This window comes from Geodermatophilus sp. SYSU D00691 (assembly GCF_054050275.1).
In genome coordinates this window covers 165,218-208,053 of record NZ_JBJGYZ010000005.1, presented here as the reverse complement: position 1 = coordinate 208,053, position 42,836 = coordinate 165,218, and the positions used below count along the sequence as shown (strand labels likewise).

46 protein-coding genes (1 of these 46 cut by a window edge) are annotated in these 42,836 nt (G+C 76.4%); 22 read left to right on the top strand and 24 right to left on the bottom strand.

Going from position 1 to position 42,836, the window contains the following annotated elements; all coding sequences use genetic code 11:
• Positions 1-175: 175 nt before the first annotated feature.
• The gene (locus ACI797_RS05805; RefSeq protein WP_456857569.1) at positions 176-796 is read left to right on the top strand and encodes an SGNH/GDSL hydrolase family protein; all 621 of its coding nucleotides are present in this window, start codon (positions 176-178) and stop codon (positions 794-796) included.
• Between the two features lie 45 nt (positions 797-841).
• Complete coding sequence (locus ACI797_RS05800; protein ID WP_456857568.1) at positions 842-1,222, top strand: DUF6204 family protein; 381 nt, start codon at positions 842-844, stop codon at positions 1,220-1,222.
• 77 nt (positions 1,223-1,299) lie between these two features.
• Here the strand turns inward: ACI797_RS05800 and ACI797_RS05795 are convergent, their stop codons facing one another.
• Together ACI797_RS05795 and ACI797_RS05790 are read right to left on the bottom strand one after the other, a co-directional pair.
• Entirely contained in the window at positions 1,300-1,761 is a 462-nt protein-coding gene (locus ACI797_RS05795; protein WP_456857567.1) for a hypothetical protein, read from the bottom strand.
• A 35-nt stretch (positions 1,762-1,796) separates the two neighbouring features.
• Entirely contained in the window at positions 1,797-2,213 is a 417-nt protein-coding gene (locus tag ACI797_RS05790) for a hypothetical protein (RefSeq protein ID WP_456857566.1), read from the bottom strand.
• 49 nt (positions 2,214-2,262) lie between these two features.
• Here ACI797_RS05790 and ACI797_RS05785 point away from each other — a divergent pair, with 49 nt between their 5' ends.
• Positions 2,263-2,673, top strand: a complete 411-nt coding sequence (locus tag ACI797_RS05785; RefSeq protein ID WP_456857565.1) for a VOC family protein — start codon at positions 2,263-2,265, stop codon at positions 2,671-2,673.
• Here the strand turns inward: ACI797_RS05785 and ACI797_RS05780 are convergent.
• Positions 2,639-5,473, bottom strand: coding sequence for an FAD-binding and (Fe-S)-binding domain-containing protein (locus ACI797_RS05780; protein WP_456857564.1), 2,835 nt, complete (start codon positions 5,471-5,473; stop codon positions 2,639-2,641). The genes ACI797_RS05785 and ACI797_RS05780 overlap by 35 nt on opposite strands.
• A gap of 30 nt (positions 5,474-5,503) precedes the next feature.
• Positions 5,504-5,902, bottom strand: coding sequence for a cupin domain-containing protein (locus ACI797_RS05775; RefSeq protein WP_456857563.1), 399 nt, complete (start codon positions 5,900-5,902; stop codon positions 5,504-5,506).
• A 137-nt stretch (positions 5,903-6,039) separates the two neighbouring features.
• On the opposite strand from ACI797_RS05775, the gene ACI797_RS05770 reads away from it, so the two are divergent.
• Entirely contained in the window at positions 6,040-7,419 is a 1,380-nt protein-coding gene (locus ACI797_RS05770; protein ID WP_456857562.1) for an MFS transporter, read from the top strand.
• A gap of 1 nt (position 7,420) precedes the next feature.
• On the opposite strand, the gene ACI797_RS05765 is transcribed toward ACI797_RS05770, so the two are convergent.
• A complete protein-coding gene (locus tag ACI797_RS05765; protein WP_456857561.1) occupies positions 7,421-8,059 on the bottom strand; it encodes a TetR/AcrR family transcriptional regulator in 639 nt (212 codons plus the stop codon).
• Between the two features lie 132 nt (positions 8,060-8,191).
• Here ACI797_RS05765 and ACI797_RS05760 point away from each other — a divergent pair, with 132 nt between their 5' ends.
• A complete protein-coding gene (locus tag ACI797_RS05760) occupies positions 8,192-9,526 on the top strand; it encodes an MFS transporter (RefSeq protein ID WP_456857560.1) in 1,335 nt (444 codons plus the stop codon).
• Here the strand turns inward: ACI797_RS05760 and ACI797_RS05755 are convergent.
• A complete protein-coding gene (locus ACI797_RS05755; RefSeq protein WP_456857559.1) occupies positions 9,517-10,485 on the bottom strand; it encodes a sulfotransferase family protein in 969 nt (322 codons plus the stop codon). The two genes, ACI797_RS05760 and ACI797_RS05755, sit on opposite strands and share 10 nt — an antisense overlap.
• Before the next feature lie 84 nt (positions 10,486-10,569).
• On the opposite strand from ACI797_RS05755, the gene ACI797_RS05750 reads away from it, so the two are divergent.
• On the top strand, positions 10,570-11,496 hold the full coding sequence (locus ACI797_RS05750; RefSeq protein ID WP_456857558.1) for a hypothetical protein: 927 nt from the start codon (positions 10,570-10,572) through the stop codon (positions 11,494-11,496).
• A gap of 20 nt (positions 11,497-11,516) precedes the next feature.
• Positions 11,517-13,091: an FMN-binding glutamate synthase family protein gene (locus tag ACI797_RS05745; protein ID WP_456857557.1), complete on the top strand. Its 1,575-nt coding sequence runs from the start codon at positions 11,517-11,519 to the stop codon at positions 13,089-13,091.
• Here ACI797_RS05745 and ACI797_RS05740 read toward each other — a convergent pair.
• A complete protein-coding gene (locus ACI797_RS05740) occupies positions 13,071-13,841 on the bottom strand; it encodes a TetR/AcrR family transcriptional regulator C-terminal domain-containing protein (protein ID WP_456857556.1) in 771 nt (256 codons plus the stop codon). The genes ACI797_RS05745 and ACI797_RS05740 overlap by 21 nt on opposite strands.
• A gap of 47 nt (positions 13,842-13,888) precedes the next feature.
• On the opposite strand from ACI797_RS05740, the gene ACI797_RS05735 reads away from it, so the two are divergent.
• Positions 13,889-14,728, top strand: a complete 840-nt coding sequence (locus ACI797_RS05735; RefSeq protein WP_456857555.1) for an alpha/beta fold hydrolase — start codon at positions 13,889-13,891, stop codon at positions 14,726-14,728.
• 301 nt (positions 14,729-15,029) lie between these two features.
• Here the strand turns inward: ACI797_RS05735 and ACI797_RS05730 are convergent, their stop codons facing one another.
• The 4 genes from ACI797_RS05730 to ACI797_RS05715 form a co-directional block, all read right to left on the bottom strand.
• Positions 15,030-15,659 (bottom strand): FMN reductase, encoded by a 630-nt coding sequence (locus ACI797_RS05730; RefSeq protein ID WP_456857554.1) that lies wholly within the window; start codon positions 15,657-15,659, stop codon positions 15,030-15,032.
• Positions 15,656-16,813 (bottom strand): LLM class flavin-dependent oxidoreductase, encoded by a 1,158-nt coding sequence (locus ACI797_RS05725; RefSeq protein WP_456857553.1) that lies wholly within the window; start codon positions 16,811-16,813, stop codon positions 15,656-15,658. The genes ACI797_RS05730 and ACI797_RS05725 overlap by 4 nt, the downstream gene beginning before the upstream one ends.
• An 87-nt stretch (positions 16,814-16,900) precedes the next feature.
• On the bottom strand, positions 16,901-17,119 hold the full coding sequence (locus tag ACI797_RS05720) for a PLD nuclease N-terminal domain-containing protein (protein ID WP_456857552.1): 219 nt from the start codon (positions 17,117-17,119) through the stop codon (positions 16,901-16,903).
• Entirely contained in the window at positions 17,092-18,393 is a 1,302-nt protein-coding gene (locus ACI797_RS05715) for a wax ester/triacylglycerol synthase domain-containing protein (RefSeq protein WP_456857551.1), read from the bottom strand. The genes ACI797_RS05720 and ACI797_RS05715 overlap by 28 nt, the downstream gene beginning before the upstream one ends.
• Before the next feature lie 250 nt (positions 18,394-18,643).
• Here ACI797_RS05715 and ACI797_RS05710 point away from each other — a divergent pair, with 250 nt between their 5' ends.
• A complete protein-coding gene (locus tag ACI797_RS05710) occupies positions 18,644-19,555 on the top strand; it encodes a hypothetical protein (RefSeq protein WP_456857550.1) in 912 nt (303 codons plus the stop codon).
• A 6-nt stretch (positions 19,556-19,561) separates the two neighbouring features.
• Here ACI797_RS05710 and ACI797_RS05705 read toward each other — a convergent pair whose 3' ends face one another.
• The 4 genes from ACI797_RS05705 to ACI797_RS05690 all read right to left on the bottom strand — a co-directional run bounded on the left by ACI797_RS05705 (position 19,562) and on the right by ACI797_RS05690 (position 21,862).
• Positions 19,562-20,668 (bottom strand): Acg family FMN-binding oxidoreductase, encoded by a 1,107-nt coding sequence (locus ACI797_RS05705; RefSeq protein ID WP_456857549.1) that lies wholly within the window; start codon positions 20,666-20,668, stop codon positions 19,562-19,564.
• Between the two features lie 18 nt (positions 20,669-20,686).
• On the bottom strand, positions 20,687-21,046 hold the full coding sequence (locus ACI797_RS05700) for a hypothetical protein (protein ID WP_456857548.1): 360 nt from the start codon (positions 21,044-21,046) through the stop codon (positions 20,687-20,689).
• A gap of 126 nt (positions 21,047-21,172) precedes the next feature.
• On the bottom strand, positions 21,173-21,514 hold the full coding sequence (locus ACI797_RS05695) for a hypothetical protein (protein ID WP_456857547.1): 342 nt from the start codon (positions 21,512-21,514) through the stop codon (positions 21,173-21,175).
• A gap of 78 nt (positions 21,515-21,592) precedes the next feature.
• Entirely contained in the window at positions 21,593-21,862 is a 270-nt protein-coding gene (locus ACI797_RS05690; protein ID WP_456857545.1) for a DUF1876 domain-containing protein, read from the bottom strand.
• A gap of 135 nt (positions 21,863-21,997) precedes the next feature.
• Between ACI797_RS05690 and ACI797_RS05685 the strand changes: the two genes are divergently transcribed.
• Both ACI797_RS05685 and ACI797_RS05680 read left to right on the top strand, forming a co-directional pair.
• Positions 21,998-22,546 (top strand): flavodoxin domain-containing protein, encoded by a 549-nt coding sequence (locus tag ACI797_RS05685; RefSeq protein WP_456857543.1) that lies wholly within the window; start codon positions 21,998-22,000, stop codon positions 22,544-22,546.
• Between the two features lie 44 nt (positions 22,547-22,590).
• On the top strand, positions 22,591-25,185 hold the full coding sequence (locus tag ACI797_RS05680; RefSeq protein ID WP_456857542.1) for a bifunctional acetate--CoA ligase family protein/GNAT family N-acetyltransferase: 2,595 nt from the start codon (positions 22,591-22,593) through the stop codon (positions 25,183-25,185).
• Here the strand turns inward: ACI797_RS05680 and ACI797_RS05675 are convergent.
• Positions 25,182-25,739: a flavodoxin family protein gene (locus ACI797_RS05675; protein ID WP_456857541.1), complete on the bottom strand. Its 558-nt coding sequence runs from the start codon at positions 25,737-25,739 to the stop codon at positions 25,182-25,184. The two genes, ACI797_RS05680 and ACI797_RS05675, sit on opposite strands and share 4 nt — an antisense overlap.
• Before the next feature lie 158 nt (positions 25,740-25,897).
• On the opposite strand from ACI797_RS05675, the gene ACI797_RS05670 reads away from it, so the two are divergent.
• Entirely contained in the window at positions 25,898-27,424 is a 1,527-nt protein-coding gene (locus ACI797_RS05670) for a carboxylesterase/lipase family protein (protein WP_456857539.1), read from the top strand.
• 34 nt (positions 27,425-27,458) lie between these two features.
• On the opposite strand, the gene ACI797_RS05665 is transcribed toward ACI797_RS05670, so the two are convergent.
• Complete coding sequence (locus ACI797_RS05665) at positions 27,459-28,835, bottom strand: MBL fold metallo-hydrolase (protein WP_456857538.1); 1,377 nt, start codon at positions 28,833-28,835, stop codon at positions 27,459-27,461.
• A gap of 99 nt (positions 28,836-28,934) precedes the next feature.
• Positions 28,935-29,201 carry a metal-sensitive transcriptional regulator gene (locus ACI797_RS05660; RefSeq protein WP_456857537.1) on the bottom strand — a complete coding sequence of 89 codons (267 nt, stop codon included), beginning with the start codon at positions 29,199-29,201 and terminating at the stop codon, positions 28,935-28,937.
• A gap of 346 nt (positions 29,202-29,547) precedes the next feature.
• On the opposite strand from ACI797_RS05660, the gene ACI797_RS05655 reads away from it, so the two are divergent.
• The 3 genes from ACI797_RS05655 to ACI797_RS05645 all read left to right on the top strand — a co-directional run bounded on the left by ACI797_RS05655 (position 29,548) and on the right by ACI797_RS05645 (position 32,112).
• Positions 29,548-30,567, top strand: a complete 1,020-nt coding sequence (locus tag ACI797_RS05655; RefSeq protein ID WP_456857536.1) for a sensor histidine kinase — start codon at positions 29,548-29,550, stop codon at positions 30,565-30,567.
• A gap of 105 nt (positions 30,568-30,672) precedes the next feature.
• Positions 30,673-31,437: a hypothetical protein gene (locus tag ACI797_RS05650; RefSeq protein WP_456857535.1), complete on the top strand. Its 765-nt coding sequence runs from the start codon at positions 30,673-30,675 to the stop codon at positions 31,435-31,437.
• Between the two features lie 12 nt (positions 31,438-31,449).
• Positions 31,450-32,112, top strand: coding sequence for a response regulator (locus ACI797_RS05645; RefSeq protein ID WP_456857534.1), 663 nt, complete (start codon positions 31,450-31,452; stop codon positions 32,110-32,112).
• Positions 32,113-32,115: 3 nt separating this feature from the next.
• On the opposite strand, the gene ACI797_RS05640 is transcribed toward ACI797_RS05645, so the two are convergent.
• Together ACI797_RS05640 and ACI797_RS05635 are read right to left on the bottom strand one after the other, a co-directional pair.
• Positions 32,116-33,774, bottom strand: coding sequence for a GAF domain-containing protein (locus ACI797_RS05640; protein ID WP_456857533.1), 1,659 nt, complete (start codon positions 33,772-33,774; stop codon positions 32,116-32,118).
• A gap of 137 nt (positions 33,775-33,911) precedes the next feature.
• The gene (locus ACI797_RS05635; RefSeq protein ID WP_456857532.1) at positions 33,912-34,316 is read right to left on the bottom strand and encodes a pyridoxamine 5'-phosphate oxidase family protein; all 405 of its coding nucleotides are present in this window, start codon (positions 34,314-34,316) and stop codon (positions 33,912-33,914) included.
• A 191-nt stretch (positions 34,317-34,507) separates the two neighbouring features.
• On the opposite strand from ACI797_RS05635, the gene ACI797_RS05630 reads away from it, so the two are divergent.
• Complete coding sequence (locus tag ACI797_RS05630) at positions 34,508-35,017, top strand: universal stress protein (protein ID WP_456857531.1); 510 nt, start codon at positions 34,508-34,510, stop codon at positions 35,015-35,017.
• Here ACI797_RS05630 and ACI797_RS05625 read toward each other — a convergent pair.
• Together ACI797_RS05625 and ACI797_RS05620 are read right to left on the bottom strand one after the other, a co-directional pair.
• Positions 35,008-35,598: a flavodoxin domain-containing protein gene (locus ACI797_RS05625; protein WP_456857530.1), complete on the bottom strand. Its 591-nt coding sequence runs from the start codon at positions 35,596-35,598 to the stop codon at positions 35,008-35,010. The two genes, ACI797_RS05630 and ACI797_RS05625, sit on opposite strands and share 10 nt — an antisense overlap.
• Positions 35,599-35,614: 16 nt before the next feature.
• Positions 35,615-36,259: a CBS domain-containing protein gene (locus ACI797_RS05620; RefSeq protein ID WP_456857529.1), complete on the bottom strand. Its 645-nt coding sequence runs from the start codon at positions 36,257-36,259 to the stop codon at positions 35,615-35,617.
• Positions 36,260-36,408: 149 nt separating this feature from the next.
• Here ACI797_RS05620 and ACI797_RS05615 point away from each other — a divergent pair, with 149 nt between their 5' ends.
• The gene (locus ACI797_RS05615; protein WP_456857528.1) at positions 36,409-36,747 is read left to right on the top strand and encodes a hypothetical protein; all 339 of its coding nucleotides are present in this window, start codon (positions 36,409-36,411) and stop codon (positions 36,745-36,747) included.
• A gap of 89 nt (positions 36,748-36,836) precedes the next feature.
• On the opposite strand, the gene ACI797_RS05610 is transcribed toward ACI797_RS05615, so the two are convergent.
• Complete coding sequence (locus tag ACI797_RS05610) at positions 36,837-37,427, bottom strand: Rv1733c family protein (protein ID WP_456857527.1); 591 nt, start codon at positions 37,425-37,427, stop codon at positions 36,837-36,839.
• Between the two features lie 107 nt (positions 37,428-37,534).
• Here ACI797_RS05610 and ACI797_RS05605 point away from each other — a divergent pair, with 107 nt between their 5' ends.
• The 3 genes from ACI797_RS05605 to ACI797_RS05595 are packed head-to-tail and all read left to right on the top strand — an operon-like array spanning position 37,535 to position 39,965.
• Entirely contained in the window at positions 37,535-38,251 is a 717-nt protein-coding gene (locus ACI797_RS05605) for a hypothetical protein (protein WP_456857526.1), read from the top strand.
• Positions 38,248-39,147: a hypothetical protein gene (locus ACI797_RS05600; RefSeq protein WP_456857525.1), complete on the top strand. Its 900-nt coding sequence runs from the start codon at positions 38,248-38,250 to the stop codon at positions 39,145-39,147. The genes ACI797_RS05605 and ACI797_RS05600 overlap by 4 nt, the downstream gene beginning before the upstream one ends.
• Positions 39,144-39,965 carry a DUF6544 family protein gene (locus ACI797_RS05595; RefSeq protein WP_456857524.1) on the top strand — a complete coding sequence of 274 codons (822 nt, stop codon included), beginning with the start codon at positions 39,144-39,146 and terminating at the stop codon, positions 39,963-39,965. Before ACI797_RS05600 ends, ACI797_RS05595 begins: the two co-directional genes overlap by 4 nt.
• 16 nt (positions 39,966-39,981) lie before the next feature.
• On the opposite strand, the gene ACI797_RS05590 is transcribed toward ACI797_RS05595, so the two are convergent.
• Entirely contained in the window at positions 39,982-40,629 is a 648-nt protein-coding gene (locus tag ACI797_RS05590; protein ID WP_456857523.1) for a hypothetical protein, read from the bottom strand.
• Between the two features lie 177 nt (positions 40,630-40,806).
• Here ACI797_RS05590 and ACI797_RS05585 point away from each other — a divergent pair, with 177 nt between their 5' ends.
• Positions 40,807-42,339 (top strand): DUF4389 domain-containing protein, encoded by a 1,533-nt coding sequence (locus ACI797_RS05585; protein WP_456857522.1) that lies wholly within the window; start codon positions 40,807-40,809, stop codon positions 42,337-42,339.
• 143 nt (positions 42,340-42,482) lie between these two features.
• On the top strand, positions 42,483-42,836 hold the start of the coding sequence (locus ACI797_RS05580) for a universal stress protein (protein WP_456857521.1). Its footprint extends 591 nt past the window's final position; 354 of the gene's 945 nt are visible here — the first part of the coding sequence; its start codon is at positions 42,483-42,485; its stop codon lies beyond the right edge, outside the window.

Genomic DNA, 42,836 nt, shown 5'->3' with positions numbered 1-42,836 from the left:
CCCGGCCCTCGACGGTGTCGAGGTCGTAGTCCTGCAGCGTCGTCCGGAGCACGAACTCGATCAGCGGGGTGGGCCGCGCGACCAGGTCCCGGACGGCGGCGTCGCCGTGCGCCTGCCGCAGCTCGCACGGGTCTGGCCCGGCACCGTCGGGAATTTTCTGGGGTAATGGGAAGGCGTGGCACGCACTCCGCTCCGGCTCGCCGTCCTCGGTGACTCCATCGGGTACGGGCAGGGCGCCCGGCACCCCGACGAGCGGCTCGGCCCGCGGCTGGCCGCGGCGCTGATCGCCGAGGGCTTCGCCGTCGACCTGCACGTCCTCGCCGTCCCCCGCTCGGTCTCGGCCGACCTGGCCGCCCAGGTCCGCCGCGCGGCGCCGCTGGGCATCGATTTGGCCGTCGTGGTGATCGGCGCCAACGACCTGGCCCGCTTCGTCCCGCCGGCCGACGCCGCCGGCTCCCTGGCCACGGCGGTCGCCGGGTTGCAGGCGGCGGGCACCGACGTGGTCGTCGTCCCGGCGCCGGACATGTCCATGGTCCCCTTCGTGCCGCCGGCCTTCCGGCCCGTCGTGCAGGCGGCGTGCTCGGTGCTGCAGCGGCACCAGGAGCAGGTCGCCCGGGCCGCCGGGGTCGCGTTCGCCGACGTCGGCCCGCAGGTCGGGCCCGCCTTCTCGGCCGATCCGGGCTTGTTCTCGGCCGACCGCTTCCACCCCTCGTCGGCCGGCTACGCCCTCATCGCCGGGGCGCTGGCCCCGCACGTGGTCGCCGCCGCCCGGGCCCGGCGCGACGCCGCCGCCTGAGAACCCGCTGGTCCGCAGCGGGGGCCCGCACCTGGCGTCCGCCGGGTGGACCTCGTCTTCCTGCACGGCCCGCCCGCGTCGGGCAAGCTGACCACCGCCCGCGCGCTGGAGAGGCCGGTCGGCTACCCGGTGTTCCACGACCAAGCTGCGCGAGGAGTTCTGGACGGCGGTGTTCGCCGAGGCCGCCGAGCACGACCTGTTCTCGCCCGGTTCAACGAGGCGGGCACCCTCACCTACGACGAGCGGCTGGCCACGTTCTCCCACCGCGTCCTCGTGCGGGTACCCGCCGGGCCGGCCGAGGAGGACGAGGCGCACACCGCCGGGGAGCTCGCCGCGATCGAGCACCTCGACGCCGCCAGGCTCGGCTACCGCAACCTGCGGTCGACCGTCACCTGCGTGGACGACGTGAAGATCCGGCGCCGCTGAGGGCACGCCCCGCGTCGAGATGCGCCTCGGTGCTGGGACCAGGCCGTGGAAGCGCCCCTCAGGCGCATCTCACCGCGTCACGAGGTCAGCAGCACGACGGGGACGCCGACCAGCGAGATCGCGATGAAGAGCGCGTGGGGGAAGGCGACGTGCGGCCATCGCAGGACCCGGCGCCACTGCCTGCGGAGCAGGTGGAGCGACCCGGCCTCGGCGAAGCTCTGCAGGATCCGCGGCGACCGCGTCGTGCCGCCTCGTTCGAGGAGCTGTTCGAGTTCGGTGCACCGAGCGACGTGATTCAGCTGGAGGATCTTGAAATGCGCTTCGACGATCCAGAACGAGCAGGACAGCAGCGCGCCGACGCCGAGCACTGCGGCCCCGAAGGCAGGTCTCATCGTCAGCGCTGCACCCAGGGCCAGGGATCCCAGCGTCGCGCTCCACGACTTGATGGTGACGAAGTACGGGTCGTAGGCCTGCACGATGTCGATCAGCTTGTAGTACTCGGCGAGCAGCTCCGCTCTCGCGTCGTGGGCGCTGACCATCGAGTGCCGCTCCGGGGGCATCGGCCACGCCGATCTCAGGTCGAGCTGAGGTCCTCGGGCAGGTCGGTGCGGCCGCGCTCGGCCGAGAGGAAGCGGATGTCGTCGTCGCGCGGCCACTCCGCCGAGCCGGCGACCGGCTTCGGCCGCGGGCGGCGGGGGACCGACGCCCCGGCGCCGCCACCGCGCCCGCGGTAGACCAGCAGGCCGTCCACCCGGTCGGGGACGGCGTCCAGCGAGGCCTGGACGGCGGGCAGGGCGCGGTAGCGCTCGAGCCGCTCGTCGTCGGGGAAGACCAGCTCCAGGACGACGCCCCACCGGGTCTCGTGCCACTCCCAGTACAGGGCGCCGTTGGTCACCGCGGCCTCGACCAGGTCGTTGCCGTGGGCGTGCTGCCACATCGACGCCGGGAACGCCTCGGCGTCGAGCACCTCGATGGTGAGCCACTCGGGCACGTCGCCAACGGTAGATCCGCGGCACCGGCGTGGTCCAGACTCCGGACCCGTGACCGAGGGAAGGGTGCGCCAGCTGCGGCTGGTCGTCGAGGCCGAGGACTACGAGCAGGCCGTCCGCTTCTACCGCGACGTCCTCGGCATGCCGGAGGAGAACGCGTTCGCGGCCGACGGCGGCGCGCACGTGACGATCCTCGACGCCGGGCGGGCGACCCTCGAGCTGGCCAACCCCGCCCAGAAGCGCTACATCGACGACGTCGAGGTCGGCCGCCAGGTCGCGCCCCGGATGCGCGTCGCCTTCGAGGTCGACGACTCCGCGCAGGTGACCGGCGAGCTGGCCGGCGCCGGCGCCGACGTCGTCGCGCCGCCGACCGAGACGCCCTGGCGCTCGCTGAACGCGCGGCTGGACGCCCCGGCCGGGCTGCACATCACCGTCTTCCAGGAGCTCGATCCGCCGGGCTGACCCCGGCCAGCAGCTCGGCCAGGTGCAGCCCCCGGCGGCCAGCCAGCTGGTCGAGCTGGGTGCGGCAGGAGAACCCGTCGGCCAGCACGACGGCGTCGGGGGAGAGGTCCCGGACGGCAGGCAGCAGCTGCTGCTCCGCGATCGCCACCGACACGTCGTGGTGGCCGCGCTCCACGCCCCAGTTGCCGGCCAGCCCGCAGCACCCGCCCAGCCGCGTGACCGTCGCGCCGGCCGCGCGCAGCAGCCGCTCGTCGGCCGCCCAGCCGAGAACGGCGGCGTGGTGGCAGTGCGGCTGGGCGACGACCTCCAGCCCGGTCAGGGACGGCGGCGTCCAGCCCGGGGTGTCGGCGAGCAGCTCGGCGAGCGTCCGCGTCGCCGCCTTGACCGCCGCCGCGGCCGGGTCGTCGAGCAGGTCGACCGCCTCGCCGCGGAGCACCGCGGTGCACGAGGGCTCCACGCCCACGATCGGCACGCCCGCCTCGGCCAGCGGCGCCAGCGCCCGCACGGTGGGGCCGAGGATCCGGCGGGCGGCGTCGAGCTGGCCGGTGGTGATCCAGGTCAGCCCGCAGCAGGTGTCGGCGCCCGGCACCTGCACCCGGTAGCCGGCGTCCTCCAGCACGGTCACCGCGGCCTGCGCCACCGACGGGGCGAAGTGGTCGGTGAACGAGTCCACCCACAGCGCCACCGGGCGGCCCTCGCCGGACGCGGCCGGGCGGTCGGCCCACCAGGCGCGGAACGTCTCCCGGGCGAACGGCGGCACCTCGCGGCGCTGGTCCATCCCCGCCGACCACTTCGCCAGCGCGCCGCCGAGTCTCGAGCCCATGACCGCGTTGGCCAGGCGGGGCACCCGCGCGGCCACGTCGGCCCACCGCGGCAGCTGCCCGAGCGTGTAGTGCGACCGCGGGCGCAGCCGCCGGCGGTAGGACTGGTGCAGCACCTCGGCCTTGTAGGTGGCCATGTCCACACCGGTCGGGCAGTCCCGCGAGCAGCCCTTGCACGACAGGCAGAGGTCCAGCGCCTCGTGCACCTCCGGCGAGCGCCAGTCCCGCACCGGCCCGCCGGGCGCCAGCATCTCCTGCAGCACCCGCGCCCGCCCGCGGGTGGTGTCCTTCTCCTCGCGGGTGGCCGGCCACGACGGGCACATCACCCCGCCGGCCGCCTGCAGGTCGGCCCGGCACTTGCCGACGCCGGTGCAGCGGTGCACCGCCGAGGAGAAGTCGCCGCCGTCGTGCGGGTAGGCGAAGGCGAGCCCGGTGCGCCGCCGGGGCGCCTCGGTCACCCGCACCGCCTCGTCGAACGGCGCCGGGCGCACCAGCACCCCGGGGTTGAGCACGTCGTCGGGGTCGAACAGCCCCTTGACCCGCTCGAACAGCGCGATCGCGGCGGGGGAGTACATGACCGGCAGCAGCTCGCTGCGCGCCCGCCCGTCGCCGTGCTCGCCCGACATCGAGCCGCCGTGCGCGGCCACCAGCCGGGCGGCGTCCTCGATGAAGGCGCGGTACGCCCGGCGGCCGCGGTCGGGCTCGCGCCCGAACGGGAAGTCGATGCGCACGTGCAGGCAGCCGTCGCCGAAGTGCCCGTACGGCACGCCCTGCAGCCCGTGCCCGGCGAGCAGCTCCTCGAAGCCGCGCAGGTACCCGCCCAGCGACTCCACCGGGACGGCGGCGTCCTCCCAGCCGGCGTGCGCGGGCCGGCCGTCGGGGGTGCGCGCGGCCAGCCCGGCGCCGTCCTCCCGGATCCGCCAGATCGCCGCCGCGTGCGCGACGTCGGTGACCACCAGGGAGTCCAGCGCCCCGGCGTCGGCGAGCACGTGCCGCGCCGCCGCCTCGACCTCCGCCACCGTGTCGCCGGTGAGCTCGACGACCAGCCAGCCCTCGCCGCGGGGCAGGTCGGGCACGACCGCGGCGGGGACGTCGCGCAGCCGCTGCACGATCCGCGCGTCCAGCCCCTCCACCGCCGTCGGCCCGTGGCGGAGCAGGCCGGGGGTGGCGTCCGCGGCGTCGGCCATCGTCGGGTAGCCCAGGACGACGAGGCCGCGCACCGGGGCGTCGGCGACCAGGCGCACCGTCGCGCCGAGCACCAGGCCCAGGGTGCCCTCGCTGCCCACCAGCGCCCGCGCGGGGTCGGCGCCGCGCTCGGGCAGCAGGTGCTCCAGCGAGTAGCCCGAGACCTGCCGGCCGAAGCGGCCCAGCTCGGTGCGGATCGTCGCGAGCTCGCCGGCCACCAGGTCGTGCAGCCGGTCGAGCACCCCGCCGGTGGCGCCCGGGCCGAGGGTCAGCCGCTCGCCGCCGCCGGTGACGACGTCGAGGGCGACGACGTTGTCCGACGTCCGCCCGTAGCCCAGGGCGCGCGAGCCGCAGGCGTTGTTGCCGATCATCCCGCCGACCGTGCAGCGGTTGTGCGTGCTCGGGTCGGGGCCGAAGCGCAGCCCGTGCGGCTTGGCCGCCGCCTGCAGCGCGGCGTGCACCACCCCGGGGTCGATCACCGCCGTCCTCGCGTCGGCGTCGACCCGGTGGATGCCGTGCAGGTGCCGGCTGGTGTCGACGACGACGCCCGGCCCGACGGCGTTGCCCGCGATCGAGGTGCCCGCGCCGCGCGCGGTCAGCGGGACGCCGAGCTCCCGGCACACCGCCAGCGTGGCCACGACCTCGTCGGGGTGCCGCGGCCGGACGACCGCGCGCGGCAGCACGCGGTAGAGGGAGCCGTCGGAGGAGTACAGCGCCCGCGCCAGGTCGGAGCCGTCGACGTCGTCGACCCCGGCCCGGCGCAGGGCATCGATCAGTTCGCGGTCGTCCCCCACGGGGAGGAGTCTCGCAGGCGACCCGCGCGGCTATTCGGTGGGCGGCTCGTCCTTGCCCTCCTCCTCCAGCCGGTCGGCCTCCTCCTTGGTCTTGTGCACCGCGCCGTCGGCGTGCTCCGGCGGGCCGTAGACCGTGTAGAGGATCAGCGGGTTCTCGCCGGTGTTGAGGAAGTTGTGCCTCGTCCCGGCCGGGACGACGACCAGGTCACCCTGCGCGACCTTCTTGGTGCTGCCGGAGACGCGGGCCTCCCCGGTGCCGCTCACGAACGTGAGGATCTGGTCGACCTCGTGCACCTCCTCGCCGATCTCCCCGTCCGGCGGGATCGTCATGATCACCAGCTGGGTGTGCTCTCCGGTCCAGAGCACGCGGCGGAAGTCCGCGCTCTTCTCGGCCTCGGTCGCGATCGTGTAGTGGATGACGCTCGCCATCAGCGCTTTCCTCTCGTCTCCCTGAGCTCGGTCGCGGCAGTCCTATCCCACGATCGCGCCCGCTAGTCCTCCTGCTCCCCGAGCGGGGGACCACCAGATGGTTTGATTCCCGTACCGACACCCGCTACCGTCCTCCCGTGCCGCGCGCCGACGCCCTCCCCGCCCCGTCCGAGGCCGCTCCCGGTGCGCCGGGCCGCACGCTCGCGGTGGTGTCCGCGAGCACGGTGCTGGTGCTCGCCGCGTTCGTCACCCCGCTCGCGACCGGTGTGCGCACCGCGGCCGAGCTCGGCTCCGGACCCGGCGGGCAGGCCTGGCTGCTCAGCGGCATGAGCGTCGGGCTCGCGGCGGCCCTGCTCGTCGCCGGGGTGGCGGCCGACGACCTCGGCCACCGGCGGGTGTTCGCCGCCGGGCTGGCGCTGCTCGGCGTGGGGGCGGCGGTCGCCGGCCTGGCCGGGAGCACCGGCCTGTTCGTCGCCGGCCGGCTGGTCCAGGGCGTGGGCGGGGCGGCGGTGCTGGCCGCGACCCTGGGACTGGTCTCGCAGGCCTTCCCCGCCGGTCCGGCCCGGTCGCGGGCCGCCGCGGTCTGGGGCGCCGCCGTCGGCGCCGGCACCGGGGTGGGCGGCCTGGCCACCGTCGTCCTCGACCACGGCACCGCCTGGCGGACGACCCACCTGGTCGCCGCCGCGCTGGCGGTGCTCGGTGCCGGCGTCGCGCTGCGCGTCCTCCCGCCGCCGGCGGCGCGGCGGCACCGGCGGGTCGACGTCGCCGGCACGGTCCTCCTGGTCGGTGCGCTGGCCGGCCTGCTCGCCGGGCTGGTCGAGACCCGGTCGCCGGGCGGCGGCGCCACCGCCGCGGTCGTGCTGGGGGTGGCCGCCGTCCTGCTGGCCGGGTTCCTGGTGGTGCAGGCGCGCACCCGCGAGCCGCTGGTCGACCTGGCGCTGTTCCGCGTCCGGGGGTTCGTCGCGGCGAGCACCGGGGCGCTGGTCACCGGCGCCGCCGTCGTGGGCGTGATGTCCTACCTGCCCAGCGTGCTGCAGCGCGGGCTGGGGGAGAGCCTGCTCGCCGTCACGCTGCTGGTGCTCGTCTGGTCGGCGGTCTCCACGGCCACCGCGCTCGCCGTCCGGCTGGTGCCGGGCCTGGACGGGCGGGTGCTGCTCGCCGGCGGCCTGGCGCTGTCCGCCGCCGGGCTGGCCGGCCTCGCCGTCCTCGGCGAGGGCGCGTCGGCGCTGCGGTTCCTGCCCGGCCTGGTGGTGCTCGGCGTCGGCTACGGCGCGGCCAACGCGGCGCTCGGCCGGGAGGCCGTCGCCCACGTGCCGCCGGCGCGTGCCGGGATGGGCAGCGGCGCGAACAACACCGCGCGCTACGTCGGCGCGGCGGTCGGCGTCACCGTCGTCGTCCTCGTGGTCGGCACGGGCACCGACGTCACCGCGGGCTGGAACGCCGCCGCCCTCGGTGCGGCCGCGGTCGGCGCGGCCGGGGCGCTGGCCGTGCTGCTGCTGCGCCCCGCGCGAACCTGACTCAGCGGCGGCGCTCGAGCAGGCCGATCAGCACGGCCGCCGCGACGTCGGTGTCCTCGGGCAGGCGCTCGGCCTCGCCGCGCTCGACGCGCGCCAGCATGAGCTCGTTGATCCCGCCGACGGCGGCGAGCACCAGCTCGCGGCCGACCGGCCGGACCTCGTCGGGGTGCGCCTCGCCGAGCTCGCGCGCCACCTCGTCGAGCAGGTCGACGTAGCGGTCGACCACCGCGCGGCGCAGCGCCAGCGCCGGCCGCCCCGCCGCCTGCACCTCCACCAGCGCGGCCCACGCCACGGCCGGCCCGGCCGCCAGCGCGGCGAGGTAGCTGGCGACGCCGGAGCGCACCCGCTCCTGCCACGGCAGCCGCGCCGCGCGGGCGTCGTCCAGGGCCCGCCGCACCGTCTCGAGCACCGAGTCGGTCGCCCGCTGGTACAGCTCGAGCAGGCACTGCTCCTTGTCGCGGAAGTGGGCGTAGACGACCGTCTTCGACACCTGCCCCAGGCGGGCGATGTCGGACATCGTGGTCGCGGCGTAGCCCTTCTCGGCCATGCAGACGGCGAGCGCGCGCAGGATCCGGCCGCGTCGATGCCCGTCGTCCACGGCCGGGTCGTCGACGGGAGCTGCTGCGACGGAAGCGCCCACCTCCGGCACGATAACGGGCGCGACCGGAACGGGGCCTCTCCGCGGGGTGAACAGCCGGGATCGCGCGGAGCGTGGGCAAGGTCACGGTCCGTGCCCGGAAGGCGGCGGGGGTGCCCGGGCGTCGTCCATGGGGTGAGCACGGCGACCGCCCCGACCCGCGCCCCGGCCCGCGCCTACGCCGTCTGGCTGGTCGGCCTGTTCGCCTACGCCGTCGCCGTGTTCCACCGCGGCTCCCTCGGCGTCGCCGCCGTCGAGGCGCAGGAGCGGTTCTCCGCCGGCGCGTCGGCGATCTCGCTGTTCCTGGTGCTGCAGCTGGCCGTCTACGCCGCCATGCAGGTGCCGGTGGGCGTCGCCCTCGACCGGTTCGGCTCCCGGGCGCTCATCGTCGCCGGCGGGCTGACCATGGCCGCCGGCCAGTTCGTCCTGGCGGTGGCCACCGACGTGCCGACGGCGGTGGTGGCCCGGGTGCTCATCGGCGCCGGCGACGCGATGACGTTCATCAGCCTGCTGCGCGTCGTCGGGCTGTGGTTCCCCGGCCGCACGGTGCCGCTGGTCACCCAGCTCACCGGCATCCTCGGCCAGATCGGCCAGATCGCCGCGGCCTACCCGCTGGTGGCGCTGCTGCACGCGGTGTCCTGGGAGAGCACGTTCCTCGGCGCCGCCGCGGTCGGCGTGCTCGCCGCCGCGCTCGTGCTCGCCACGCTGCGCGACGCCCCGCCCGGCACGCTCCGCCCGGCGCCGGCCGGCCTGGCCGAGGTGCGCCGCAGCCTGGCCGACACCTGGCGCGAGCCGGGCACCCGCATCGGGCTCTACACCCACCTGGTGACCCAGTTCTCCGGCACGGTCTTCGCGCTGCTGTGGGGCTACCCGTTCCTGGTCCTCGGCCAGGGCCTCGCCCCCGGGACGGCGGCGGCCCTGCTGACGCTGCTCGTCCTGGTCGGCATGGCCGTCGGGCCGCTGCTGGGCCGGCTGTGCGGGCACTGGCCGCTGCGCCGCTCCAACCTCGTGTTCACGATCCTGATGGCGACCGCGGCGAGCTGGACCGTCGTCCTGCTCTGGCCGGGCCGGGCGCCGCTGTGGCTGCTCGTGCTGCTGGTCGTCGTCCTCGGCACCAACGGGCCGGGCTCGATGATCGGCTTCGACTACGCCCGCACCGAGAACCCGGCCGAGCGCATGGGCAGCGCCAGCGGCGTGGTCAACGTCGGCGGCTTCGTCGCCTCGCTGCTCACCATCCTCGCCGTCGGAGCGGTGCTCGACCTGCTCACCCCCGGCGGCTCCACGGGCTACGACCTCGACGCCTTCCGCGCCGCCTTCGCCGTGCAGTACCTGTTCTGGGCGATCGGCCTGGCCGGCGTGGTGCGGCACCGCCGGCAGCTGCGCGCCCGCATGGCGCGCGACGGGATCGTGCTCGTGCCGCTGCGGGTCGCCGTCGGCGCCCGCCTGCGCGGGGGCTCGGCCTACCGCTGAGCGGTGGCCCGGGAGCGGAAGTCGCCCCTCCCGGTGTCGGAGCGCCAGTCGGCGAACGACTCGCCGGTGAGCTCCTCGAGCAGCGCGATGTCGTCGAGCAGCGGGGCCAGCACCTCCCGGCGGACCTCCACCGGCAGCGGCGGGCGCTGCGCCCGCCCGGCGTGCAGCGCGGCGAGCAGCGGCCGGCTCGCCTGCCGCCACACCTGCGGCGGCGCCAGGGCGCCGAGCGCCGCCCCGGCCCGCGCCGCGCGGGCCAGCAGCCGGTAGCGCATCCCGTCGGCCACGTAGGGCTTCACGTTCTCCGGGGGGACGGCGTGCGCGACGCCCTCGGCCACCCCGAGGAAGCGGGCGACCCGGTCGAGGGTCTGCTGCGGGGTGTCGACCAGCTCGCGGTAGCGCAGGAGCAGCACCTGCTCGCGCGGGAAGCGGGTGCAGAGGTCGCGCAGCTGCTCGCCGTAGCGGCCCAGCCCCCGGTAGTGCCAGAACGGCGCCCAGCCCTCGGCGGTGCGCCGCTCCTCGGCCCGGACGGCGGCCAGGACGTCGGCCTCCGGCTCCAGGCCGTCGGCCCGCAGGTGCACCCAGTTCGAGACGGCGCGGTCGACCGGGTCGCGGACGACGAGCACGAACCGCGCGTCGGGGACGTCGGCGGCGATCCGGGCGTGCGCCCGGCGGTCGTAGAGGTAGAACGGCGTGCTCTCCCCGCGGACGGCGTCGGCCGGTGCCCCGGCGAAGAGCGCCAGGTAGCGCTCGCGGCGCCAGATCCACTCGCGGGCGCTGTGCGCGTCGCCGGGGCCGCGCTGCTGCGCGCGCTCGGGCGGGCGCCCGCCGGTGAGGTAGAACTTCGGCTCCTTGACCGGCGAGAGGTACAGGTCGGGGTGGGTGGCCAGCGCGGCGTGCAGCGCCGTCGTCCCCGCCTTGGGGGCGCCGGCGATGAAGAACTGGGGCAACCGTTCCGCCATGGCCCTATTTCTACCAACACCACCGGATTGGTGAGGAATCGGGCGGCTAGGGTGGGGCTCCGCCACGGGGGAGGGTCGTCCGCGTTGTCCACCAGTCCGTCGTCCCTGCTCGCGCACCTCGACCGCTTCTGGGACGACGCCGCCGTGGTCGCCGAGCCCGACGACCCGCGCCCCGGCGCCTGGGCGGGCGCGCCGTCGGCGCTGCTGGTCGACGGCGTCTGGTGGCTGGCCTACCGGCTGCGCCGGCCGATCGGCGAGGGGCGCGGGTACGGCAACGTCGTCGCCCGGTCGTCCGACGGGGTGCACTTCGAGCCGGTGACCACCCTGTCGTCGGCGCGGTTCGGCGCCGAGTCGCTGGAGCGGCCGGCGCTGGTGCGCACGCCCGAGGGCCGCTGGCGGCTCTACGTCAGCTGCGCGCTGCCCGGGACCAAGGGCTGGCGCGTCGACCTGCTGGAGGCGACGTCGGTCGAGGGCCTCGGCGCCGCGGCCGCCGAGACGGTGCTGCCGTGCACCGACACCCAGGCGTGGAAGGACCCGGTGGTCCGCCGGTCGGGCGGGCGGTGGCACCTGTGGGCGTCGGTGCACCCGCTCGACGACCCCGACGCGACCGACCGGATGACCACCGAGCACGCCACCAGCCCCGACGGGCGGACGTGGACGCACCGCGGCACCGCGCTGGCCGGCACGCCGGGCACGTGGGACGCCCGCGGGGTGCGCGTCGCGGCCGTGCAGTTCGGGCCCGGCGGCGCGGACGACCCGGCCACCTGGGCGCTCTACGACGGCCGGGCCAGCGCGGCGGAGAACTGGGAGGAGCGCACCGGGCTGGCGCGGGCCGACGGCGGCCGCTTCGCCGCCGACCCCGGCGGGCCGCTGCTGACCAGCCCGCACGCGCCCGGCGGACTGCGCTACGCCGACGCCGTCGGCCTGCCCGACGGCTCCACCCGCTGGTTCTACGAGGCCACCCGCGCCGACGGCGCGCACGACCTGCGGACCGTGCTGCTGCCCGCGTGAGGACGGCGCACACTGCGCCTATGAGCTGGGTCACACGAGCCGCAGCAGCCGGCCTCTCCGCCCTGGGCGCCGTCGCCGCCCGCGACCTGGTGCAGCGCGAGCACACGCTGCTGCGCAACTTCCCGGTGATCGGGCACGCCCGGTACCTGATCGAGGCGATCGGGCCCGAGCTGCGCCAGTACCTGGTCGCCGGCAACAACGAGGAGCGGCCCTTCACCCGCGACCAGCGGCGGTGGGTGTACGCCTCGGCGAAGAAGCAGAACAACTACTTCGGGTTCGGCACCGACAACGACCTCGAGTACACCGCCGGCTACCCCGTGATCAACCACCGCACGTTCGGCCGGACGGTGCCGGCCACGAGCGTGCACGCCGGCGCGGAGGTCCGGCTGCCGTGCGCGAAGGTGCTCGGCGCCGCCCGCGGCCGGGCGCAGGCGTTCCGGCCGGCGTCGGTCGTCAACGTCTCCGCGATGAGCTTCGGCTCGCTGTCCGGCCGCGCGGTCGAGGCGCTCAACCGCGGCGCCGCGCTGGCCGGCTGCCTGCACAACACCGGCGAGGGCGGCATCTCGGTGCACCACCGGCACGGCGGCGAGCTGGTCTACCAGATCGGCACGGCGTACTTCGGCTGCCGCGACGAGCTCGGCCGCTTCGACCTGGCCCGGCTCAAGGACCTGGTGGCCGGTGCCCCGGTGCGGGCGATCGAGGTCAAGCTCAGCCAGGGGGCCAAGCCCGGGCTGGGCGGCGTGCTGCCGGCGGCCAAGGTGTCGGCCGAGATCGCCGAGGCCCGCGGGGTGCCCGAGGGCGTGGACTGCATCAGCCCGTCCCGGCACGCCGAGTTCTCCGACCCCGACAGCCTGCTCGACTGGGTCGAGCTGCTGGCCGCCGAGACCGGGCTGCCGGTGGGCATCAAGTCGGCGGTCGGCGACATGGCCTTCTGGCACGAGCTCACCGAGCTCATGGCGACGACCGGCCGCGGGGTGGACTTCGTGACGATCGACGGCGGGGAGGGCGGCACCGGGGCGGCGCCGCTGATCTTCACCGACTCGGTGTCGCTGCCCTTCCAGCTCGGCTTCGCCCGCGTCTACTCCGTCTTCGCCCGGGCCGGGCTGGCCGAGCAGGTGGTGTTCGTCGGCGGCGGCAAGCTGGGGCTGCCGGACAACGCGATCGTCGCCTTCGCACTCGGCTGCGACCTGGTGAACGTCGCCCGCGAGGCCATGCTGGCCATCGGCTGCATCCAGGCGCAGAAGTGCCACACCGACACCTGCCCGACCGGCGTCGCGACGCAGAACGCGTGGCTGGCCCACGGCCTGGACCCGGCGCTGAAGTCGGTGCGCGCGGCCACCTACATCGCCACGCTGCGCCGCGACCTGCTCAAGGTCGCCGAGGCCTGCGGTGTGGAGCACCCGGGCCTGATCGACACCTCGGCGGTGGAGGTGCTCACCGGGCGGACGGCGTCGCGGCCGCTGGGCGAGGTGTACGAGTACGAGCCGGGCTGGGGGCTGCCGTCGGCGGAGGACCGCGCGGCGATCGTGCGGCTGATGACGGGGGAGGGGTCGCAGGGGGGCAGCGCGCCGCCGTCACCCACGGCCGTGGGGTGAGAGACCGGCCAGGAGGAGGTCGATCCCGGCGTCGAGGGCCTGGCGGGCGGCGGCCTCCGGCCAGGAGGTCCCGTCGTCGGGGCGGGCCGGGGCCGGGGCGGCGGCCAGCCAGGCCGTGGCCGGGAACCGCTCGGCGTGGTCGGGGACCACGGCGGCGAGCGCGGCCGCCCGCTCGGACCACCACCGGTGCTCGTCCGGCCCCTCGGCGGCGGCCCGCCGGGCGTCGGCCACGGCCTCCGCGGTGCCGCGGACCAGGTGGTAGAGCGCGGTCACCGCGGGCCGGGCCGACGCGGCCGGCAGACCGCCGGCGCGCAGCACCCGCACCAGCGACTCGAGGACCGCCTGCTCGTGCGGGCCCAGCACCGGCCGCGCGAAGGAGATCTGCAGCGTCCACGGGTGGCGGACGTGGACGGCGAGCAGCTCCGCGGCCCAGGTGCGGACGGCGGCGCGCCAGTCGCCGCCGGGGCCGGGCAGCTCGGCCTCCGCGTGCACCGCGTCGTGCATGAGGTCGAGCAGTTCGGCCTTGCCGGGCACGTAGGTGTAGAGCGCCATCGCGGTGACGCCGAGCCGCTCGCCGACCTGCCGGAGGCTCACATCGGCGCCCGCAGTCGCGTCGGCGGCGGCGATCCCGGCCGCGACCACCTCGTCGAGGGTCAGGGCCGGCCGGGGGCCGCGGCGCCCGCCCGGCCCCGGCCGCCGCCACAGCAGCTGCAGCGTCGTCTCGGCGTCGCCCTGTCCACCTCGGACCACGTGCTCTCCCGCCGCTGAAACCGTTTATGGCGTATAGAGTTTAGCTCATGGAGACGCTCGAGCTGCCCGGCGGAGCCGGGATCGAGGTGGAGGTGCAGGGCGGGGGGCCGGTCGTGCTGCTGCCGGTGGACCCCCGCCCGGCCGAGGGGGAGCAGGCCGACGCGATGCGGGCGTGGGGCACCGACCCCGAGCTCGGCCGCAGCCTGCTGCGGGGGCTGGCCGACGGGTACCGGGTCGTCGCCTTCGGCTACGAGGCCCACGTGCTGGCCCACCCCCGGCCGGACGCGCTGACGCCGGAGGCGGTGGTGGCCGACCTGCTGACCGTGGCCGACGCGGTGGGTGCCGACCGCTTCGCCCTCTACGGCTACTCGTGGCTGGCCCTGGCCGGCCTGCAGCTCGCCGTCCGCACCGACCGGCTGACCGCCCTGGCGATGGGTGGGTTCCCGCCGCTCGGCGGTCCGTACGCGGAGATGCTCGCGGTGACGGCGGCGACCCACGCGCTGGCCGCCGCGCCCCGGGCGGAGCTGGCGCCCGCCGCCGAGCCGGGGGACTGGTCGACCGCAGAGGTGGGGCTGAGCGAGCCGCAGACCCGCCAGTTCCGCACGCTCTACGAGGCGCTGCAGGGCTTCGACGACCGGGCGGCCCTGCCGCGGGTGCGCTGCCCGCGGCTGGCCTTCGCCGGCACCGCCGACGTCATCGACTACGAGCAGCGCTGGGGCGGGGTGCGGGTGGAAATGGGCCCGCGGCTGGCCGGCTGCGCCGCCGAGCTGACGGCGGCCGGGTGGACCGTCCGCCTGCTCGACGGGCTGGACCACACCGGCGCCATGCAGGCCGGCGCGGTCCTCCCGGTGCTGCGCCCGTGGCTGGACGAGGTGCTGCGGGGCTGACGGTTCGCGCCCGGGCCCCTCGTCCGGCGTCAGGACCAGCCGATGGGGGGCCGGACGGGCAGGCTGGCCGCGGGGGGCGGGGCGGTCACGACGACGGGTCCACCGCAGTTCCAGCACCGGGGGTGGGCGCCGCCGCTGCCCGGTGCGTCCTGTCCGCCGACCTGGCAGGGCGTGCACGTCCAGCTGATCTCGATCCGGGACTCCACGGAGCCGGCTCCTTCGGTCGCCTGCAGGCGCCCCGTCGGGCTGCGGGGAGCTGTCGCCGGGGTTGCATACCCCGGCCGGGCCTCCCGACGCGCGGTCAGTTGCCGCGGAGCAGCTCCTCGAACGACGGGGTGCCGCCGAAGGGGCCCTCGAGCGCGTCGGCCGGGGGTGCGGTCGGCAGGCCGGCGATCAGGTCGGCCAGCTCCCCCGCGGCGCGGCGGACCCGCTCGCCCAGGGCGCGGCTGACGCCGTCGCCGCCGGCCCAGTCCTCGCTCGCGGCGAAGACCGCCGTCGGCGCGACCACCGCGCGCAGGTAGGCGAACAGCGGGCGCATCGCGAACTCCAGCGCCAGCGAGTGGCGGGCGGTGCCTGCGGTGGCGCCCAGCAGCGTCGGCTTCGAGATCAGCGCGTCCTTGTCCAGGACGTCGAAGAACGTCTTGAACAGCCCGCTGTAGGAGGCGGAGAAGATCGGCGTGACGGCGATCAGGCCGTCGGCGCCGGTCACCGTCTCCACCGCCGAGCGCAGGGCGGCGTTCGGGAAGCCGGTCACCAGGTTGTCGGCCAGGTCCCGGGCGTGCTCGCGCAGCTCGACGACCTCCACCGTGGCGGATACGCCGCGCTCGCGCAGCGCCTCCACCGTGGCGGTGGTGAGCCGGTCGGCCAGCAGCCGGGTGGACGACGGGACCGAGAGCCCGGCGCTGACGACGGCGAGCGTGCGGGTCGTCATCGGACCTCCACCTCCTCGGCCTCCTCGCGCACCTGGCCGGTGACGTCGTCGCCGGCGGCGTAGACGGTGGCGTCCTTGGCGCCGCCGGCCGCGGCCACCAGCGAGGCGTGCGTCGGGGCGTCGGGCACGTGCGCCGGCTTGAGCGCGGCGAACTCCTTGCGCAGCACGGGCACGACCTCCTCGCCGAGGATGTCGAGCTGCTCGAGCACCGTCTTCAGCGGCAGGCCGGCGTGGTCGATGAGGAACAGTTGGCGCTGGTAGTCGCCGACGTAGTCGCGGAACCCGAGGGTGCGCTCGATGACCTGCTGCGGGCTGCCGACGGTCAGCGGGGTCTCGCGGCTGAAGTCCTCCAGCGACGGGCCGTGGCCGTAGACCGGCGCGTTGTCGAAGTAGGGCCGGAACTCGTCGACGGCGTCCTGGCTGTTCTTGCGCATGAACACCTGCCCGCCGAGCCCGACGATGGCCTGGTCGGGGCTGCCGTGGCCGTAGTGCTCGAAGCGGCGGCGGTAGAACTCGACCATCCGCTGGGTGTGCTCCGGCGGCCAGAAGATGTGGTTGTGGAAGAAGCCGTCGCCGTAGTACGCCGCCTGCTCGGCGATCTGCGGGCTGCGGATCGACCCGTGCCAGACGAACGGCGGGACGCCGTCGAGCGGCCGCGGCGTGGAGGTGAAGCCCTGCAGCGGCGTGCGGTACTTGCCCGACCAGTCGACGACGTCCTCCCGCCAGAGCCGGCGCAGGAGGGCGTAGTTCTCGACGGCGAGCTCGATGCCGTTGCGGATGTCCTGGCCGAACCACGGGTAGACCGGGCCGGTGTTGCCGCGGCCCATCATCAGGTCGACGCGGCCGTCGGCCAGGTGCTGCAGCATCGCGTAGTCCTCGGCGATCTTCACCGGGTCGTTGGTGGTGATCAGCGTCGTGGCCGTCGACAGCTGCAGGGTCGATGTCTGCGCCGCGATGTGCGCCAGCGTCGTGGTGGGGGAGGACGAGAAGAACGGCGGGTTGTGGTGCTCGCCCAGGGCGAAGACGTCGAGCCCGACCTCCTCGGCCTTCTTCGCGATCGTGAGGACCGCCTTGATCCGCTCCGCCTCGGTGGGGGTGCGCCCGTTGGTCGGGTCGGTCGTGATGTCGCTGACCGAGAAGATGCCGAACTGCATGACCGTCTCCGTTGCTAGTTGAGAGCGCAACTACCTTCGCCCACCAGAACCGCGGCGGCCTCGTGGTCATTCCCGAGTCTGCCGCACCTACCGGCGGCGGCGACCCCAGAGGAAGTAGGCCGCCGGTCCGACGAAGTTGACGGCGATGACCAGGGCCCACACCGCCTTGGGCCCGTTGACCTGCCGGGCGGGCCGCCGGGCGAGATCGGTCCACGCCGTCGCGGCCAGCGACAGCTGCACGGACGCGAGGGTCAGCAGGGCGGCTCGCTGCCGTCCGCTCAGTTCGCTCCAGCGCTCGCGGGCCACGGCTCCTCCTCGGCTCGTCGCTCCCGGACGCGCGCGGTCGCCGCCGCGGTGAGCTCGTCGATGCACGCCGCCATCCCCTCGGCCAGGACTCCGACGTCGTCGACGGCCGCGTCCGCGTCGACCGAGACGGTGAGCGTGCCCGCGTAGGACAGCGCCGCGATCCCGAGCGGCACGCCGCGGACCAGCGGGGCGAGGGGGACCGCCCGCTCCAGGCGGGCACCGGCCAGGGACAGCGGCGTCCCGGGCCCCGGCACGTTCGTCACGAAGAGGTTGACCCGCCGCCCGGCCACCCGGCGCATCCACCGGACGGCGAGGCGGGCCACCGGCACCGGTAGGCGGAGCACGTCCATGACGTGGCCACCACCGGAGGCGAGCCGGCGCTTCAGCACGCGGGTGCGGGCGACCACGGCGGCCAGCCGCCGGAGGTCGTCGGCCTCGCCGACCGGCAGCCCGACGACCAGGATGCCGTTGCGCTGACCGGGCGACCGGGCCCCGACGGGCACCGAAGCCTGCAGCCGCAGTCCGTCGACGCGGTCGCCCCGGGCGAGCAGCAGGCGTCGCAGCCCGGCGGTGACGGCGGTCAGCAGCAGGTCGTTGACCGTCGCGCCGAGCGCGTGCGCCGTCGCCCGCAGCTCGTCCAGCGGCAGGGCGACGACGGCCAGCCGCCGTCCCGGCCCGATCGGCCGGGACAGCGACGTCCGGGGCGCGGCGGTGCGCAGGTCGGCGAGGAGCTGGCGCGTCCGGCGGACCCGGTTCGGTACGACGGACGGCGTGGGTGCGGGCCCGGGGTGCTCCGGCGGGGGCGGGGCGCCCTGCGGCTCGAGGAGCGCGGCGGCCAGGGCCACCCCCCGGAGGCCGTCGGCGAGCGCGTGGTGGACCACGATCAGCACCGCGAACCGGCCGTCGGGCAGGGCGGCGACGTCGGCCCGCCACAGGGGTCGCGACGTGTCCAGCGGGCGCACGAGCCGGGCCGCCGCCCAGTCCAGGGGGTCGCTGCCGGGCGGCAGGGCGTCGCGCGTGACGTGGTCGGCCGGGTCGTCGTCCGGTGCCTCCTGCCACGACGGGCGACCCCCGGCCCGGGTGATCCGCCGGCGCAGTGCCGGGAGGGCGTGCGCCCGCCGGGCCAGCTCGGCGGCGATCGCGACGGTGTCGACGCCGCCGTCGGAGGCCCGGAAGGGGCCGGCCGAGAAGAACGCGAGCAGCGCGATCTGGAACGGCGCGACCGGCTCGTCGACCCAGAGGTTCACGAGCTCGCCGGGGGTCAGCGGCTCCATGCGCCGACGGTGCCCGAGCCCTCGTCGCGGTCAGAGGGTCGTCCGACCTGCCGCCGGCAGCGAAGGTCCTCGTGACCTGATCGTGACCCTGTGGCCCCGTCCCGAGCACACAGCGTCACAGGCCCGGCACCGGGCGAGCAGCTACGCCGGGACGCGTCCCGACACGCTCGGGACGTCGCGCGGGTGACCCGGCGTGTCTGCCACTGTCGGCTGCGAGATCACGGGCCGGACCCCAGGAGGCGGTTGCCGCATGTTCCGACGCACCGAGGTGACCGGCGGCTCCGGCCGCCAGCCGGAGGGCGTGAGCCCGTCGGGTCCGACGCCCGCCGGGAACTTCGTGGTCGACCAGCAGTGGCCGAACCTGTCCGGTGACCTCAACGCGCTGCTGACCACCGCCCCGGTGTTCCGCTCGTCGGTGCGCGGCTACGACCGGCTGCAGGTCGACAACTACGTGGCGTGGGCCGAGGCGGAGCTGCGGGCCGCGCGCCGCGAGACCGACGACCTCGTGGAGCGCTACGGCCGGGCCTCCGCCGAGCTGGAGATCTCCCGGCGGCTGCTCGCCCGGTCTCCCGAGGGCCAGGAGATGTCGGCGATCTCCGAGCGCATGGGCCGGATGCTGCAGATGGCCGCCGACGAGGGCGCCGAGATCACCGCGTCCGCCCAGGAGGAGGCGGAGCAGATCCTCACCGAGGCGCGGATCGAGGCCGACGCCCGCCTGCGCAAGGCGCACGAGATCAAGCAGATGGCCGTCGAGGCCGGCGACCGCATGCGCGAGGAGGCCCGGCTGGTCCGCGCCGAGGCGACCGCGACGCTCGAGCGGGCACGGGCGGAGGCGGCGCAGATCCTGCGCGACGCCGAGGAGGAGCGCGACCGGCTGGCCCGGGAGGCGCAGGAGTCGCGCTCGCGGGCGGAGGCCGAGCTGGCCAAGTGGCTGGCCGACACCCGCGCCGCCGCCCGGCGGGAGCAGGAGGAGGCCGCCGCGGCCGCCGAGGCGATGGTGGCAGAGGCCCGCGGCGAGGTCGAGGAGCTCGACCGCCGCCGGGCGCGGGCCACCGAGTCGCTGCTGCGGCTCAACGAGCAGATCGGCGTGGCGCTGGAGACCGTGGCCGGCGTGAGCGACCTGGCCGCGGTGATCGGGCCGGGGCGGCCCGCGCCCGTCTGATCCGCGTCACCGCCAGGTCGTTCCTCCGCGTCCGTCGGACGCCGGCCGGGGGCCCGGCTCGGGTGCGGGTCCCGGTTCCGCCGGGGGCACCGGCGGCGGCGCGGTCGGCGCGCCGCGCGTGCTGCCCTCGACGACCGTGCACCGCGGCCGGTGCGCAGCCGGCTCGGCGGGTGCGGCGCGGCCGACCCGCAGCAGCATCTGGGGGACGGCCGGGGCGGTCAGCCTCCGCAGCCGGTCGCGGACGGCGGGCACCTCCAGCGCCTGGGTGAGCGGCCCGGCCACCCAGTCCCGCCGGGTCAGCTCGAGCAGCAGCCGCTGCAGCGCCTCACCGGCGCGCAACCAGTCCAGCCGGTGGTCGGTCGGCGTCGCCAGCAGCAGCAGGCTCTGCTCGGTCCCCGAGCCGGTCCGCCGGGGGAGCCCACCGGTGCCGTGGACGTCGAAGTCCCGGACCGGGACGGCGTCGGGGCGCGGGCCCGCCGTCCGGGGCACCGCGCCGGGGGTGATCCCGTCGCCCTCCGCCGGCGGCCGGCCGATCCAGCCGGCGAGCTCCTCCCGGTACGCCGGGTCGGCGTTCTGCAGGCGGTCGGCCTCCTGCGTGAGCTCGGCGACGAGAGCGCGCGCCGACTCGGTCAGCACGGGGACGAGCAGGGTGTGCTCGGCGGCCACCGCGTCGGCCAGCGCGTCGGTGAGCTCGTGGGTCAGGTGCTCGGGCCCGAACGGCCGCCGGTTCGTGTGCCGCCGGCGGACCGAGCGGTCCAGCCGGGCCAGCGCCGGGTCGGGCCCGCCGGCCACCGGGCGGACCACGGCCACCAGCTCCGGGTCGCCGCCGGCCGCCGCGAGCCGGTCCACGGTGACGGCGAACCCGGACGCCGCCAGCGACGCGCGCACGTTCAGCAGCGCCGCGCCGCAGCTCAGCAGCAGCTCGCGGCCGTCGGGGTCGAGGACGGCGAGCTGGCGGGACGGATCGGCGTGCAGCTCGAGCCGGTGCGGTCCCACGACGAACCGCCACGGTTGCGTGTTGTGCACCGACGGGGCGAGCCGGCCCTGGTCGACCGCGTCCTCGACGGCGCGCGACCACGCGTCCGACCGGGAGGGAGCGGGGGAGCGGACCACGACGGTCGTCCGGCGGTCTCAGGCGTGCCCGGCGGGCACGCGCTGGGCGACGGACGCGGCGTACTCGCCGAGCGCCCAGGTGATGACGATCGCCGCCACGAACAGCGCCAGCAGCACCTCGCTGGTGCCGACCGCGAGCGCGAGGATGCCGAGGGCGAGGGCGACGCCCCCGCTCACCAGTGCGGCGCGGTGCGGCCCGTCGGCGCGGAAGGTGCCACGGCCGGCGACCAGCGCCGCGGCGGTCCCCAGGATCAGGCCGACCGTGGCCATGCCCCGCGGGTCCTGGATGAACGGCATCTCACCGGCGACCAGGTAGCCGATGTAGGGCACGACGACCGCCGCGACCAGCACGGTGGCGGCGATGTTCTTGGGGCCCACGTGCACTGTCCTCACCTCGCAGGGGAGTGTCGGATGGATCGCCGTCAGCCTCGCCGGGCCCGTCCGCGCGGCACCGGTGGAGGACGTCCCGGGCCGGGGTGCCCTAGGTCCCCGGCGACCGGCCCCTCAGGCCCGGCCGTCGCGCCGCCGGGACAGCGGCACGCGCAGGCTGCCGCGGGCACCGAGCCGGTGCTCGCCGTCGCGGACCCGGACGGGCAGCTCCGAGGCCGGACCGCGGCTCGCGCGCCGGGTCGAGACCCTCGTAGCGCAGCAGCCACCCGGTCGCCGGTGGGCTCCGGCCGCACCGGCCCGGGCGACCGCCTCGCGCAGCCACCCGGCGACCTCGTCGTCGACCTCCCGCGGGTCGTGGACCTCGAGGTGGTGGACCCAGGGCCGCGGCGACGGGTGCGCGACCTCCCTCCACCGCGGCGACCGGTCACGCCGGCTGAGTGCGTGCGAGAGGACCACCTCCGCCCCGGACCTTCGCCCTGCCGGACCGGCGTCGTCGGGCCATCACCCCGCCGGGCACGTGAACCCTGGCCGATCTCACATCACGAGCTGGGCGCTCTCACCGCTGACCTGCTCGAGGTCCTCGGTCGCGGCCTGCAGGAGTCGGTGGCCGAGGTCGGACAGCGCCCGGGCGACGGCGATCTCGTCGCCGATCTCGGGGACGTCCCGGTCGGCGGGGTTGAGCCGGGCGAACCCGACGCCGGCCAGCTGCTCGGTGTCGCGGGTCTGCAGGTGGGCGACCGCCCGCGTGCGACCGTCGTGCTCACCGATGTCGATGCGCACCGTCCAGGTCTTCGCCGCGTCCACGTCGGCCTCCTCGTGCTGGTGGTGGGTGGTACCGACTGTGCGGCGACGCGGGGACCGGCGACGCGGCCGGAAGGCCGCACCGCCGGGGACCTCCGGCCCCTGCGCCCGGTCCCGCCGGCGGACGACGGTGGGCGGGTGAGCGAGCAGAGGGCAGCCGCCGGCGCGCCGCGGGTGCTGGTGGCCGTCGCGAGCCGGCACGGCGCCACGGCCGAGCTGGCGCGGACCGTCGCGGAGGGCATCGGCGGGGCCCTGCCCGCCGCGGAGGTGGACGTGCGCCGCTGCGCGGAGGTCGACGGCGTCCGGGACGCCGACGGCGTGGTGATCGGCAGCGCCGTCTACTTCGGACACTGGCTCGAGGAGGGCCGCGACCTCCTGCTGCGCTGCGCGATCGACCTGTGGGACCGGCCGGTGTGGCTGTTCTCCAGCGGACCGGTCGGCGATCCGCCGCGCCCACCGGAGACGCTGCTCGACGTCGAGGAGGAGCTGCGGCTGAGCCGGGCGCAGGAGCACCGGGTCTTCCCCGGACGCCTGGAACGCGCCCGCCTGGAGTTCCCCGAGCGCGCCCTGGTCGCCGCGCTGCACGCCCCCGAGGGCGATTTCCGCGACCCGGACGCGGCCCGTGCGTGGGGCGCCGGGATCGGTCGCGCGCTCGAGGCCTCGATCGGGTCGACCGCGCCGGCATGACCACGACGGCGGCTCCCCGGTCGCGGTCGCCGCGAGGCGACCGCGTGCTGCTGAGCAACGGCGCCCCGGCTCTGGTCCGCCCGCTGGACACGGCGGACGCCGCCGAGCTGCTCGCGCTGCACGAGTCGCTGCCCGACCGGGACCGCTACCTGCGCTTCAGCACCCTGCACCCGGCCGACCTGACCGGCTACCTCGCCCGCACCCTGGCCGCGGACAGCGGTGTGCTCACGCTGGGCGCGGTCGTCCACGGGCGGCTGGTCGGGTGCGCCCAGGCGCTGCCGATGGGCCCCGACGTCGCGGAGGCCGCCCTCGTCGTGGCCCACGAGTGGCGCGACCACGGGGTGGCCACCGCGCTGCTCGAGGAGCTCGCCGGGGCCTGCGTCCGCCACGGCATCCGCCGGCTGGTCGCGGACGTCCTCGCGGAGAACGGCCGCATGATCCGCGTGCTGCACGACCTGGGGCTGCCCCTCGCGGTCACCCGGCAGGGGCGGTCGGTCCGGATCGAGGTCGGGCTCGACGACGTGGGGCGGTACTCCTCCGCCGCGGAGGGGCGGCACCGCACGGCCGCGGCGGCGTCGCTCCGCGCCGTCCTGCAGCCGGGGACGGTCGCCGTCGTGGGGGCGGGGTCCGGCGAGCACTCGATCGGCCGTGCCGTGCTGCGCAAGCTCCGCGACGCCGGCTTCCCGGGGGCCGTGCTCGCGGTCAACCCGCACGCCGACCGGGTCGAGGGGGCGCACTGCTGGCCCTCGGTCACCGCGCTGCCCGGCTCGGTCGACCTGGCCGTCGTGGCCGTCCCGGCGGCCGCCGTCCCCGGTGTCGTGCGCGAGTGCGGCGAGCACGGCGTGCGTGCGGTCGTGCTGCTCACGTCCGGGGTGCCCGGGGAGGTCGTCGGGATCGCCGAGCGGTACGGCATGCGGCTCGTCGGCCCGAACACCGTCGGCGTCGTCGGGCCGGGGGAGCGGGGCCGGCTGGACACCACGTTCACGCCGGAGACCGCCGCTCCCGGTGACGTCGGCCTGGTCACCCAGTCCGGCGGCATCGCGATCGCGACCGTGTCGGCGTGGCAGCGGCTGGGCCTGGGCCTGTCGGCGATGGTCGCGATCGGCGACGCCGTCGACGTGGGGACCCGCGACGTGCTCGCCTGGTTCGACGAGGACCCGGGCACCGCGCTGACCGTCGTGTACGCCGAGTCCGAGCCCGACCTGCGCGGCCTGGTCCCGACGGCGGCGCACCTGGCCGGACGCATGCCGGTGCTCGCGCTCGAGGTGGGGACCTCGGTGGCCGGGCAGCGGGCCGCCGCGTCGCACACGGCGCGCTCGGCCACGCCGCACGCGCTGCGGGAGGCGGTCTACGCCGCCGCCGGGATCCAGACCGTGGAGGACCTCACCGACCTGGCGGCCGCGGTGGCGCTGCTGCGCGGCCAGCCGCTGCCCAGCGCCCCGTCGGTGGCCGTGCTCACCAACGTCGGCGGGGGCGGGGTCCTCGCCGCCGATGCGTGCGTCGCCGCCGGGCTGCGGGTGGATCCGCTGCCGGCCGACGTGCAGGAGCGGCTGCGGGCGGTGCTGCCACCCCTCGCGGCGACCGCCAACCCGGTCGACACCAGCGCCGCCGTGCACGCGCCGGCGTTCGCCGCGGCGCTGTCGGTCCTGCTCGACAGCCCCGCCGTCGGCGCCGTCGTCACGGTGACCGCGCCGACCGCGGTGAGCGACCCCGCTCCGGGGGTGGTCGCCGGCGCGGCGGCGGCGGCCGCGGCGGGCCGCCCGACCCCGGTCGTCGACGTGCGCCTCACCCGGCCGACCACGCTGGAGCGGATCGAGCTGCCGGGTGCTCCGGCGGGCCGGTTCCTCGTGTCGGTGGACGACCCGGGAGCGGCCGCGCGGGCGCTGGCGGTCGCGATGCGACGCAGGCAGTGGCTGGCCCGCCCGCGGGAGGTCGCGCCCGCGCCCTCCGGCGTCGACCTCCGGGCGGCCCGGGCGGTGGTCACGGCCGTCCTGGCGCGCGCACCCGAGGGGGAGTGGCTGCTGCCGCCCGAGGTGTCCGCGCTGTGCCGTGCGGCCGGGGTGCGCAGCGTGCCGGCGTCGTGGGTCCGCACGGCGGCCGAGGCCCGCACCGCGGCCCGGGAGCACCGCGGCCCCGTCGTGGTGAAGGGCCACGTCGACGGCGTCGTGCACAAGGGCGACGCGGGCTACCTGCGGCTCCCGGTGGCCGACGCCGAGGAGGCGGCCGCCGTGGTCGCGGAGTTCCGGTCCCGGGCCGGGGACGCCTGGCGCGGCGCGGTCGTGCAGCCCCTGGTGCCGGGCGGCGACGAGCTGCTGGTCGGGGCCGTCCGCGACCCGTCGGCCGGGCCGGTCGTCGTCCTCGGCCCCGGTGGCCGTGCGACCGACGCGCTCGGCCACCGGGTGCACCGGCTGGCGCCCGTGGGGGAGGGCGCGGTCGAGGAGATGATCGACGGGACGGGGCTGTTCGCCACCGCGCACGGTGCCCGGCTGGACCGGCTCGGGGTCGCCGACTGCGTGCGGCGGGTGGGGTGGCTCGCCGACGTCCTGCCCGAGGTGCTCGAGATCGACGTGAACCCGCTGCTGGTCAGCGCGGCGCGCGCTGCCGCGCTCGACGTGCGGGTCCGGGTGGCACCGGGCTAGCCGGAGGTCACCGGCGCCGCCCGGCGGACCAGCTCGGCGGCCCAGGCGCGTGCCCGCTCCCGTTCGCCGTCCTTCAGCGGACCCTCGCCGTCGTCCTGGACGAGGAAGCCCTCGGGCTCGGCGACGACCTCGTAGCCGTGCCGGCGGAGGCGGTGCGCGATGCCGCCCGCCGCGCCGCCGGCGAGCCGCGCCCCGATCCGGGTGTCGAAGGCCGCCGCCGGCCGGTGCCCCTGGGCGTGGGGGAGTCCGTGGAACCAGTCCCGCACCCCGGGCCCCTCGGCTCCCGGTTCGAGCTCGTGCGCCTCGGCGGGCGGCTTCCTGGCCTCGCTGCTGACGCCCATGTGCCGGCTCATCCCGGTGGTCATGCCGCGCATGTGGGTCGGCCCGCCGACGATCAGCAGGTCGGCGGCCGCCACCCGCCCGTGCTCGGCCTCGGCGACCCGGACCAGGTCGACCGTGGCGTCGGGACGCGCGTCGGTGACGCCGCCCGCGATCGCCTCGGCGACCTCACGGGTGTTGCCGTAGAGGCTCTCGTACACCACTGCCACGCGCATGGGGATCCCTCCTCCGATAGCGGTCGTGGCTCCGACCCTGGAACCGGCCGAGCGCAGCGGACAGGGGCGAACGGCGGGGGTGGGGGGAGCGGTTGGCCCTGGCCCGGCCGGGCCGTTCCCTGGTGACCTGGACGCCACCAGCCCGGGAGGGGGACGCCGTGGGGCCGATCGTCGCGACCAGGCACGGGCGGGTGCGGGGCACCAGCAGGGACGGCGTGGGGACCTTCCTCGGCGTCCCCTACGCGGCTCCGCCCGTCGGGCACCGCCGGCTGCGCCCGCCGCAGCCGGTGGAGCCGTGGACCGGCGTGCGGGACGCCACGGTCCTCGGGCCGGAGCCGCCCCAGCCGCGCTTCCCCCGCGACGACCCGACGGGTCTGCTCTTCGACCCCGCCGAGATGGGCGACGACTGCCTGAACCTGAACGTCTGGACCCCGGTCCTCGGTGCGGGCGGGCTGCCGGTGATGGTGTTCAGCCCCGGCGGGTCGTTCCACTTCTCCTCGGGCGGCAGCTACGACGGCAGCCGCTTCGCCCGTGACGGCGTGGTCTGCGTGACGTTCAACTGGCGGACGGGCGCGGACGGGTTCCTCTACCTGGGCGACGGCGACGACGGTGCGAACCTCGGGCTGCTCGACCACGTCGCGGCGCTCTCCTGGGTGCAGGAGAACATCGAGGCCTTCGGGGGCGATCCCGGTCGGGTGACCCTCTTCGGCGAATCGGCCGGGGCCATGTGCATCGGCGACCTGCTCGCGATGCCCCGCGCCCGGGGCCTGTTCCGTCGCGCGATCCTGCAGAGCGGCGCGGCGCACCACGTCGTCCCGGCCGTCGACGCCGCGCGCATCGGTGCCCACCTGGCCGCGGTGCTCGGCGTCCCGGCCACTCGCGACGCGCTCGCCCAGGTGCCGGTGGAGCGGCTGCTGGCCGCGCAGGGCGAGATCGACGCCGAGGTGGTGTCCGATCCGGACCCCGCCCGCTGGGGCAGCGAGGTCATCGCCGGCCTGATGCCGTTCCACCCGGTGGTCGACGGCGACGTCGTCCCGGAGCCGCCGATCGACCGGATCGCCGCCGGCGCGGGCGGGGACGTCGACGTCCTGGTCGGGACGAACACCGACGACTGGCGCATCTCACCGGTCCTCGGCGGCTTCCTCGACCAGATCACCGACGAGGTGCTCTGCGGACCGGTGGAGCGGTACGGCTCCTGGAGCATCGCCGCCTACGGGGTGAAGGCGGAGGCGGTGCTGCCGCACTACCGGGCCAACCGGTTCGGTCCGGCGCCGGGGGACGTGCTCGGCGCGGTGATGACCGACTGGTGGGTCCGCGTGCCGGCCCTGCGGCTGGCGGATGCGCATGCGACCGCACCGGGGCGCACCTACGCGTACGAGTTCGCCTGGCCCTCACCGATCATGGGGGGACGGCTCGGCGCCTGCCATGCGCTGGAGCTCCCCTTCGTCTTCGACACCCTCGACCTGCGGACGCGGCAGATGATGGGTGGGGCCCTGGGGGACGACCCGCCCCAAGAGCTCGCCGACTCCGTGCACCGGAAGTGGATCGACTTCGCGACCGGGGGCGATCCGGGCTGGCCGCGGTACCGCCTCGACCGCCGTGCCGTGATGCGCTTCGACACCACCTCGACGGTGGTCGACGACCCCTACGCCGCCGAGCGCGCCCTCTGGGCCGGCGTGCGCTGATGCCGCCGCGTCGGACATCCGCGCGTCGCGGGGGTCAGACGGCGGCGGGCTCGGCGTGCAGGCCGGCGGCGGCCGCGCCCGACTCGGCGTCGTCGTAGCCGCCGTCGACCAGCACCGGGCGCCGCCCGGTGCGGGCGAGCAGCGAGGCGGCGATCGAGGCGCGGTAGCCCGACCCGCAGTACACCCACACCTCGCCGTCCGGGACCTCGTCGATCCGGTCCACCAGTTCGTGGATCGGGATGTGCAGCGACCCGCGCACACCCCCGCCGGCGCGCTCGTCGGAGCGCCGGGCGTCGAGCACGACCAGCTCGCCGTCGACGGCCATCGCGGCGGCCAGGCCGGCGAAGTCGGTCACCGGGTAGGACTCCAGCGCCCGCCCGGCGGCGAGCTGCTCCGGCGTGCCGATCGCGGCGCCGGCGAGCCGGTCGATGCCGATGCGCACCAGCTCCCGGCGGGCCTCGGCGACCTGGTCGGGCGTCCCGCCGATCAGGGTCAGCGGTGCCCCCCACGGCACCAGCCACCCGATGTAGGTGAGGAAGTTGGTGGACAGCTCGAAGTTCAGCGCCCCGGGCAGGTGGCCGGCGGCGAACGCCGTGCGCGTGCGCAGGTCGACCACCCACTCCCCGGCGGCGAGGCGTTCGGCGAGCTCCCGCGGATCGACCTCCCGCGGCGCGGAGAGATCGACCGGGTCGGGGCCGGCCGCGTTGGCCGGGCCCATGTGCGCGTACCAGGCGGGGATCGCGGTGAGCCCGGCGATGAGCTGGTCGACGAAGCTCTGCTCGTCCTGGGTCAGCGCCGGGTTCACTGCCGCCTGCTCGCCGACGGTGGAGGAGGTGCCGCTGGTCGGGGTGGCCGAGCAGAAGCTGCCGAAGCCGTGCGTGGGGAACACCGGGGTGCCCGCGGGGAGCTCGTCGGCCAGCCGGCGCACCGAGCGGTACTGGGCGTGGGTGAGCTCCTGCGTGTGCTCCGGCCCGACCAGATCGGTGCGGCCGGTGGCGCCGAAGAGCATCGAGCCGCCGGTGAAGACCGCCTGGACCGCGCCGCCGGTGTCGGTGAGCACGTAGCTGACGTGGTGGTGCGTGTGCCCGGGGGTGTGCAGCACGCGGAACCGCATGGGCCCGGCTTCGAGGACGTCGCCGTCCGCGGCCGGCACCCGCTCGTAGGCCACCCGGTCACCGGCCGGGACGGCGTAGTCGGCGCCGGTCGTGCGGGCGAGCTCGAGCCCCCCGGTCACGTAGTCGTTGTGCAGGTGCGTCTCCAGCACGAGCACGATCCGGGCGCCGCGCGCCGCGGCCAGGTCGAGCACCCGGTCGATGTCGCGCTGGGGGTCGAGCACGACGGCGACGCCGTCGGCGGAGACGAGGTAGCTCCGGTCGCCCAGGCTGCTGGTCTCGATGACGTCGATCTCCACGGTCACTCCTCCGTACGGTGTGCCGGGTAGGCGTAGGTGGCGCCGAGCGGTGGCTCAGTCGGTCAGGGGGCCGGGGCGCCGACGGGTTCGGCGGGGGCGTCAGGCCAGGGAGAGGAAGAGGCGTTCGAGCTCGCGCAGGTCCAACTCGCGCGCCTCGCGGTCCGCGGCGGTCGAGCAGTGGCGCATCCCGGTCGAGATGACGGCGAACCCGGCCCTGCTCAGTGCCTTCGACGCCGCGGCCAGCTGGGTGACGACGGCGGAGCAGTCCCGGCCGTCCTCGATCATCTTCACGATTCCGCCGATCTGGCCCTCGACGCGGCGCAACCGCTTCACGACGTCGGCCAGCTCGCCCTGCGGGATGTCCATGCCCCCACGGTAGATACCCCCGGGGGTATCTCGCAACGGTCGCTCCGTCCCTCCGGGCGGTGACCGACGGTCCACGGCGCCGGGCCGTTCCGGGCGTAGCCGCCGGAGGACCCGGCACGGGTCGTCCTGGGGTCGCCGCCGACGACCGAGGACCGGGCCTACCCGTGCCGTGACACCGGCACTACCGTCGCTGTGCGCAACCATCGCCGCCCGCGCGGGCGGCGGTACCGGGTGCCGAGGGCGCCCGACCCCCTCGGGGGCGGCCTGCGACGGAGGTGACGCGACGGTGGGGGATCCGGAGCCGGTCACCGGCGCTGCTCCGGCCGCGGGCGGAGGGATCCCCTGGGTGCGGGCATCGGCGGCGGTCCTCCGGCGGCAGCTGACGGCGGAGCGGCCGGACGCCGCGGAAGCGCTGCGGTGGGTCGCCCGGTCCGCCCTCGAGCTGGTGCGAGCGGACGTGGTGGCCGTGCTGCAGAGGCCGGAGGGGACCCTCGAGCCGCGCGTGGAGGCCGCCGTCGGACACGGCGGGCCGACGCCGGGCGGTTGGCCACCGGACGGGCTGGGGTCGGTGCTCGGCGTGCCCCTCCCGGGGCAGGCCGCCGGCGGGGAGCTGGTCCTCGGCCGCTTCCGGGGACGACCGGACTTCACCGAGGAGGAGCGCGAGCTGGCCGCCGACCTGGCGGTGCACGCCGCGGTGGCGCTCGCGCTGGCCACGTCGCAGTACGAGCAGCAGCAGGCGGCGGTGCTGGCCGACCGCTCCCGCATCGCCACCGAGCTCCACGACGACGTCCTGCGGCGGTTGTTCGCCATCGGGATGACTCTGCACTCCGTGGCCGCCGGCCTCGTCCCCGGCGCCGCCGCCGGGCGGGTGCGGGACACCGCGGCCGAACGCCTGCAGGCGGCCGTCGTCGATCTGGACCGGACGATCAACCACGTCCAGCGCACGGTGTTCGCGCTGCAGGACGAGGTGCCCGGCGAGTCGCCCCGCGTCGGGGCGCGGCTGATCGACGCCATCGCGGAAGTGTCCGGAGCACTCGGCTTCGAGCCGGTCACCCAGGTGACCGGCTCGCTGGACGAGCTCCCACCCGACGTGCTCACCGACCTGCGCGTCGTCGTCCGCGAGGCACTGGCCAACATCGCCCGGCACGCCCGTGCCCGCGCCGCCGAGGTCGCCGTCACCGCCACCGGCGGGACGGTGACCGTGGCGGTCACCGACGACGGCGTCGGCCTCGTCGACGTGCCGGACGGCGGTGGGCTGGCGGACCTGCGCAGGCGCGCGCGCTGGCACGGCGGCCACATGACGGTGGAGCCGGTCCCCTCCGGTGGGACGTGCCTGACCTGGGCCGTGCCCGTGGAGAGGAGCTAGGCCGGCGGACCGCCGTGCGGGGGCGGGCCGAGCGCGGACCGAGGGGCCGGGCCGACGGGACGTCCTGCCCTGGGTCCTCCCCGCGACGGCCCGGAGGCTGGGACCGTGACCGACAGCGCGCTCCCGACGCTGGCCGACGTCCGACGGCCCGGCGGCCTCGACCGGCGCCGGCTGTGGCGCCGCTGGCTGGTCGCCGTGTTCCTCGGCGAGACGCTCGGGTTCCTGGTGCCGGTCCTGGCGGTCGTCGTGGGGGCCGACGGCTGGCCCGACGGTGCGCGGCTCGTGGCGCTCGCGGTGGCCGGCGCCGGCGAGGGCGCGGTGCTCGGCGTGGCCCAGGCCCGGGTGTTGACGCGCGTCGTACCCGGCTTCCGGCCGGGCGCCTGGACGGCCCGTACCGCCGTCGCGGCCGCGCTCGCATGGGTGCTGGGCATGGCGCCCAGCACGCTGGGCGGGATCTGGGCGGACTGGCCGCTCGCGCTGCAGGTGGCGCTCGCGGTGCCCGCCGCCGCCGTCCTGCTGCTCTGCATCGGTGTCGCCCAGTGGACGGTCCTGCGCCCGCTCGTCCCGCACGCCGGGCGCTGGATCGGGTGGACCGCGCTGGCCTGGCTGGCCGGCCTCGCGGTGTTCATGCTCGTCGCCACACCGCTGTGGCAGCCCGGGCAACCGGTCGGCCTCACCGCTGCCGTCGGGGCGCTGGCCGGTGGGCTGATGGCCCTCGCGATGGCCGCCGTCACCGGGTGGGGCCTGGTGCGGCTGCTGGCTGCCGCCCGGCCGTCCGCCGACGGGTCCGGGAGGCGGAGCGGGACGTTCGTAGCCGACGGCGGGAACAGGACCTTGGACCCTGAGCCGATCCGGCCACCCAGCACCTAGCCTCTGCAGATCATGAGTGCGGACAACGGGGCTCCTCCGGTGCGGGTCTTCCTGCTCGACGACCACGAGATCGTCCGGCGCGGGGTCGCCGACGTCCTCGAGACCGATCCCGGCATCACGGTGATCGGCGAGGCGAAGAACGCCGCCGAGGCGCTCGCCCGGGTGCCGGCGCTGCGGCCGGACGTCGCCGTCCTGGACGTGCGGCTGCCCGACGGCGACGGCGTGTCGGTCTGCCGCGACCTCCGCTCGCGCATGCCCGAGCTCAGGGTGATCATGCTGACGAGCTACAGCGACGACGAGGCGCTGTTCGAGGCGATCATGGCCGGCGCGTCGGGCTACCTGCTCAAGCAGATCCTCGGGCAGGACCTCGTGACGGCCGTGCGGACGGTCGCCGCGGGCGGGTCCCTGCTCGACCCCACGGCCACCACCGCGGTGCTCGAGCGGATGCGGCGGGCCGCCGAGCCGGCCGGTCCGCTGGCCAAGCTCAGCGAGCAGGAACGCACGGTGCTGGAGCTGATCGGCGAGGGGCTGACCAACCGGCAGATCGGCGAGCGGATGTTCCTGGCCGAGAAGACCGTGAAGAACTACGTGTCCCACCTGCTGGCCAAGCTGGGGCTGGAGCGGCGGACGCAGGCCGCCGTTCTCGCGACGGAGCTGCGCAACTCCCCGCGCTGAGGGTCAGCGCAGCGGCGCCGCCCAGCGCAGCCGGGTGCCGCCGTCGGGCAGCGGCTCGACCGCGGCCTCACCACCGTGGCGCTGCGCCCGCTGCTCGAGGTTGCGCAGGCCGCTGCGGGCGGCTCCCGGGTCGATGCCGCGCCCGTCGTCGACCACCTCGAGCACGACCCGGTCGGAGACGTCGACGGTCACCGTGACGTGCCGGCCGCCGGAGTGCCGGGCGGCGTTGCTCACGGCCTCGCGGACGACCGCCTCGACGTCGGCGGCCAGGTCGCCGCTGACCAGGCTGTCGACCGCCCCGGACATCCGCACGGTCGGCTCGAGGGCGCCGGCGGTCTCGGTGACGATGTCCAGCAGCCGCCGGCGCAGGCTGTCGCCGGCGTCGACCGCGTCGGTCGTGTGGAGGTCGAAGATCGTCGTCCGGATGTCGCGGACGGTGTCGTCGAGCTGACCGACGACCGAGTGGATCCGGTTGCGGGCCACGGCGTCCCCGATGCGCGGCAGCACAGACTGCAGCGCCAGCCCGGCGGCGAACACGCGCTGGATGACGTGGTCGTGGAGGTCGCGGGCGATGCGGTCGCGGTCCTCGTACACGTCGATCTGCCGGGCGAGGCGCTGCCGCGCCGCCATGTCGAGAGCGGCCGTGGCCTGGTCGGCGAAGGCGGTCATGAGCGGCGCGAGGGAGGCGTCGAACGCGTCGGACCCGGCCGTGCGGGCGGCGATCACCACCGCGTTCCCGGCGTGGCTGCCGCGCAGCGGGAGAGCCAGGCAGGGACCCCAGTCGACGTGCGGGTTGCGGTTGTCGTAGGCCATGCCGGACAGGTCGAGCGTGACCACCGCCCCGCCTTCCTCGACGGCCTCCAGCACGGGGCTCTCCTCGCGGGAGAGGCGCTCGTGGGTGAGGTCGCGCAGACCCTCGCCGTGCTGCGCCGCGATGGTGTAGACACCCGTCTCCGGATCGGGTCCGGTCAGCAGCCAGGTGGCGTGGGCCCGGGTCAGGTCGGCGACCCGCTCGGCGATGAGCCCCAGGGCCGCCTCCGGCGAGGGTGCCTCCAGCAGGGCGGCCCGGACGTCGGAGACGGCGGCCAGCCACCGCCGGCGCTGCTCGCTCTCCTCGTAGAGGTGCGCGTTGTCGATCGCGATGCCGGCGGCTCCCGCCAGCGCGGTGAGGACCGCCTCGTCCTCGGCGGTGAACTCCCCGTGCCGCTTCTCGGTCATGTAGAGGTTGCCGAAGACCTCGCCGCGGACCAGCACCGGCACCCCGAGGAAGCTCTTCATCGGCGGGTGGTGCGGGGGGAAGCCGACCGAGCTGGGGTGCTGGCCGAGGTCGGGGATGCGCAGGGGGTAGGGCTCGGTGATCAGCTGGCCGAGCACGCCCTTCCCCTCCGGCAGGTGCCCCATCTGCGCGGCGAGCTCGTCGCCCACCCCCACGTGGATGAACGCGGCCAGGCCGTCCCCGCCCTGGCGCAGCACGCCGAGGGCGCCGTACTGCGCGTCGACGAGGTCGCAGGCGCTCTCCACGATCCGCCGGAGGGTGCTGGGCAGGTCGAGGCCCGTGGACACGCTCAGGAAGGCGTCCAGAAGGTTCTGCACCCTGCTCTGCGCGCGGGCGACCGAGTCCAGCCGCTCCTGGACCTCGGCGATGAGCTCGGTGAGGCGCATCGCGGACAACGGGGAGCCGTCGCCGCTCCCGTGTCGCCGATCGGGGCTCGGCATGGCTGGTGCACCTCCCACCACCACCGTGCCACGGGCGGCAGGGAAGGGAAAGGCGGGGTTGCGGGGCCTCCGGACCGGATCCGTCACGAATCGGTCGCGAGTGCGGGCACCGCGGTCCGCCATCCCTGCACGACGCCCAGCAGCACGGTGACGAGGCAGACGTCCCGCGTCGTCCCGCGCGGCAGATCTGCCGCCGGCAGGATCCGCGACGGGCCGACGACCGACACCGTCCACCCGGTGCGCTCGGCCGGGTCGTACGCGTCGGCCTCGAACGCCACGATCGCGCCCCGGACCGAGTCGAGCAGGGGACTCCCGAGCCGGACGGGGATCACGACGTCGTCCTCCCTCAGCGTGAAGGAGACGGGCCGGACCACCGGGAGGGCCGACCGGGTGTAGGCCAGCCTGCCGATGCCGGCGGTGCCCAGCAGGCGCAGGCACTCGTCGTACCCCAGCGCCTGGTGCACCCGGTCCTCGTCCGTCGTCGGCACTCCGCCGTCCTCTCCCCGACCCGCGCGGGCGCAGAGCCTGGTGGATGCTGGCCCGGACGAGCACCAGGAACTCTCGGCCGCGGTCGGCAGTTCCGGTCAGGGACGGACGTCCCGGACCTGCCTGCCTTGGTCACTGCCGGGGGTGCGGACCGGGCGGGCAGCGTGGGAGACCCGCAGAGCGAGGAGGAAGAGTGACCGAGGTGAGCGAGGCCGTGACGATCGACGGCGGCGTGCTCGTGGGGCACGACGGGTCGGAGTGCGCGCAGGGGGCGCTGCGCTGGGCCGCGGGCCTGGCCGGCCGCGCGAACCTGGTGCTGCACGTGCTGCGAGCGTGGCAGTTGACCACCGCTCCGCGGCCGAAGACGTGGGCGCCCGGCTACGTCCCCCCGCTCAGCGACTACGAGCAGGCGGTGCTCGACGACCTCGACGGCTGCGTGCGCGCGGCCCACCTCGATCCGTCGGTGCAGGTGCGCACGCACGTGGTGCACCGGCCCCCGGCCAAGGGGCTCATCGAGGCGGCCAAGGGCGCCGACCTGCTGGTGGTGGGCGCCCGCGGCCGTGGCGGCTTCGCCGGCCTGCTGCTCGGGTCGACCAGCGACCAGGTCGTGCACCACGCACCGTGCCCGGTCACCGTCGTCCGCGAGGGCGCCGGCCGGCCGCTGTCGGTGATCGCGGGGGAGACCTCGGCCGCTCAGGCCTGAGCGAGGGGCGCGTCGGCGCCGGTGACGGCGGCGGCGATCTCCACCGCCCAGGCGTCGATCGCCGGCCAGTCGCGGAAGTCGCCGAGCGGTGCGCGCATCGCGGTCACCATCGCCCGCTCGCCGAAGGACAGCCGGGCCTTGTCCAGCCGCCCCGCGAACACCCGGTGCTCGCGGGCGCCGGTCAGCGTGGCCAGCGGGGCGGCGTCGTGCGGCTCGTCCGCCGGGAACGGAGGCTCGCCGATCGGCCCGCTGGAGAACAGCCACACCGGACGCGCACGCAGCGTGGCGGCGTACAGCGCGGCATACTGCCGGGCCGGGTCCAGCCACCGCCCGGCGTAGACGGCGCTGCCGAGCACGACGGCGTCGAACGGTGCGGGATTCGGCCGCTGGGCCGCCGGGACGGCGAGGGCGGACAGGCCCGCGGCCCGACCGGCCGGGCAGTCGGCGAGCCCCCGGGCCAGGGCCGCGGCGATGTCCGCCGTCGCGCCGTGCCGGCTGGCCACGACGACGAGGACGCGCGGCGGGCTCACCGGTCGTCCCCCGTCCGCGATGACGGGCCGGTGGTCGCTGGACAGCGTCATGGTGGTTCCCTCCCGGTCAGGCGGGGGCGTCGGCGGTCTGGGGGACCGGGACGAGCACGCGCACCCCGACGACGCCGCCGACCGTGCTCGCCAGTGCGCGCAGCGCCCGCTCCTCGACCTCGGGGGACACCTGCGGCAGCCCGCGGGTGCGGCGGATCGCGGCCAGCCCGTCGGTGACCGAGACGTCCCAGGCCCCGAGATCGCCGGTGTAGCCCTCGACCAGCCGCAGCACGTCGCCGCGGATCTCGTCGTCGGGCCGCATCAGCGTGCGCAGCAGGTCGCGGCGGCTGACGATGCCCACCAGCCGGCCGTGCTCGAGCACGGGCACGCTGCGCAGCCGGTCGTCGACGAACAGCCGTGCGATGTCGGCGAGGTCGTCGCCGGCGTCGACGGTGCGCACGCGGGGGGTCATCACGCCGCGCACGAGCAGCGACGGCGGGGCGGCCTCGTCGGCGTCGCGGCGGGCGTGCAGCCGCGGGTCGGACGGCATCCGGTCCCGCAGCACGTCGGCCTCGGCGACGATGCCGACCAGCAGGTCGTCCTCGTCGACGACGGGCAACGCCGCGAAGCCCCGCTCGGCCATCACCTCGGCGGCGTACTTGGCGGAGGTGTCCGGTCCCACCATGACGACCTCGCGGGTCATGACATCGCGTGCCTGCACGGGATGCTCCTCGTCGTCTCCTGCCCGCGTCTGCGCGGCTCCCCGCCGACGCTAGGCAGGCTCGGCCACGGCGCTCAGGGCCACCGGGCGCTGCCGGGCGGGACCTCCGTCCCTGCCCGCAGCGGCGCTCGGCCCGCACCCTCGGCAGCATGGACACGCGCACCACGGCACAGCCCCCGGCCGCCTTCTCGCCGGACCGCCCGCCGGTCCCGCCCGAAGCCCTCCGGCCGGCGGCGCCGGCTGCCCGGCCGTCACGGGAGGGCTACTGGCGGCAGATCCCGCCCGACCGGGCGGGGGCCCTCGCGGTCGCCGCGCTGGCGGTCGGCGGCGCCACCGCGGTGGGCCTGCGCTGGGCCACCCGCCCGGCCCGCATCGGCCCGATCACGATGGGTCCCGGGGGCTGGGTGAGCGTGAAGGGCGCGAAGCCGCCCGCCGATCCCGGCGACCGCCCGCTGTGGGCGAGGCTGCTGCGCTCCTACCGCCTCTGACCCGACCCCGCGCTCGGGGAGCACCGCGCGATCCACGCTCTTGCGCCGGTCCTGGTCGTCCGTCCCGCTGCGGCGGGCTGACGACCTCGTCAGCGGAAGCGGGTGGCCCAGAGCGGCTCGACCGCCGCCCAGCCCTGCTCCCACCGCCGGTCGCGCCGCCGCTCCAGCAGCCAGAGGACGACGAGGTGGCCGCTCAGGGCCGCGATGACCAGCCCCAGGGCGGTGAGGACCCCGAGGACGACGCCCTGCCCGGTGGCCTCCCCGCCGGTCAGCGGCTCGTCGGTGAGCCGCCCGTCGTCGTCCACCCAGACGTCGACGGTCGTACCGGACCGGCTGCCGACGGGGGCGTCCACCTCGCCGGTGTACCCGAGGCCGTCCGGCCCGAGCCAGGTCGCCGGGGTCGGCACGGCCGGCGTGGCCGGCCCCTCGCCCTCCCGCGCGTCGGCGAGCAGCGTGGCGCTGGTGGGGTGACGGGTCGCCGCCTGCTCCGCGGCGACGGCGTGCAGCGTGCCCGAGGTGCGGGTGCCCACGACCGTGCCGGCCGGTACCGCCGCGAGCAGCAGCACGACCAGGACGACGCGGGACAGGAACTCGACGCGGTCGCAGGCCCGCTTCAGCGGGCCCGAGCCCAGGGTGAAGCGGCGGCGCAGGGTGCGCGACGGGACGCCGGTGGCGGACACGGCAGCAGACTGGCCCACGTGGGCCCGCGGCGGACGGGGCCGAGGTCCCGGTGCCCCGAGACCTTCGCCACGTCACCCCGACGGGGACGGGACCCCAGGGTGGCGACGTGACGACGCCGACCCTCGCCCGCCCGCGCCCGCTGCGCCACCCGCGGTCCCGCGTCGCCGGCCCGCTGCGAGCCGTGCGCGACGTGGTCGTCGGCGGCGCCGAGGTGCTCGCCGTCCTGGTCGCGGCGCCCCTGCTGCGCCGCCGCTACAACCGCTGGGGCGCCACCGCCGCCGAGGTGGCCGCGCCGCTGCCCGGTGACGGGCTGGTGCCGGCGCCCCGCCTGGGCTACACGCGGGCGGTCACCGTGGCGGCGCCGGTCGAGGACGTCTGGCCGTGGCTGGTCCAGATCGGCCAGGGCCGCGGTGGCCTGTACAGCTTCGACGGCCTGGAGAACCTCGTCGGCTGCGACCTGCACAGCGCCGGGAGCATCCACCCCGACCTGCAGCAGCTGCGGGTCGGCGACGTGATCCGCCTGGCCCCGGCCGACGGTGCGCCGTTCTACCGGGTGGAGCGCATCGAGGCCCCCACCACGCTGGTCCTCCTCGGCGGCGGTCCCCAGCCGGACGGACCGCCCGACGGGGACCCGCACATCACCTGGCAGTGGGTGCTGCGCGCGGTCGACGGCGGGCGGCGCACGCGGCTGGTCGTGCGCCAGCGGCTGGCCTTCCCACCGGCCCAGCGGCTGCTCTGGCACGTCGTGGAACCCGTCACCTTCGTGATGGAGCGGCGGATGCTCCGCGGCCTCGCCCGCCGGGCCGAGGGACGTCACCGGTGACCCGCACCCTGCGCCGCCTGCCCGGTCTGGTCGCCGCGGTCGCCGCGGCCGTGGCGTCCGTGGGCGTCGTGCGGCGACCGTCGGGCGACCCGGTGCCGGTGACGACGGTGCGCGGGCAGCGGGCGCAGCTGGCGGGCAGCGGGCTGTACCGCCACGACACGGTCTTCACCGCGGCGGGCAACACCGCCGTCGACGCGGTGGTGCTCGCGTTCGGCATCCCGCTGGTGCTCCGTGCCTGGCTGCGGCACCGCGCGGGCTCGCCCCGGGGAACCCTGCTGCTGACCGGCTCGCTGGGGTACCTGCTGTACGTGTACGCCACCTACGCGGTGGGCGTGGCGTACAACCCCCTCTACCTCGCCTACGTCACGCTCCTGTCGGCCTCGCTGTTCGGCTTCGCCGCCGCGTGGACCGCGACGGACCGCGCCGTGCTCGACGGGCTCGCCCGCGACCCGCGCGTCCCGCACCGCGCGCTCTCGCGGTTCCTGCTCGCCTCCGCGGCGCTCACCGTGGCCGCGTGGCTGCCGTCCCTGCTCACCGCGCTCCTCCAAGGCCGCGCCCCGGACCTGCTCGACGTCTACACCACGCCCGTCACCTACTCGCTCGACCTCGCCGTCGTGGCCCCGGCCGCCGCGCTCGCGGGCCGGTGGGTCCGCCGGCGCGATCCCCGCGGCTACCTGCTGGCCGTGCCGCTGCTGGTGACGATCGTGCTGCTGTTCCCGACGATCGGCCTGAGCACGGCCCTGCAGGCGGCCGCCGGCATCACCTTCACGCCGGCCCAGGTTGCCGGTCCCGTCGCCGGCTTCGGCGTCCCGGGCGTCCTCGGCGCCCGGCTGCTGGTGCAGATCCTGCGCGCCGTCCCGTCGACCGCGCCCGCCCGGGGAACGGCGGACCGGTGACCGCGTCCACCCTGCGCTCCGCCGTCCTCGGGGTCGGGATGGAGCGGCGGCTGCGCCGGCGCGTGCGGCGGCTGGGGGTGCGTCCGGGAGCGGTGGACCCGACCCCCGTCACCGACCGCGACCTCACCGACCTGCCCGCCCCGGCCCGGCGGTGGTTCGCCGCGTCCGGGGCCGTCGGCCGCCCGCGCGACGTCTCCCTCCTCGCCCGGTGGACCGGCACCTTCCGCCTGCGGCCCGACGGGGGCTGGCTGCCGTTCGAGGCGTGGCAGTACAACACCGCCCCGGCGGTCGCGCGAATCTGGACGATGCGGATCGATGTCGCCGGCGTCGTCCCGATGTTCGGCGTGGACAGCTACCTGCACGGGCAGGGCCGCATGCGGGGGAAGGTGCTCGGCCTGGTGCCGGTCGCCGACGGCGCCGGACCCGAGTTCGACGCCGGCGAGCTGGTGACCTGGCTCGCCGACGCCGTCCTCCTCGCCCCCAGCATGCTGCTGGCCCGTGCCGTCCGATGGTCGCCGGTCGACGACGAGCGGTTCGACGTCGCGCTCACCGACGCCGGGCGCACCGTCACCGCCCGCGTGACCGTCGACGACCGGGACCGCGTCGCGGACGTCGCCACCGAGGACCGCTGGGCCGATCTCCCCGGTGGGCCCACGCGGGCACGCTGGACCACGCCCGTGCGCGGCTGGACGGAGATCGGCGACCGCCTGGTCCCGCACGGCGGCGGCGCGGTCTGGCACCTCCCCGGGGGGCCGTACGAGTACGGCCGCGCGACCGTGGACCCGGCCACGGTCCGGTGGAACGTGGCGCCGACCTGAGGGTTCCCCGGCGGCCTCAGGCCGTGTGCGGCAGCGCCTTCTCCAGGCGCAGCATCGCCTGGGGGTGGGCGTCCCAGACCAGCGCCGAGCGCAGCCGCGTGCGCTCCAGCGGGGCGTCGGTCGCCGCCGGCAGGGGGACCCCCGTCCAGCCGAGGGGGACCAGCTCGAGCAGGACCCGCTCCTCCGCCTCACCGGCGCGCAGCCAGGCCGCCCGGTCGTCGGCGCGGGTGGCCACCAGCGCCAGCATCTCGTCGCCGTCGGCCGGGGCGAGCCGGGCGAGGCGGCGGCGCGGCGACCCCTCGTCGACGGGGACGAGCTGGACGTCCTCCAGCTCGGCCACCTCCGCGAGACGGGTCAGGACCTCGTCGGTGCCGGCCGGGAACGGGCGGTCGTCGGCGGCCGTGGCCAGGTGCGCCAGGACGGGCCGGGCGGCCGGGACGGGCCTCACCACGGCCGCGAGGTCGGGGTCGGCCGGGTCGGGGAACCGCTCGACGTCCGCGTCGAAGCCGGCCGCCGCGAAGGCGAGACGGGCGTCGAAGAGGTCGGCGCCGAGGCCCCGCACCACCCGCCGTTCGGGGATCCCTGGCCGCGCCGCGCGGCCGCGCCCCACCCGGAGGAGGACCGGTGCGGGGCGGACGTCGGCGTACGGCGCGGGCTGTGCCATCGGGAACTCCTCGGGACGAGCGGTACCCCTCCAATCTCGATCGCCGGGGTGGCCCTCGCCTGGGTCCGGCGTCACCTCCGGGGCGGACGTTGGTCCCCGCCCGGACACCGACCAACGCCGGTGTCCCCGGCCCCTGCGGCTGACGAGGCTCGGGGTCTGCCTCCGAAAGGACGGACCATGACCGAGCACCGGAAGCCCTACCCGCTCCGCATGGACGCGGCGGAGGAGCCGCGCGCGTCGCGTGCGCTGTGGCTGGTCAAGTGGCTGCTGCTCATCCCGCACTACGTCGTCCTGGTGTTCCTCTGGACGGCGTTCGTGGTGGTGAGCGTCATCGCGTTCTTCGCGATCCTGTTCACCGCCCGCTACCCGCGCGGGCTGTTCGACTTCAACGTCGGCGTGATGCGGTGGAGCTGGCGGGTGCACTACTACGGCTACGGCGCCCTCGGCACCGACCGGTACCCGCCCTTCACCCTCGCCGACGTGCCGGACTACCCGGCGCACCTCGACGTGGCCTACCCGGAGCGGCTCTCGCGCGGGCTGGTGCTGGTGAAGTGGTGGCTGCTGGCCATCCCCCAGTACGTCATCGTCGCCGTGTTCGTCGGCGGCGGGATCTGGCTCGGCACCAACACCGCCGACGCCGACGGCATCTGGGACACCAGCTGGGGCGCCGGCGGGCTGGTCGGGCTGCTGGTGTTCATCGCCGGCGTCGTCCTGCTGTTCTCCGGTCGCTACCCTCGGCCGCTCTACGACTTCGTCCTCGGCATGGACCGCTGGGCGCTGCGCGTCGCGGCCTACGCCGCGCTGATGACCGACACCTACCCGCCGTTCCGCATGGACATGGGCGGCCCCGACCCCGGCACGGTGCCGGCCGGCCCGGTGCCCCCGGCGCCGACCGGGGCCCCGGCCGCTGCCCCGGCCCCGCCGCCCGCGAGCTGGAGCGCCGGCCGGGTGGTGGCCCTCGTCTTCGGCGTCCTCCTGCTCTTCGGCGCGGGCGGCACCCTGGTCGGTGCCGGCACCCTGCTCTGGGCCGACCAGACGCAGCGGGACGGCGACTACCTCATGACGCCCGACGCCCGGATCGAGACCGACCGGTACGCGGTCACGACGGATTCCTTCCGCCTGGAGGGCGAGGGGCTCGACTGGGCGGTCGACGAGCTCATCGGCACCGCGCGGATCGAGGTGGCACCGGTCGACGCGGACGACGAGCTCTTCGTCGGGGTGGCCCGCGCCGCCGACGCGGAGACCTACCTGGACGGCGTCGGGCACGCCTCCCTGGACGACCTGTCGGCGAGCGCCACCGGCAGCGGGTCCGAGCGGTTCGACACCACCGACCACACCGGCGGGGCCCCGGCGCAGCCGCCGACCGAGGCCGACATCTGGGTGGACTCGAGCAGCGGCAGCGGCACCCAGGCGGTGACCTGGCGGCCCGACGACGGCGACTGGGCGGTCGTGGTCATGCGGGCCGACGGCACGGCCGGCGTGGACGCCGAGGTCAGGGCGGGCGCGACGCTGCCCGGGCTGGGCTGGGTCATCACGGGGCTGTTCGTGGCCGGCGCCGTGCTGCTGGCGCTCGGCGGGCTGCTCGTCGGCCTGTCGGTGCCGAAGGCGCAGAGCCGGCCGCCGGTGCAGATCCCCACGCCCCGCGAGCCGGTGACGCCGGCCGGGCAGGCCGGCGCCGACACCGCGCTGACCCGCGACCCCGGGCGCTGACGCCGCCGCGTCCGGTCCACCGGCTCCCGGGACCAACGTCCCGGGAGCCGGTGACGTCGGCCTGCGGAGGCGGCTGTCGCCGGACGGCGACGGTGGACCCGGACGGGGGAGAGCCCCCACGGGCGCACGAGTAGGAGTCGGACGTGGACGCAGCGAGCCAGCGGATCGTCGTCGGCATCGACGGCTCGGCGGGGGCCCGCGCGGCGCTCGCCTGGGCCCTGGCCGAGGCCGCCCGGCGCGGCGCCGGCCTCGAGGTCGTGAGCGCCTTCCCGGTCGACTTCTACTGGGCAGACCCGTACCTGCTCGACACCGCCCGGATCGACGAGATCCGGGCGGACACCGAGGCCCGTGCCCGGGCGGCGGTGGAGGAGGTCCGCGCCGAGGTCGGGACGGCGGACGACGTCGACGTGCAGGTGCTGGTCGTCGCCGGGCCGCCGTCCGGCCACCTCGTGCAGCGCTCGGCGGAGGCCGACCTGCTGGTGGTGGGCAGCCGCGGC

Coding starts and splice junctions, on each gene's coding strand:
- ACI797_RS05675 (WP_456857541.1), bottom strand. CDS start 25,739: ATGCGCGTGGCAGTGGTGTACGAGAGCCTCTACGGCAACACCCGTGAG.
- ACI797_RS05625 (WP_456857530.1), bottom strand. CDS start 35,598: ATGACGCTGTCCAGCGACCACCGGCCCGTCATCGCGGACGGGGGACGA.
- ACI797_RS05590 (WP_456857523.1), bottom strand. CDS start 40,629: ATGGCACAGCCCGCGCCGTACGCCGACGTCCGCCCCGCACCGGTCCTC.
- ACI797_RS05660 (WP_456857537.1), bottom strand. CDS start 29,201: ATGGACATCCCGCAGGGCGAGCTGGCCGACGTCGTGAAGCGGTTGCGC.
- ACI797_RS05775 (WP_456857563.1), bottom strand. CDS start 5,902: ATGGCGAGCGTCATCCACTACACGATCGCGACCGAGGCCGAGAAGAGC.
- ACI797_RS05585 (WP_456857522.1), top strand. CDS start 40,807: ATGACCGAGCACCGGAAGCCCTACCCGCTCCGCATGGACGCGGCGGAG.
- ACI797_RS05640 (WP_456857533.1), bottom strand. CDS start 33,774: ATGCGCCTCACCGAGCTCATCGCCGAGGTCCAGGAGCGGCTGGACTCG.
- ACI797_RS05735 (WP_456857555.1), top strand. CDS start 13,889: ATGGAGACGCTCGAGCTGCCCGGCGGAGCCGGGATCGAGGTGGAGGTG.
- ACI797_RS05745 (WP_456857557.1), top strand. CDS start 11,517: ATGAGCTGGGTCACACGAGCCGCAGCAGCCGGCCTCTCCGCCCTGGGC.
- ACI797_RS05615 (WP_456857528.1), top strand. CDS start 36,409: ATGGACACGCGCACCACGGCACAGCCCCCGGCCGCCTTCTCGCCGGAC.
- ACI797_RS05725 (WP_456857553.1), bottom strand. CDS start 16,813: ATGCAGTTCGGCATCTTCTCGGTCAGCGACATCACGACCGACCCGACC.
- ACI797_RS05715 (WP_456857551.1), bottom strand. CDS start 18,393: ATGGAGCCGCTGACCCCCGGCGAGCTCGTGAACCTCTGGGTCGACGAG.
- ACI797_RS05645 (WP_456857534.1), top strand. CDS start 31,450: ATGAGTGCGGACAACGGGGCTCCTCCGGTGCGGGTCTTCCTGCTCGAC.
- ACI797_RS05755 (WP_456857559.1), bottom strand. CDS start 10,485: ATGGCGGAACGGTTGCCCCAGTTCTTCATCGCCGGCGCCCCCAAGGCG.
- ACI797_RS05710 (WP_456857550.1), top strand. CDS start 18,644: ATGTTCCGACGCACCGAGGTGACCGGCGGCTCCGGCCGCCAGCCGGAG.
- ACI797_RS05795 (WP_456857567.1), bottom strand. CDS start 1,761: ATGGTCAGCGCCCACGACGCGAGAGCGGAGCTGCTCGCCGAGTACTAC.
- ACI797_RS05730 (WP_456857554.1), bottom strand. CDS start 15,659: ATGACGACCCGCACGCTCGCCGTCGTCAGCGCCGGGCTCTCGGTCCCG.